Below are 57,198 nucleotides of genomic sequence, written 5' to 3' on the forward strand. Positions count from 1 at the left end.
AGACCGCCTCGACTTCCTGTACTTCCGGGATGAAATGGCGCAGCAGGTTCTGCACGCCATGCTTCAGCGTCGCCGTCGAGGACGGGCAGCCGGCACAGGAGCCCTTCATGTTGAGGAAGACCTTGCCATCGCGGAAACCGCGGAAGGTGATGTCGCCGCCGTCCTGGGCAACGGCCGGCCGGACGCGGGTTTCGAGCAGTTCCTTGATCGTCTTGACGATGATCTCGTCGCCCTCGTTGTAGAATTCGCCGGACGGATCGGTCGCTTCAGCCGTGCTGGCACCGCCCATGACAGGCGCGCCGGACATGAAATGCTCCATGATCGAGCCGAGGATGGCGGGCTTCAGATGCGCCCATTCCTGGTCTTCCTTCGTGACGGTGACGAAATCGTAGCCGAAGAAGACGCCGGTGACGCCGGGGATGCCGAACAGGCGCGATGCGAGCGGCGAGGCTGCGGCCTCGTCGGCGCTGCGGAAATCCGCCGTTCCCTCCTGCAGAACCACCTTGCCGGGCAGGAACTTCAGCGTTGCGGGGTTCGGGGTTGCTTCGGTCTGGATAAACATGCCGGTCTCCGTGGCCGCCGTCGCGGCGCGATCTTTGTGTTTCGCAATCCCGGGCGACAGGCGCCCGTGGCGCGGAATTGCTTTTTAGAATGCTTCCAAAATAGGCCGATCACGAAGGGTGATCAAGCCCGCGAAGCGGTCAAAAACCCTTATAGCGAAAAAAACTTTTCTCAGAAACTCAAGAAAGCGCTTCGATCTCTTCGTCGCCGAGCGCATCGGGAATAACCGTCACCGGGATAGGGAAGGCGGCGGAGCGTCCGGCCACGGAGGACACGAGCGGACCGGGGCCTTCCTTGGTGGAGCCGGATGCGAGAACGAGGATGGCGATGTCGCGGTCTTCCTCGATCAGCGCGTGGATCTGCTCGACCGGCTGCCCCTCGCGGATCACGAGTTCCGGTTCAATTCCCACCTTCTCGCGGATGAATTGCGCGGTCTTGGCGAGTGCGGAATTGGCCTCTTCCATCGCCTCTTCGCGCATGATGTCGCCGACGCCCAGCCATTGCTGGAAATCCTGCGGAGGCACGATAAAGATGAGAACAACGCCCCCGCCCGTGTTGCGGGCGCGGTAGCCTGCATAAAGTACGGCCCGGCTGCATTCGGGCGTCTGGTCCACCACGGCCATGAATTTGCGGCGGTGACCTTCGAGGCGGGATAGGCGTCTTGAAACCATGGCCGGACAATGCCATTTGCGCGCCCGCCCCGCAAGCCATCAATGCTGCGGGGCGGGGCTGTTAACCGGATCGTTGGCGTCTCAGAGGAAACCGACGATGTCGCGAACTTCTGCCATCGTGACGGCAGCGCGGGCGCCGGCACGCTCGCCGCCGTCCTTCAGGATCGCGTCGATATGGTCGGTGGCTGCCATCAGGCGGCGCATTTCGGCGTTGATCGGGGCAAGAACCGCGACGGCCAGATCGGCAAGCGCCGGCTTGAAGGTCGAGAATTGCTGGCCGCCGAACTCCGTCAGCACGTCCGCCTTCGACCTGTCCGAAAGGGCCGCATAGATGCCAACGAGATTGTCGGCTTCCGGGCGTCCGGCAAGACCGCCCGTTTCGCTCGGCAAGCCGTCCGGATCGGTCTTGGCCTTCTTGATCTTCTTCGCGATCGTTTCCGAATCGTCCATCAGGTTGATGCGCGACAGATCGGACGGGTCGGACTTCGACATTTTCTTGGTGCCGTCGCGCAGGCTCATGACACGCGGCGCCGGACCGTCGATCAGCGGCTCCACCATCGGAAAATAGGCATGAACCGGCTCGTCGCCGACCTTGATGTCGATGCCCTTGCCGGTCTTGCGGATCTGCGCGGTGAAGTCGAGGTTGAACTTCTGGGCGATATCGCGGGTGAGTTCCAGATGCTGCTTCTGGTCGTCGCCGACCGGCACATGGGTGGCGCGATAAAGCAGAATGTCGGCAGCCATCAGGCTCGGATAGGCGAGCAGGCCCAGCGACGCCTTTTCCGCGTCCTTGCCGGCCTTGTCCTTGAACTGCGTCATGCGGTTCATCCAGCCCATGCGCGCCACGCAGTTGAAGATCCAGGCCAGTTCAGCATGTGCTGCGACCTTGGACTGGTTGAAGACGATATGCTTCGTCGGGTCGATGCCCGAGGCGATGAAGGCGGCGGCGATCGAGCGCGTCTGCTCCTTCAGGTCGTCGTGGACAAGCTGCGCGGTCAGCGCATGCATGTCGACGACGCAATAGATGCAGTCGTGCTTTTCCTGCAGCGCCACGAACTTGCGGATCGCGCCGAGATAGTTGCCGAGATGCAGATTGCCGGTGGGCTGGACGCCGGAAAAGACGAGCGGCTGGAACTGGTTCATGTTTGTCCTCTCATGCGGGCGGTTGGAAGGCCCGCGTCTGGCCGTGTTTGGGCAAGAGCCCGTTCAATGTCGCGAAATAACGCGCAAGGCGCGTCCGATCAAGCCGGGTCGTCCGGAATTGGAGGTGCCGCCTTGCCGCGGCGCTTCATGTTGCGCCGGATCATGCCGAGATCGGCCCCGCCAATGGCGAAGACGATGATCAGATAAAGCAGGAATGAGGCAAAGACGATCGGCAAAAGCACGGCGGCCTGGGTCAGCGCATGGCTTCCCGAGCGCAGGTAGTCGGCAAAATAGGCAGCCATGTAATGCGCCGCGACGGCCATGATAACCGAGGCAATCGCCATGCGGATGGCGCGGGTCACCAGGCTGCGCTCGATATTGAGATGGCCGCGACGCTGAAGCGTGGTGAACAGCATGATGGTCGAAAGCCAGCCGGCGGTCGTTTCGGCAATGGCGATCCCCCGCTCGGCGAAGAAGGGGAAGAGCGAAATGGCAAGCACGCTGTTCACCACGACAGAGATCATGGTGAAGCGCATGGGTGTCTTGGTGTCCTCGCGCGCGAAGAAACCGGGGGTCAGCGCCTTGTTGAGCACGAAGCCCGGCAGGCCGAAGCCGAACAGCGTCAGCACGGCGGCAACCGTGGCCGTCGCTTCCGAGTGGAACGCGCCGCGCTCGTAGACGAGCCGGATGATTTCGTCGGAAAGCGCGAAGATGCCGGCCGCCGCCGGCAGCGTCAGGAAGAGCACGAATTCGATCGAGCGGTTTTGCAGGCTTTCAGCCTCGACCATGTGCTTGCTTTTCAGCGCACGGGCCAGTTCCGGCAGGAGAACGACGCCGACGGCAACACCGACGACGCCGAGCGGCAACTGATAGATCCGGTCCGCATATTGCAGCGAGGCGATCGCGCCTTCCTTCATCGAGGCGACGGCCTGACCGATGATCAGGTTGATCTGCGTCACGCCGCCGATAACCGCAGCGGGTAGAGCCAGCGCCAGCAGGCGCTTGACCTTCGGCGTCAGATGCGGGCGGCGAAAGGCGATCGACATGCCGGCATGGCGCACGCCCACATAGAGGACCAGCATCTGCAGGATGCCGGCGACCAGAACCGCGTAGGAAAGATAGTATGCAATGGTAACGCCATCGGCCTTGATCCAGATGCCGTAGGCAAGGGCTGCGATCATCGCCACATTGAAGAAGATCGGCGCGATTGCCGCGGCGAGATAGTGGTGCAGCGAATTCAGCATGCCCGACAGCATCGCGGTCAGCGACATGCAGGCAAGATAGGGGAACATGATCACCGCAAGCCGCACGGTGATATCGTATTTGTCGCCCTCGAAGCCCGGCGCGATGATCGTGCGCATGAGAAGCGGCATGGCGAGTTCCATGACGACGGTCAGCGCGAGAAGCACGGTGAAGAGAACGCCGAAGACCTCTTCGGAGAAGCGCTTGGCGCCGTCGATGCCGCCCGCCTCGATCTCCTTGGCGAAGAGCGGCACGAAGGCGGCATTGAACGCGCCTTCCGCAAAGAGCCTGCGGAAAAGGTTCGGCAGCTTGAAGGCGGCGTAGAAGGCTTCCGCCATCGGTCCCGTGCCGAGTGCGGCGGCCATCATCGTCTCACGGGCAAAGCCCATCAGGCGGCTGCCGAGCGTTCCACCGCCCACCGTCACGAATTTCTTGAAAAGGCTCATGCTCCAGGTCTCGTCTTCTTGACACCGCGGATCGGCGCCGGCGCGATGATGCCCGAGGGCATGCCGCTGCGGGCCTCATCCTCCTGCTCGGCCAGAACCGCCTTCACGCGGGCCGTGATATTGGCCTGCCTGTTCTCGTTGGTGACCTTCTGCCCCACGAGGTCGGTCACGTAGAACGTATCGATGACCTTTTCGCCGAAGGTGGTGATGTGGGCTGAGGCGATGTCGAGCGAGAGATCGGAGAGAACCGAGGTGATCTCGTAAAGCAGGCCGGGCCTGTCGAGGCATTCCAGTTCCAGCACGGTGAACTTGTTGGAGAGCGCGTTGGAAACCGTCACGGCAGGCGCGATCGTGAAAGTCGTATTCCGCTTCTTGCCCTTGTGGCGGATCGCGATGACTTCGGGAACACGCTTCTGGCCGGCCAGAACGTCCTCGATCAGCTTGCCGATCGAGGTGGCGCGGCGGATCTCGTCCTCGTCGTTCTTGAACTCGCGGTTGATCATGATCGTATCAAGCGCGCGGCCGTCGGCGGTTGTGAAGATGTTGGCGTCGGCGATGTTGGCGCCCGCCGCCGCACAAGAGCCGGTGATGATGGCGAGCAGGCGCGGATGGTCGGGCGCCAGAACCGTGATCTCGGTGATCGAGTGGAAGGAGCGGGTGCGCACCATGGTCGCAAGCGCCTTGCCGGCCTTGTCGGCATCGCGGATGAAGCCGGCATGGCGGATCTGGTCTTCCAGCGAGACGCTGAGCAGATAGGGCTCGTAATGGAGCTTGGAATAGGTCTTGCGATCCTTCTGGCTCCAGCCGTCCAGCGCTTCCGCCAGCCTGATACGGGCGGCGGCGGCGCGTTCCTTGCGGGACACTTCCGAAAAGCCTCCGGTCAGTTGCAGCTCGGTCTCGTAATAGAGAGTGCGCAACAGCTGGCCCTTCCAGCCGTTCCACACGCCGGGACCGACGGCGCGGATATCGGCAACCGTCAGGATCAGCAGCAGACGCAGGCGCTCGAGCGACTGCGCGCGCTCGGCAAAGTCCTGGATGGTCTTGCGGTCGTTCAGGTCGCGCGTCTGCGCCACCATCGACATGGTCAGATGTTCCTCGATCAGCCAGGCGACAAGTTCGGTCTGCTTCACCGTCATGCCGAGACGCGGGCAGAGCTTGCGGGCGACCTTGGCCCCGGCGGTTGAATGGTCTTCGGGGCGTCCCTTGGCGACGTCGTGGAGGAGGGCGGCCACATAGATGACCTGACGATCCTCGATCGACGGAAACAGCGACACGGCGAGCGGATTGATATCCTTGTCGCGCCCGGCCTCGATCGAGGCGACGATTTCGACCGTGCGCAGCAGATGCTCGTCCACCGTATAGTGGTGATACATGTTGAACTGCATCATCGAGACGATCTTGCCGAACTCGGGCAGGAAGCGCCCAAGCACGCCCGCCTCGTTCATGCGCCGGAGCGTCATGGCCGGGTTCTTGTGCGAGGTCAGGATCGACAGGAAGATCGCATTGGCGGCCTCGTTGTCGCGCAGACCATTGTCGATCAGCGACAGCGAGCGGGTAATCCGGCTCAGCGCGTCCGGGTGATATTCCAGCTCCTTCATTTCCGCCACATGGAAGAAGCGGATGAGGTTGACCGGATCTTCCTTGAAGACATCGGGGCTTGAAAGCGCGATGCGGCCGCGATCCTCGACGAATTGCGGCGAGCCGGCGATCTTGCGCGGCCGGTTGGCAAAGCGGCTGATGACGTTGGTGAGGCCCGGCGCGTCCTTGGCCTGCTGCTCTTCCAGCGTGGCGCAGAGAATGCGCGTCAGATCACCGACATTCTTCGCCATCCAGAAATAATGCTTCATGAAGCGCTCGACAGCCGTCAGGCCGGGGCGGTCATGATAGTCCAGCCGGCGGGCGATATCCGACTGGATATCGAAGGACAGGCGCTCCTCGCTTTTTCCGGTCAGGAAATGCATGTGGCAGCGCACGGCCCAGAGAAAGTCGTCGCATTTTTCGAACAGGCGGAATTCCGAGCGCGACAGCACCCCGAGCTTCACCAGATCCTCTGTATCGCGCACGCGATAGTAATATTTGGAAATCCAGAACAGCGTGTGCAGGTCGCGCAACCCGCCCTTGCCTTCCTTCACATTCGGCTCGACCAGATAGCGCGTGTCGCCGCTCTTGCGGTGGCGCTCATCGCGCTCGGCAAGCTTGGCGGCAATGAACTGCGGCCCGGAATTGCGCACCACTTCGTTGTCGAAGCGGGTTTCCAGTTCCGTGAGCAGCGCCCGCTGACCGCAGATATAGCGCGCCTCAAGGATCGCCGTGCGGATGGTCATGTCGGTCTTCGAAAGTCGAACGCACTCGTCCACTGTCCGCGTCGCGTGGCCAACCTTCAGGCCCATGTCCCACAGGATATAGAGGATGAATTCGATCGCCGGCTCGACCCAGGCCGGCTTCTTGGCAGGCAGCAGGAAGAGCAGATCGATATCCGAGCCCGGCGCCAGCGTGCCGCGGCCATAACCGCCGACGGCGGCAACGCCGAGCCGCGAGGCTTCCGGCGTGTTGGCGGCGTTGAAGACGTGGTTCAGCGCGAAATCGTGCAGGATGGTTATGATCTGGTCCTGCAATTTCGAAATCCGGGTGGCGCAGGCAAGCCCGCCGCCATCGGCCATCAGCAGTTCCTCGGCCCGTGCGCGGCCCTGCGCATTGGCCTCCTTGATCGCAGCGAGCAAGGCGGTGCGCGTGGCAGCGGCATTTTCGGCCTGGCGGCTTGCGATGAAATCGCATTGCGACTTCAGAGCCTTCCAGTCGAGAAGGTCGGCATGTTCCGGATTGCGGACATCCATTGCGGCGTTGATTCCCTGTTTCGCGCGAAGCAACTGACGATGCAGCGGCTCTATAAGCACTTTCATCCGATAATGACAGGTATATAAGGCTCAAGCCTTGCGAAGTTCTTTCTTCAGCGCATCAATCCCGGTCCGCAACGATCATACCCGCGCTTGCGGATCCTCCTCATGTTGAACGGCAGGCGCTTGGCTGTCCGGTCCGTGGGTTGCGCGCCATTGGCCGGGGCTCATTCCTGTGACGCGGCGAAACTCGCGATTGAAGTTCGATTTGGTGCCGAAGCCCGACGAGAGCATGATCGAGGTCACGTTTTCACTCGTGGTTTCCAGCAGTCGGCAGGCTTCGGCGATGCGCCGGTTGTTGACGAATTGCGATACATTGAGCCCACGCGCGCGGTTGACGACGCTCGAAACGTCCCGTGCCGGCAGGCCGGCCTTGCGGGCAAGCTTCGATAGCGAGAGGTTCTCGTCCTTGAAAAGCCCGCCCTCGTCGAGTGCGGAGGCGATGCGGGCGAGCAGTGCTTCGTCTGCAGCGTCAACGGGGGTCTGCGATGGTGGGGCCGGAGCAGGCCGCATATCGCCGCCAATCGAATAGATCAGCAGCGCGACGATCACCGCAAGGTTCATCAGGCCAACGGCTGCCGGCACCTTCTCGGTTCCGAAATAGGCCGCATAGACGGCAAGCGAGGCGTCGGTCACGGCGAAGAAAAGCAGCAGGCCGGCGATGAGCCGCGCCGCCCGCAGGGCCGGTCCGGCCCGCTGAAAGGGCGCCACCGCCATCGCGTCACCGGGAACGAGCGTCAACCTGAACAGCGCGATGCCGTAGAAGGAGAACAGCGCCAGCAGAAGCGGATCGACCCAGTCCACGTTCAGCCGGAGCGCGAGCAGCATCGCCGCAGGCCCCAGGAGATGCAGCCAGGGCCTTTTCGGAGCCGGCTCGGCCAGCGCGCGAAAGGCGAGGAAGGCAAGTGGCGGCATGATCGAGGCCGTCAGCGGCTGTATCGGCTCGAGGATGTGCACGCCATACCCGAAGCGCAGGCCGACAATGATGCCCTGAAACGCATAAAGCACGAGGAACGCTATGAAATACGCCCTAGAGCCGGGTGCCTCGACGCCCCTCAGGCTGCGATGGAGCGTCAGCACCACGGCAAGGCCGACAAGAAAGGGCAGGGGAACAGTCAGCACGCAAGAGAACCCGAGAGATAAGGACGACCTGATTCACGATCATGGCGACCTCTATCATGTTCGAGGTCGCATCGGCGAGGCGCCTTGACCCTAATCGGCGCATCAACCGCGTCAATAGAGAGTCTGCCCATGACACCACGCCCGCTCACGCTCCTCATCGCAGCGACTACCCTTCTCGCCTCGTTCCCCGCCGCAGCCTTTGAGGCCGGCACGGAATGGATCACGATCACGCCGCCCCATCGCGGCGCCAAGGAGGGGGTTCTGCTGACCTATCCTGCGCAGGCGGATGGCGACGCCTATACGCTCGGGGCAGACGAATTGTGGACCGGGGTTCCGGCGCGGCGCAACGCGAACCCGGTGGCGGAGAAGTTTCCACTCGTCGTCCTCAGCCACGGCTCGGGCGGCAATGCCGCATCGCTCGGCTGGCTGTCCACCGAACTTGCCAGAAACGGCTTCATTGTTGCCGCCCCGAACCACATCCATTCGACGTCGGGCGATTCTCTCCCGGTCGAAAGCATCAAGATCTGGGAGCGCTCGCAGGACATTTCCGCCCTGCTTGACAGCCTCCTCGCAGACCCCCGGTGGTCGAAGCTGATCGACAAGGACCGGATCGGCGCGATCGGCTTTTCGCTCGGTGGCACGAGCGTGATGCTGGCCGCCGGTGCGCGGGCATCGCTCTCAACCTTCGCCGACTATTGCAAGAATGCGGATGGGAAGGACGGCGGCTGCAACTGGTTCCTGCGTGGCGGCGCCGATCTGTCAAAGCTGGACCGCAATGCCTTCGATGGCAGCTACCGGGATCCGCGCCTGTCGGCACTCGTTGCCGTCGATCCGGGCTTTGCCATGGCCTACCAGCCGGATAGCCTGAAAGCGATGACGTTGCCGACGCTCTTCGTCAACATGGGTGAGGGCGAGTCCATTATGCCCGGCGTCCGCGCCGAGCCGCTTGCCCGGCAAGTGCCCGGCGCTGCCTATGCGGCCATTCCGGGCGCCATTCACTTCACATTCCTCGGCGTATGCAATCCGAGCGGTGCGGACGTCCTCAAGCGCTATGGCGAGGAGGATCCGGTCTGCGACGATGGCGGCGACACGCCGCGTGTCGAACTGCACAAGCAGATCTTCTTCAAGATCGCCGTCTTCCTGCGCAAGAACCTGCAGGAAAAATGAGGCAACAAGGCGCTGATCGGGAGGTGAGGCTGCTACCTCGATCAGTCCGAGGCTCGCAGCTTCTTCAGCGCATAGAGCGCATCCAGCGCCTCGCGCGGGGTCATTTCGTCGGGGTCGAGGGCTGAAAGCGCTTCCTCGACCTTCGACGGGCCGGCGTGACGGCTTTCCTCGACCTGTTTCGCCGCCACCTTGAAGAGCGGCAGGTCGTCGATCAGCTGGCTTGCCGGCGATTTGCGCGCCGTATCTTCCAGCCGCGCCAGAACATCCTTGGCGCGGGCCACGACGGCGGCCGGCAGGCCGGCGAGGCGCGCGACCTGAATGCCATAGGAACGGTCGGCCGCGCCCGGCCCCGCCTCATGCAGGAAAATGACCTCGCCCTTCCATTCGCGCACCTTCATCGTCGCGTTCGACAGACGGCCGAGCTTTTCGGAGAGAACCGTCAGCTCGTGGAAATGCGTGGCAAAGAGGCCCCGGCAGCGGTTGACCTCATGCAGATGCTCGACGGCGGCCCAGGCAATCGAGAGACCGTCGAAGGTCGCCGTGCCACGGCCGATTTCGTCGAGGATCACCAGCGAGCGTTCGGTTGCCTGATTGAGGATCGCCGCCGTCTCGACCATTTCGACCATGAAGGTCGAGCGACCACGCGCCAGATCGTCAGACGCGCCGACGCGCGAGAAGAGGCGGTCGACGACGCCGATCCTTGCAGACCCGGCGGGCACGAAGGAGCCCATCTGCGCCATGATGGCGATGAGCGCTGCCTGACGCAGGAAGGTCGATTTGCCGCCCATGTTGGGACCTGTGAGCAGCCAGATCGCGCCATCCTTGGCGCCCTTGGGTGGCGAGAGATCGCAATCATTGGCCACAAACGGCTCTGCCGATTGCCGGCGCAACGCCTGCTCGACTACCGGGTGGCGGCCGGCGACGATGGCAAAGGCATTGCTGTCATCCACGATCGGGCGGCAATAGCCCTGTTCGCCGGCAAGGGTGGCAAGGCCTGCCGAAACGTCGATGATGGAAAGCGCGCGGGCGGCAGCCTTGATCGCCTCGGCATGCGAGACGACGAGCGCGCTGAGCTTGTCGAAGGCGTCCAGTTCCAGCGTGAGCGCCCGATCGGCGGCGTTTGCGATCTTGCTTTCGAGTTCGGCAAGCTCCGTCGTGGTGAAACGCATGGCATTCGCCATGGTCTGGCGATGGATGAAGCGGGCGCGGCCCTCGTTCGTATCCGTCATCGCGCCGGCATTGCCGGCCGTAACTTCAATGAAATAGCCAAGCACATTGTTGTACTTGATCTTCAGCGACTTGATGCCGGTTTCCTCGATATAATCGAGCTGCAGCCCGGCAATCACCTGCCGCGACTGGTCGCGCAGCGCCCGGACCTCATCGAGTTCGGCAATCGCGCCGGCGCGAACAAAGCCGCCATCGCGCTTGAGAAGCGGCAGTTCGTCACCCAGAACGGCTTCGAGTTCGGCTGAAAGATCGACAGGAAGTTCCTGAAGGGCGTTCTGCGCGTCGAGAAGTTCCGGCGGCAGGATTTCGCGTTCCAGCCGGGCGGCGATCATGCGGGATGCCTGCAAACCTTGCCGCAATGCGCCGAGATCGCGCGGGCCGCCGCGTCCGAGCGCCAGACGCGAGAGTGCGCGGGTCATGTCGGGCGCGTGTTTCAGATCATCGCGAAGGTCGTCGGAAAGCGTGGTGGCATCCATCAGCCAGGCGACGCTGTCGAGCCGCATGTTGATCGTCTCGGGATCGGTCAGCGGCGACATCAGCCGTTCAGCCAGAAGGCGCGCGCCGCCGCCGGTGACGGTGCGGTCTATGGCTTTCAGGAGCGAGCCGTCGCGGCTGCCGGAGAGCGTGCGGGCAAGCTCGAGATTGGCGCGCGTGGCCGGATCGATGAAGAGTGTCGAGGCGCTGCTTTCGCGCTCCGGCCTGCCCAGCGGCGGGCGGGCGTCAATCTGCGTCTTCTCGACATAGGCGACGGCTGCTGCCGCGGCGGCAATCTCGGCGCGGGTGAACGTGCCAAAACCGTCGAGCGTGCCGACATCGAAATAGCGGGCGAGACGATTTTCAGCCGTGGCGCTATCAAACAGAACCTGCGGCTGCGGCACGGCGGTCCGGCCGAGGACATCCATGACCGGGCGAAGGTCCGGATCGTGGAAGAGCTGATCGGCGAGGATCAATTCCTTCGGGTCGATCCGCAGGATATCGGCGAGCATCCGCTCGCGCACCGTTTCGGCAAGACGGAAGACGCCCGTCGAAATGTCGATCCAGGCGATTGCATAAGCCGGCTCCGACCCGCCCTTGATGCGGGCAAGCGCCATCAGATAATTGGACTCCGAGGGCGAGAGCAGCTTTTCCTCGGTGATCGTGCCGGGCGTCACAAGGCGGATGACATCGCGGCGCACCACGGATTTCGAGCCGCGCTTCTTCGCCTCCGCCGGATCTTCGATCTGTTCGCAGACGGCAACGCGGAAGCCGAGAGAGATCAGCTTCTGCAGGTAATCGTCGGCCGCATGGACCGGCACGCCGCACATCGGAATGTCGAGGCCCATATGCTGGCCGCGCTTGGTCAGCGTGATGCCGAGCGCGCGCGAGGCGTCCACTGCGTCCTCGAAGAACAGTTCGTAGAAGTCGCCCATCCGGTAGAAGAGCAGCGAGCCAGGGTTGTTGGCCTTGATCTCGATATATTGCTCCATCATCGGCGTGGCCGATTGACGGCTCTCCTCCGATGCCAGTAATTCTGCGGTGAGCACGGTTTGACGATGATCGGAAATGGTGGCCACCATGGTTGGAGGGTTGGTCTCTGCGCTTCGAAGCCGGGTCGGGAACTATAAATGATAATGAAGAGGGGGCCACAAGGCCGCCCGCGTAAAAAGGTGAGGATACATGGTCGGCAAGGATAAGGGCACGCGCAATCTCGCGTCCGTCACGGAGCAGGAAGCGCTTGATTTTCATGCGCGCGGACGGCCGGGCAAGCTCGAAATTTCCCCCACAAAGCCGATGGCGACGCAGCGCGACCTGGCGCTGGCCTATTCGCCGGGCGTCGCCGTGCCCGTCAAGGCGATCGCCGACGATCCGTCGCGGGCCTATGACTATACGACGCGCGGCAACATGGTTGCGGTCATTTCCAACGGCACGGCCATTCTGGGCCTCGGCAATCTGGGCGCGCTGGCCTCCAAGCCGGTGATGGAAGGCAAATCCGTCCTCTTCAAGCGCTTCGCCGATGTCGATTCCATCGATCTTGAAGTGGATACCGAAGACCCGGACGAATTCATCAATTGCGTGCGCTTCCTCGGCCCCTCCTTCGGCGGCATCAATCTGGAAGACATCAAGGCGCCCGAATGCTTCATCATCGAGCAGCGCCTGCGCGAAATCATGGACATCCCGGTTTTCCATGACGACCAGCATGGCACCGCGATCATCGCGGCAGCCGGCCTCCTCAATGCGCTGGCGCTGACGGGCCGCGATTTCAAGACGACCAAGCTCGTCTGCAACGGCGCGGGCGCGGCGGCAATCGCCTGTATCGAGCTCATCAAGTCGATGGGCTTTGCGCCGGAAAATGTCACACTCTGCGACACCAAGGGCGTGATCTATCAGGGCCGCACCGAGGGCATGAACCAGTGGAAGTCGGCCCATGCCGTGAAGACCGACCGCCGGTCGCTCAAGGAAGCCATGGTCGGCGCCGATGTCTTCTTCGGCCTTTCCAGCAAGGGCGCGCTGACGGATGAGATGGTGCTGTCGATGGCGGCAAACCCGATCATCTTCGCCATGGCAAACCCGGACCCGGAAATCGCCCCGGAAGATGTGGCGCGACTGCGCAGCGACGCGATCGTCGCGACCGGCCGCTCGGACTATCCGAACCAGGTCAACAATGTGCTGGGCTTCCCTTACATTTTCCGCGGCGCACTGGATGTCCGCGCCTCTACGATCAATGACGACATGAAGATCGCCGCCGCCAATGCGCTGGCCGACCTCGCCCGCGCCGACGTGCCGGACGATGTGGCGGCAGCCTATCAGGGCAATCGCCCCCGCTTCGGACCGCAGTACATCATTCCGGTGCCGTTCGACCCGCGCCTTATTGCGGCGATCCCGGTGGCTGTTGCCAGGGCTGCGATGGAATCGGGCGTGGCGCGCAAGCCGATCCTCGATCTCGAGGCCTATGCCCGCGAACTCAACGCCCGGCGCGACCCGATCGCCTCGACCCTGCAGCGGCTCTATCAATATGTCCGCCGCAACCCGAAGCGTGTCGTCTTTGCCGAGGGCGAGGAAGAGCAGGTCATGCGCGCTGCCCTTTCCTATGTGAACCAGCAGCTTGGCACGGCCATCCTGCTCGGCCGCGAGGACCAGATGCGCGAGACGGCGGAAAAGGCAGGCGTCGATCTGAACCGTCCGGGCATCGAGATCGTCAACGCTCGGCTTTCGACCCGCAACGAGGCCTATACGGACTATCTCTATTCGCGCCTGCAGCGGCAGGGCTATCTCTATCGCGACGTCCAGCGCCTCATCAACAATGACCGAAACCATTTTGCAGCCTGCATGGTGGCACTTGGCGATGCCGATGGCATGGTGTCGGGCACGACGCGAAACTATTCGACGGTGCTGGAAGACGTGAAGCGCTGCATCGATGTCAGGAGCGGGCATCGCATGATCGGCGTTTCGATCGTGCTGGCGCGCGGCCGCACGGTGCTGGTAGCCGATACGGCCGTCCACGACATGCCGAATTCGGAACAGTTGGCCGATATCGCGGAAGAAGCCGCAGGGCTTGCCCGCCGCCTCGGCTATGAGCCGCGCGTCGCGATGCTCGCCTATTCCACCTTCGGCCATCCGTCCGGCGAGCGTTCAGACCGCGTCATCGAGGCGGTGAAAATCCTCGACCGCCGCCGCGTCGATTTCGAATATGACGGCGAGATGGCTGCCGATGTGGCGCTCAATCCGAAGGTGATGGAGCAATATCCGTTCTGCCGGCTTTCCGGCACCGCCAATGTGCTGGTCATGCCGGCTTTCCACTCGGCCTCCATCTCGACGAAGATGCTGCAGGAGCTGGGCGGCTCGACGGTCATCGGCCCGATCCTTGTCGGGCTCGAAAAGTCGGTCCAGATCGTTTCCATCGGGGCCAAGGACAGCGACATCGTCAACATGGCGGCGATCGCCGCCTATAATGCCAGCACCTGATTTCACGGTACGGGCCGGCAATGTCGGCCCGTTTGCCCCACTCCGGAACCTTTTCTCCACGGCCTGCGTTAGGTCGATGACGAAGCCATGATCAAGGCTTCCGGCAGAAGGCCGATGTCCGAAGGACATTCGTGTTCGCCTTTTGCCAAACGCGAGAGGAGAATTTCATGACCATTACCACGATCCTGCTGATCATCCTGGTGCTGCTGCTGCTGGGTGCCATTCCGAGCTGGCCGCATTCGCGCTCCTGGGGCTATGGCCCGTCGGGCGGTATCGGCCTCATCCTGGTCATCCTCATCGTTTTGATGCTGATGGGGCGAATCTGACGCCAGTCTTCTGATTTAGAACAGGCTGCCCTGCTCCGGCTTTTTCGTCGGGGCAGGCTTTTCGCCTTTCTTGCGCGGGGAGGCGGCGTGGCCGCTCTCCCCCGTAAAGGCCGAAATCCGGCCATCGGCGAACTCGATTGCGATCGGCTGGTCCTCGGAAACCTGAGCGGCGGAAGATAGGATCGCATCCTTCTCGTCGCGGATCACGGCATAGCCACGCTTCAGAACATTTTTGTAGGATAGCGACAACAGCATGCGCTCATGCGCGGCAAGCGCGGAGCGCTCACGCGAGACGCGTGTGGCAAGTGCTGTATCCGCGCGCAGCGCCAGACCTTTCAACCGATCACCGGATCTTCCGATTTCATGCGCAAGCCGCCCCGGCAGGCCTGCGAGCGCTGCGTCAGCCCGCGTGATCCGCGAGCGGCTGCGATCAACAAGGCGCTCCACTGAGCGCTCGGCGCGCGCCATGCGCTGATCGAGCATCTGGCGGCGTTCCGCGATACGGCTTGCCAGCACATCCGGGCGAAGCTTGCTCGCGGCAGCATCGAACGCGCGGCGCTTGTTCAGCGTGTTGAGTTCCAGCCCCCGGCCAAGGCTTGAGGCGGCGCGGTCCAGCCGCTGCTGCGGCAGCGCCAGCAATTGGTCCAGCGAAGGCAGGGCGCGGACAAGGGCGCGGACGGATTGGCGGTTTGCCTCCATCTGCCGCGTCACGGCGGCCTTCAGACGCGCCGAGAGTGTCGCCACCTGCGCTTCCAGATCGGCCTTCACCGGCACGGCCATTTCGGCAGCACCCGTTGGCGTCGGCGCGCGCACATCGGCGGCATAATCGATCAGCGTCCAGTCGGTCTCGTGGCCGACGGCGGAAATCAGCGGGATTTCGCTCTCGGCAGCCGCGCGCACCACGGCCTCGTCGTTGAAGCTCCAGAGGTCTTCCAGCGATCCACCGCCGCGCGCGACGATCAGGAGATCCGGTCTTGCGATCGGCCCGTCCTCTTCCAGAGCGTTGAAGCCGCGAATGGCGTTGGCCACCTCGTCGCCCGAGCCTTCGCCCTGCACCTTGACCGGCCAGACGATGACATGGACGGGGAAGCGGTCGGAAATGCGATGCAGGATATCGCGGATGACCGCCCCGGTCGGCGAGGTCACGACGCCGATCACCTTCGGCATATAGGGCAGAAGCTGCTTGCGGCCCTCGTCGAACAGGCCTTCGGCGGCAAGCTTGCGCTTGCGCTCCTCGATTAGCGCCATCAGCGCACCGGCACCGGCGGGTTCGAGGTTTTCAATGACGATCTGGTATTTGGACGAACCGGGGAAGGTCGTGACCTTGCCGGTGGCAATCACTTCCATGCCCTCTTCGGGCCGAAAGCGCAGCTTGGAGAAACTGCCCTTCCAGATCACCGCATCGATGCGGGAGCGATCATCCTTCAGGCTGAAATAGGCATGGCCTGAGGAATGCGGGCCGCGATAGCCGGAAATCTCGCCGCGCAGGCGCACATGGTCGAAGGCGTTTTCGACCGTGCGCTTGATCGATCCGGAGAGTTCCGAAACCGAATATTCGTAGAGATTTGTCGCCGAATCGGGATCGAAGAGATTGGTCATGACAAGAGGAAATACACGCTCACGCCCGGCTCGAAAAGCACACCTTGTGCGTTTCTGCGGGGAAAGCCGAGGTGCGAAAAAACGATGACAGCGTTCGTTCGATCTCGATCAGGCAATAATACGAGATATTTTTCAACGGCTTGAAAAATCCGATGGCGCATTGGCAGCCTTGCGGATGCCGATCGTTTTCCCCGCGTTTCTCGGCGCCTTCACAATGGGGCTCTTTCATGCCGAACAGGAAAGGCTCCAACATGGCAGATCGGTTTTCAGAAGCTGCGCCCCCGCTCACCGGGCCGGCGACCCATGCATTTCCCATCAACCCCGCCGACGGCACAAATTTCGCGGAGGTGACCCGCGCCATCTATTGCGGCGTTGCCGGCGATATCGTTGCGATCATGCTCTCGGGCGCGGTCGTTACCTTCGCCAATGTGGCGTCGGGAACGCTGCTTCCGTTGCGCGCGACCCGGGTCATGGCTGCCGGAACAACCGCGGGTGGATTAATAGGATTAGTGTAATCTAAGCATGGCAGGCGCAAGCATAATGTGTCAGTATTATGTCTGGGAGTGGTCATGTCTTGCGCTTGTGCCACATTGTGACAACGCAAGGACGTGAACCAGAGGAGACGTTAGGCATTTCTTCAAGGCTAGGCCTTAAGTTAGCCGCATTGAAGAATTTTGGCTTGAGAGGAGATGGCAGTGATTTCTGCGACATCCATCGCTTTGGGGATGATTGCCGTCCAGTTGCGTTCGGCTGTTGCCTATGCTGTCATTTCGACCTTCATTTTCATCGCCTTCGTCGCGGCGGTCTTCATGTCCGGCGGCATGGCGCAGTGGTTGTTGCTTCTGCAGTCGGTCCTGCTCTTCAACGCCGGAATTGGCGCGGAAGTCATCCTGTTGACGCTGTTCGAGGTCTTCCGCCGCCGCCGTCAGGCGCGCAGCTGATCCGAACCTTCAATCCAGCGTGTAAAGCCCAAGCCCGCCATAATCCCTGATCTCATGCGTGCCGATGCCGCGGAGCGGCTTTTCTGAACGCGTGCCCGCACAAGGGCCGATCAGGATCGAGGTCTGGTGCTGCTTGTTGGCTTCCTGCAGCCGCGCGGCAAGGTTCACGGCCTCGCCATGCGCGGTGTAGTCAAGCTTGCCGCCAATGCCCACTTCCCCCAGGATGACGGGGCCGGTTTCAATGCCGATGCGGGTCCTGCCAAAGGACACCGCGGAAAAGGCAGGGCGGCCGCGCATTTCCTCCGTCAGTGCCCGGATTTCGCCCGCGCAGGCAATCGCGACATCGACATGACCGGCGAGATCTTCCGGCGCGTTGAACAGCGCATGAACCGCATCGCCCACCACCTTGTCGATCATCCCGCCGCGCCGCTCGATCAGTCCGTTTACCTCGGAGAAATAGGTGTCCAGCAGCTCGACCAGCGTCTTGGGATCAATCCGGCGGGCAAGTGCGGAAAACCCCTCGATGTCGGTGAAAAGCGCGGTCACCTCCCGCGCCTCGCCTGCCATCCTTGCCGCCTCAGGTGCCTCTAGGTAGCGGTCGACCACGCTTTTCGGCAGATACTGGCCGAATCGGGCCCGGGCCCGACGCTCGGCCTCCCGCACCCGGGAATATTGCGCCGTGGTGACCACGGTCAGGATGGCCGCGAGTGCCACCGACGCCGAGAAGCCATCCAGGAGCAGACCGGTCGTTCCATATGCGGCGACGGTTGTTGCGCAGGTAAAGAGGATCACGGCCAGTCCGGTGGCGACGAGACCCGCTGGCCGAAAGCGCGCAGCCGCAAGCGACAGAAGTGAGCCGGCGAGAAGAACATAGAGCGCTTCATACCGGACAATCCAGGAGACGCGCTGAGGCAGCCGGCCCGCCATCAGTCCTCGCGTCAGATCCGCGTGGATTTGAACGCTGGGTTCCAGCGGCATCGACGCGGTCGCCCGCAGGCCGCCGAAACTGGGCAGGCTGCTGCCGACGAAAAGAATGCGCCCGGCGATCCGGGTTTCCGGCGTTCCGCCTGAAAGCACGTCCGCTGCCGAAATGGTCCGCGCCGCCTGTTCGTCCGCCTTCGAGGCAACGAAACGCAGGGTTCCATCCTCCGTCAGATCGAAGCGGCCGGCAGCTATCCTCAAGTGCGGAGGCCGGTCTTCCAGGACAGGCGGCATGGTTTTCAGGAAGGCGAGCTGCACCGCCGCGAGCGCCAGCGTGGCATGGGCACTGCCGGCAAAGATGGCATAGGGCTGGACGCGCCGGACGCGGGCGTCCCCGTCGCCGATCAGGAATGTGCCGGCGGAGGCCTGCGCGCTGCCAAGAAACGGCGGGCAGGCGGTCTCGACACCATCGATGAACCAGCCGCCCGGAAGCGTCGCGTTGCGGGCGGCAACCAGCGGCAGGCTTGGCCCGGCGCTCAGGCCCGGCCGGTCGGAAACCAGAAATCCGAGCGCCGTCGGCGCGCTTCCGATGGCCTTTGCCAGCTCGATGTTGACGGGCCCGGCCGGGTCGCAATCGGCGCTGAAGACGAGATCGAAGCCGATGGCGGCGGGCCGGGCGGCGGCGATTGCGGTTGCGAGCCTTGCCGTCTCCGCCCGTGTCCACGGCTTGCCGTTCAGGGAGGCGAGTGCGGCCCGATCAATGTCGATCACGACGATCCGGTCGTCGCGGGCGGCCGGCAAAGCCTGTGTCAGCGCGTCGAAATAGAGCTCGCGCGGCCCCTCCAGAACGCTCTGGGGCAGAAAAGACACGGCGAGCGCAACGACGGTCGTCGCCCAGATCCCGAACCGGATCGGCTTCAACGTCTTCGCTGTCCAGAAGCCCCGCAAGCCGGTTCAGTCCTCGTCCGGCTCGGCGATGGTGAGAAGCCGCTGCGTGTTGCAGTCCATGACGCTGCCCTGACGGCGGATCGCGCCGCGCTCCTCAAGACTGACGATCGCGCGGTTGATCTTGGGGCGGCTCGCTCCCAGGATGCCGGCGATGTCGGTCTGGCTGAGCGCCAGTTGCAGGCTGGCGCTGTCGGGCAGGTCCTCGCCATGGATCTGGCGCAGCGTTGCCAGCAGGAAGCGTGCAACCCGCGCTTCCAGATCATAGAGTGCAATGGTCTCCAGCTGATCGGTGGTTTCCCGCAGCCGGCGGGTCAGGTAGCGGATGACTGCGCGCGCCGCCTCGGGATGGGCGTCCAGAAGGGCGAGGAAATCCCGTTTCGAGATGATGTAGCCTTCGCTTGCCACCGCGGCGGTCGCGTCGGCGGACCGCGGCTCGCCGTCCAGCAGCGCCATCTCGCCAAGGATTGTGCCCGGCTCGACATGGCGCAGCACAAGCTCCTTGCCCTGCTGCGTCACGAGGGAAATGCGGATGCGCCCGGAGGCCAGCGCGATCATGAAGCCGCCCTCGTCGCCGCGCTGGAAGATCGAGCCTCCGGCTGGCCAGTTTCTGGCCACGGCAATGTCGCCGATCAGCCCGATCAGGCTGTCGCTGAAGTCCTCAAAGATCGGAAACGAGCGCCAGAATGCGGCGCGTTTCGGTGCCCCCGCCATGTCCATGCCACCGTCTGAATGTCCCGCGATGACTTTGGCGGAGCGGCAGCGCGCATGCAACAGAAAAGAACGGGCGCGCGCGCCGCGCATCCTTTCAGCAATCCTTGCTTATCATCCGCGCGGTCCCTCCGAACCGCGAAGGGGCGTCTTGCATGCCGCCTTGCCGGAGGAAACGCAGGTCTCGTGCTGCAGCACGCCGAACTGGGCCGGCTTCAGCCCGGTGGCCGAAAGGCTCCGCGTCTTGACCGGCGCGGGCTGGAAGGAAGCGCCCGTGTCCTGCTGTGGAGCAAGGGCGATCACGCCTCCAACGACGCTTGCGACAAAGAAGAGGGAAATTCTGGTCATGGCCTATCCGCCCGGGTTCCTGTTGAAGGTCACAATGCGCGGTTGCGGCAGACCTTGCAGTTACCCCGGGAACCTTCCCGAACAGGCCTGTTCAGCTGAATTTCGCAGGTAACCTTAACAGTTCGCTTACTCGTTCGTCTTAGGGTCCCATACTGACGACAAGCCCCTCTTAGTGGACATTCCCAATGAATATTGATGGCCTGCTCTCGCGATTCAGGATTCAGACGAAGATTTTCCTGATGGTCACGCCCTTCGTGCTCAGCATCCTGCTGGTCGGTGTGGTCAGCCTTTATTCCAACCAGATTCTGAGGGGACGCATCGAGATTTCGAACGTCGTTCTCCAGTCCATGAATGGCTACAAGCAGGTCTTCGCCAGCATCAGCGGCTTCCTGCGGGAACCGGTGAAGGCGAATTTCGAAAAGGCCGCGTCCGATGTGGCGCAGCAGAAGGCACGCCTGGCAGACGTCATCGAGACCCTCAAGGGTCAGACGGATGTATCCCTTCTCGATCAGGCACTGACGCAGACGGGCAAGATTGCCGAAAACAACGACAAGCTCTGGAAGCTGGAGCAGCAGCGCGTCGCCGTTCTGGATGATATCTCCAAGACCCTCGCCAGCATGAACGAAGTCCAGACGTCGGCCGGCAAGACCGTCTTCAAGATGGTTGCCGATGCGACGCGCGTTCAGAACGCACAGAAGACGGCCCTGAAGGCGAGCGTCGATATTGATTCGCAGGGCAAGAAGCTCTCTGACCTACTGAACAAGCTGAACAATACGACAGACCAGACCGAACGTCTGGCGGCCATTGATGCCGTGCGTGCTGATCCGGACCTCAACCGGCTTGCCGCTTCCCTGCCGGACGACCAGAAGGATCTGGCCGTCAAGCTGAACGCCACGCTGAAAAAGCTCAAGGAAGACAATCAGGCGGGAGAGGGTGCCGCCAGCACCGCCGGCGCTGATCTTCTCTTTTCGGCCGCCAAGCTGAACAAGATGGCCAGCGGCATGATGCGCACCGCCGTGATCGAACTCACGAATGCCGACAAGAGCATCACGCTCGCCAACACGATGAGCCGCAAGATTTCGGGCCTGACGACCACACGCAGCGCCATCGAGATCGGCGTCGCCAAGCTGAGCGCCGCCCCGACGCAGGAGCAGGTCACGGCCACCCGCGCGGACATCTATCTCTTCGGCAAGACGCTTGACGATATCGGCGCCACGGCAACCGACGATGCGACGCTGAAGGGCCTTGCCGACGGCCTGAAGCCGACGCTCGACAAGTTCTCGGACAATGCCCAGGCGCTTCTCGATATCTATAACCGCAAGAACACCGAGTTCTCGGCAGCCGCCGCGCAGATCGACCAGACCTGGGGCATGCTCTCATCTTTCGCCGACCAGCAGAAGGAAGCGGCCAAGGCCGAGAGCGCGTCGGCCAACAGCATCTCGATCGGCGTCGTTGTCGCCGGCATCATCGTTGCCGTCCTCGCCGGCTTTGGCCTGATCCTGATCTTCCGCCGTCCGATCGGCCAGATCACGGCCGCCATGCGTCGCCTGGCAGAAGGTGTGCTCGATACGGCGATCCAGGGCGACAAGCGCAGCGACGAAATCGGCGACATGGCCCGCGCACTCGGTGTCTTCAAGGCGAATGCTCTCGAAAAGCTCCGGGTTGAAAACATGAGCGAAGAGCAGCGTCTGGCCGCAGAGGCCGAACGCCAGCGCAACGATGCGGAAAAGCAGGCCAACCAGGAGCAGATCGACTTTGCGGTGCGCCAGCTCGCCCAGTCGCTGCGCCGTCTGTCCGATGGCGATCTCACCTGCGCGATTTCGACCCCCTTCAGCGGCGGCCTCGATCAGTTGCGTCAGGATTTCAACGGCTCGGTCGAGCGTCTCAACGAAACGCTCGCCCAGATCCAGCAGGACGCCTACAACATCCAGGCCAACGGCAATGCCATGCGCGCTTCGGCAGACGAGCTGTCCCGCCGGACGGAAACGCAGGCCGCCTCGCTCGAACAGACGGCTGCCGCCGTCGACGAGATCACGGTCACGGTTCGCCAGACGGCCGGCCGGGCAGGGGAAGCCAGCACGATTGTCAGCGATACGCGCAAGAATGCCGAGGCCTCCTCGGTGATCGTCGCGGATGCGGTCGATTCCATGACCCGGATCGAGGACGCCTCGCGCAAGATCGAGCAGATCATCGACGTGATCGAGGACATTGCCTTCCAGACCAACCTTCTGGCCCTGAATGCCGGCATCGAGGCGGCGCGCGCGGGTGAGGCCGGCAAGGGCTTTGCGGTCGTTGCCCAGGAAGTGCGTGAACTTGCCCAGCGTTCGGCAGGGGCTGCGCATGAAATCAAGAGCCTGATCGACACCGCAACCCGCGAAGTGTCGACCGGCGTCCACCACGTTCAGCGCACCGGCGAAGCGCTTGGCGATATCTCGACCCGCATCGCACAGCTTTACGAGCATGTGCAGATGATTTCACAGGCCGCGCAGGACCAGTCCGCAGGCCTGCAGGAGGTCAACACGGCCGTCAACCAGATGGACCAGATGACCCAGGCGAACGCCGCGATGGTGGAAGAGGCCAATGCCATGTCCCAGCAGCTGGCGCATGAAGGTGACCACCTGATGCAGCTGGTCAGCCAGTTCCGGCTGAACCAGGAAGAGCGCCACGCCTACGCGGCGTGAGGCGACCTGCATCATCCCAAATGCAAATGCCCGGGCTGCAAGGCCCGGGCATTTTTCGTTCTTCTGCCTGTCTTAAAGGGCAGGTCAGGGATAGATGACACCCTTGCGCAGGATGATGTTGCCGTAGAGACGCGGCTCGCTGGTCTGGACGACGGTATGGGCGGCGCGCACGCGATTGTAGAAATCGGCGGGCGCCAGCGGCACGACCTTCAGCTTCGGTTCGTGGTGAGCGCAGCAGGCGACCATTTCCTCATGCACGGGATCGAGCGCTTCCATGTCGCCGCGCGGGATGGCGCGGAAGATCGCCTCGGGCACGAAATCGTCCACCGGCATGACCGAGAGAATGGCGTTGAGGACCGGAATGACGCCGTGACCATCCGTCCGCACCAGACGGCGGGCATGTTCGAGCCCCGGATAGTTGCCATCGACGATGGCGATCTCGTCGGTATGGCCCATCGCCCGCAGCGTGAACAACAATTCCGGACTCAGGATGGGATCAATCCCCTTCAGCACTGGACAACTCCTTGAACAAGACATTCTGGTCTGTGAGGTAGCGGGCAAAGAGCGGCAGGCAGGCCGCGCCGATCGCGCGCGCCTGGTCGCCGACCTTGCCCTCTACGATATCGGGCACGATGATCCCCTGCAGATCGTAGCGCAGCAGGGCGGCGCGCGTTGCCGCCACCAGCCGGGTGCGCACCCATTCGGGGAAGCCGCCATCGATGATGGCTGCTGGAAAGTCGATGATCGAGGCGGCGGCGATGATCGCCTGCGCCAGCGCCTCGGCGCTCAGCGATATCCAGCGCTCCAGCGGCTCACCCCAGTCGGTCCAGCCCGACGCCGAGTACCAGAGCGGGCGGACGTCGATGCCGCGCTCCTTCAGCAGGCTTTCGAGCACGAAGATGGAGGCGACGTCGATCAGCTGGCGCGGCTTGCCATGTTCATCGCGCACCGGAAGCGGGCCGATCGCGCCGGCAGTTCCCGTGCGTCCGGTGAAGACCGAGGAATTCAGCACGACACCGCCGCCGATGAACGTGCCGATGAAGTAATAGACATAGTCCGGATAGGCCTTGCCCCGGCCGAACATCAGCTCGGCACCGCAGGCGCTGGTCGCGTCATTCTGCAGATAGACGGGGTATTGGGTGAGCGCCTGGATTTCGGCCCGCAGGTCGAAATCGCGCCAGGCATCCATTTCGCCCTGCGGCGCGCCCACATTGTCGGCCCAGTTCCACAGTTCGAAGGGGGTCGCGACGCCAAGACCGGCGAGCCGCGAGAGCTGCAGCGGGGTCATGGACGCTTCGAGCGCAGCCATGCTCTCCTTGACGAAGGCCAAAATCTCCTGCGGCGTCGGGTAGGCATAGATGCGCCTGAGCTTGGCACGCACCCCGCCGACGAAATCCATGAGGATCATGTCCGCGCTGCGGCGGCCGATCTTGAGCCCGAAGGCGAACACGCCCTCGGCATCAAGCGACATGGGAACGGAGGGCTGCCCCACCTTGCCGCGCACAGGCTCGCCCTTCACCAGAAGGCCGTCCTTTTCGAGCGCCCGCATGATGACCGAGACGGTCTGCGCCGACAGGCCAGAGGCGCGCGCGATATCGGCCTTGGACAAGGCCTCGTGACTACGCACGAGTGACAAGACAAGCCGTTCGTTATAGGCTCTCACACGCACCTGATTTGCGCCCCCAGAGGGGATCACAATCCGCGCGGCTTCGCCGTCACCCGGTTCCGGTGCTCGTTGGTTCGACATGCCGATGCCTCCTCCCCGTTGGCAAAATCAGCTTTCTCTAACGTGACAGATATTTTTTAATAATTCAATTCGATTTATTTATTGACAAGTGCTTTTTTTAGCGTTTTGATAGCGACCATCCCGCCAATGGATCGGCCAGGCCTCCTGCGGGAGCATCGATCATGGCGGGGAGGCCATTCAACTGCCGCAAGGCAAACTTGTTCTCGGGAGGAACAATATGAAGAAGCTCACGATTTCTGCTGCCGTCGGCGCACTCGCGCTCGGCGTAGCCTTCAGCGCTCCGGCCATGGCCGCCGGCGTTTCCGCCTGCCTCATCACCAAGACCGACACGAACCCCTTCTTCGTCAAGATGAAGGAAGGCGCGACGGCCAAGGCGAAGGAACTCGGCGTCAACCTCAAGACCTATGCCGGCAAGATCGACGGCGACAGCGAAAGCCAGGTTGCAGCGATCGAATCCTGCATCGCCGACGGCGCCAAGGGTATCCTGATCACCGCATCCGACACCAAGGCCATCGTTCCTTCGGTCAAGAAGGCACGCGACGCTGGCCTTCTGGTCATCGCACTCGACACGCCGCTTGAGCCGATCGCCGCTGCTGACATGACGTTCGCCACCGACAACCTGCAGGCCGGCAAGCTCATTGGCCAGTGGGCCAAGGCAACGCTCGGCGACAAGGCAAAGGACGCCAAGGTCGGCTTCCTCGACCTGACGCCGTCGCAGCCCTCGGTTGACGTTCTGCGCGACCAGGGCTTCATGATCGGCTTCGGCATCGACCCGAAGGACCCGAACAAGATCGGCGACGAAGACGACAAGCGCATTGTCGGCCATGACGTCACCAACGGTAACGAAGAAGGCGGCCGCACCGCCATGGAAAACCTTCTCCAGAAGGATCCGGACATCAACGTGATCCACACGATCAACGAGCCGGCCGCTGTTGGCGCCTACCAGGCCCTCAAGGCTGTTGGCAAGGAAAAGGACGTTCTGATCGTGTCGGTTGACGGCGGTTGCCCGGGCGTCAAGGCCGTCCAGGACGGCCAGATCGGCGCGACCTCGCAGCAGTACCCGCTCCTGATGGCCTCCAAGGGCATCGAAGCCATTGCCGCATTCGCCAAGGACGGCACCAAGCCGAAGGCAACCGACGGCAAGAACTTCTTCGACACGGGCGTAAACCTCGTGACCGACAAGGCTGCCAAGGACGTTCCTTCGATCAGCGTCAAGGACGGTCTGGCAAAGTGCTGGGGCTGATGCCCGGTCTTTGATCACAACGCATCCGAATGAAAGAAAGGGCGGTTCCGGCCGCCCTTTTTTTTAGAACGGTCCCGGCAGAAGCACCTTGGTGCCCTTGCGTTCGGGATTGTCGGAAAAAAGAGATCGAGCAATTCCTCAAGAAGTGTGTCACGCTTCACACTCCGGAATTGCTGATAAAAAGAGAGGGCGCGCACCTCGTCCTGCCAGGCAAAGGTGCGCATTCCCATAACAAGCGAAGACAGCTCCGGACAAAAAGGGGAGGAAAATTCGCCATGGCTGCGATGCAGGAATTCGAGAAAGTCATCGACAAGAGCGACAAGAATGTCGCGAGCTTCAAACAGCATACACCGCTCCAGCGCTTGCAGCATTTCCTGCATTCGACGCCGGCTGCGGTTCCCGCCATCGTTCTCGTGGCGGCCATCATCATTTTCGGCGTGTTGAAGGGCGAACGCTTCTTCTCCACCTACACGATGACGCTGATCCTTCAGCAGATCGCCATCGTCGGCATTTTGGGTGCTGGCCAGACGCTCGTCGTCCTGGTTGCCGGTATCGATCTGTCGATTGGCGTGGTCATGGTGATCTCGACTGTCGTCATGGGCAATTGCGCCGTCGTCTACGGGCTTCCGACCTCGATCTCGATCCTGATCGGCTTTGCCGTCGGGGCCGCAGCCGGTCTGCTCAACGGATTTCTGGTCTCCTACATGCGATTGCCGCCCTTCATCGTGACGCTGGGCACCTGGTATATCGTCATGGCGACGAACTTCATCTATTCGGGCAATGCCACGATCCGTGATGCCGACATCACGACGAACGCGGAATTCCTGCATTTCTTCGGCAAGAGCTTCCAGATTGGCGGCGCAGTGTTCACCTATGGCGTTGTCATGATGGTGGTTCTGGTCATCGGTCTGTGGATCGCGCTCAATCACACGGCCTGGGGCCGCCACCTTTATGCGGTCGGCGACGACGTGGATGCGGCGGAACTTGCCGGTATCCGCACCAAGCGCGTGCTGATGTCGACCTATATGCTCGCCGGCATCATCGCAGCGCTCGCCGCCTGGGTCTCGATCGGTCGTAACGGCTCGATCTCGCCCTCCTCGGCTGTGACCGAATATAACCTGCAATCCATCACCGCAGCGGTGATCGGCGGCATCTCGCTCTTCGGCGGGCGCGGCTCCATCCTCGGCACGCTGATCGGCGCCATGATCGTCGGCGTCGTCTCGATGGGTCTCAACATGCTGGGTGCAGACCCGCAGTGGAAGGTCTTCCTGACCGGTGTTCTTATCATCACGGCTGTTGCCGTTGACCAGTGGATCAGAAAGGTGGCTGGCTAATGTCTCAGGAACCCATTCTCAAGGCCCGTGGTCTCGTCAAGCGCTATGGCCGCGTGACCGCTCTCGATCAGGCCGATTTCGATCTCTACCCGGGCGAAATCCTGGCGGTCATCGGCGATAACGGCGCCGGCAAGTCCTCGCTCATCAAGGCGCTTTCGGGCGCCGTGACGCCGGACGAGGGCGATATCTTTCTCGACGGCCAGAAGGTGCAGTTCACCTCGCCGATGCAGGCCCGCGAGGCCGGTATCGAAACGGTGTACCAGAACCTTGCGCTCTCGCCGGCCCTGTCGATTGCCGACAACATGTTCCTCGGCCGCGAAATCCGCCGCAAGGGGCCGCTCGGCGATATCTTCCGCCTGCTTGACCACAAGGAAATGCAGCGCGTTGCCCGCGAAAAGCTCTCCGAGCTTGGCCTGATGACCATCCAGAACATCAACCAGGCGGTGGAAACGCTCTCGGGCGGCCAGCGTCAGGGTGTGGCCGTGGCCCGCGCCGCGGCCTTCGGCTCCAAGGTCGTCATCATGGATGAACCGACGGCAGCGCTCGGCGTCAAGGAATCGCGCCGCGTTCTCGAGCTCATCCTCGACGTCCGCTCGCGCGGCCTGCCGATCGTGCTCATCTCGCACAACATGCCGCATGTGTTCGAAGTGGCCGACCGCATCCATATCCATCGTCTGGGCAAGCGTCTCACCGTCATCAATCCGAAGGAATACACGATGTCGGATGCCGTGGCGCTGATGACAGGTGCCATGGCGCCGAAGGAAGCGGCATAAGTCTGGTTGAGTTTGAAAAATCAAAACCCCGCTCGGTGCGAACCGGGCGGGGTTTTCCGTTCAAGAGGATTTTGCAGGCGCGCAACCCTTTCCTCCGTCATCCCGGACTTGATCCGGGATCCAGTGCGCGATGTCCATCGCGCGAGAGACTCTTCACAAAGAGTCCTTTCAGCCCGCAGACGCGGGCTGGCTGGATGCCGGATCAAGTCCGGCATGACGGAGTGTTAGGGAACATTACCCAAACACCGCACCTTCCTTGATGAACTTGCCTGTCTGCAGTTCCTCAAACGCCTTCATCAACTCTTCGCGCGTGTTCATGACGATCGGGCCGTGCCAGGCGACCGGCTCCTCGATCGGCTTGCCGGAGACGAGGAGGAATCGGATGCCCTGATCGCCCGCCTGAACGGTTACCTCGTCGCCGGTATCGAAGACGACCAGCGTGCGGTTGCCGCTCATGTCGCGGATGTTCAGTTCCTCGCCGTTGAACTCCTTCTCGACCTTCACGCCGATTGGCGTCGAGGCATCGCGGAAGGTGCCCGAACCGGCGAAGATATAGGCGAAGGCCTTGCGATAGGTGTCGACCTTGAAGGTCTTGCGCTTGCCCGGCGGCACGGAAATGTCGAGATAGACGGGCTCGGCGGCAATGCCGTCGACCGGGCCCTTCTTGCCCCAGAACTCGCCGGTGATGATGCGCGCGGCCGTGCCATCGTCATCGACAACCACCGGAATATCGGTCGACTTCACGTCCTGATAGCGCGGGCTCGTCATCTTCATCGAGGACGGCAGGTTGGCCCACAGCTGGAAGCCATGCATCTTGCCGGCAAAATCGCCGCGCGGCATTTCCTGATGCATGATACCGGACCCGGCCGTCATCCACTGCACGTCGCCGGCACCCAGCGTGCCATGATTGCCGAGACTGTCGCCATGCTCGACGGAGCCCGCCAGAACATAGGTGATCGTCTCGATCCCACGATGCGGATGCCAGGGGAAGCCCTTGAGATATTTCGCCGGGTCGTCATTGCGGAAATCGTCCATCATCAGGAACGGATCGGTCAGCGACGGATCGCCGAAACCGAAGACGCGATGGAGATGAACGCCGGCCCCTTCACGGGCGGGCAAGGCAACGCTTTCATGCTTTACGGGACGTATGGACATGGTCTTGATCCTTTCCCAGGCCGAAGGATTAGCGCTTCGGCTCTCGATTTCGAGGTCGTTCAAGAAAACTGAACGAGCGCCTCTCTTCGTGCAAAATATAGCGAAGAACAGCGCTTTCGCAAAAGGCGTGCCCGGGAACGCAGTGTTCACAAAATTTCGCTGGACCTGCTCATCGTCTCTTTCGGGCTGAAACCGTTCGTGACAGTATCGTTAACACAATTTTACCCATGTTTTGGGATTCTGGGTATTCAAGGCGGCAGAGACGGTCAAGCCGCGGGTGAGTGGACGTTTTTCATGTGTCGTTGGGCTGCCTATAGCGGTGAACCGATCTATCTCGAGCATATCGTTTCCTCACAGACCCATTCGCTGATCGAGCAATCGCATCATGCAACCGAGGCCAAGACCTCGACCAATGGCGACGGTTTCGGCATCGCCTGGTATGGCGAGCACGCCGAGCCCGGCCTGTTCCGGGACATCCTGCCAGCCTGGTCCGACTGCAATCTGAAATCCCTTGCCCGGCAGATCCGCTCCCGCCTGTTTCTCGCCCATGTCCGGGCGGCAACCGGCGGCGGCACGCGGCGCGACAATTGCCATCCCTTCGTCAACGGCCGCTGGTCCTTCATGCATAACGGGCAGGTCTCCGGCTTCGAACGCCTGCGCCGCCCGCTGGAAGGCCTGCTGTGCGATCGGCTCTATTCAGCCCGTGTCGGGACCACCGATTCCGAACTGCTTTTCCTGCTGGCGCTGCATTTCGGCCTCGACCGCGATCCGGTCGCAGCCATCGAGGCGATGCTGAAGCATGTCGAGAGCGAGGCAGACCGGCTCGGGTTCGAAACCGTCATCCGCTTCACGGCTGCCTTTTCCGATGGCGCGCGCCTCTATGCCGTGCGCTATGCCTCGGATCGCAAGGCTCCGACGCTCTACGCCGCCCCGCTCGGGCGCGGCCATTGCCTTGTCTCCGAACCGCTGAACGATGATCGCGACGCCTGGGTGGCAATCCCGGACGGCAGCGTTGTCGTTATTGAAGGCCACGAGATTGCGGTCCGGCCCTTCGGCGGCTGGCTCCATGAGCGTCGCATGCCGGAGCTTCAGCTGGTTGCGAAGTAGGACGCGATCTTTTCCGCCAGCTTCTCGGCGACCTCGCCCTTCGGCATGTCCGGCCAGACATCGACGCCGTCGCGGGTGATGACACGCACGGAATTGCGCTCGCCGCCCATGATGCCCGTTTCCGCGCTCACGTCATTGGCAACGATCATGTCCGCCCCCTTCGTGTCGAGCTTCTTGCGGGCGTTTTCGATGACGCTCTGCGTTTCTGCCGCGAAGCCACAGACAAGCTTTGGCCGCATTGCGTGATGGCCGACGGTTTTCAGGATATCCGGGTTCTCGATGAGGTGCAGTGGCGCCGGCGGCTCGCCCGCCTGCTTCTTGATCTTCTCGCCGGCCTGCGCTTCAACCCGCCAGTCGGCAACCGCCGCCACCATGACGGCGATATCGGCCGGAAGGGCGGCGAGAACCGCATCGCGCATCTCTTCGGCGCGTTCGACATGGATGGTGCGGACACCGAGCGGATCCGGGATGGTGACGGGGCCGGAGACCAGCGTGACGTCTGCGCCGAGGGCTGCGAGCGCGGCTGCGATAGCGTGGCCCTGCTTGCCCGACGAACGATTGGCGATATAGCGCACAGGATCGATCGGCTCATGCGTCGGGCCTGACGTCACGATCGCCTTGCGCCCGAGGAGTGGCTTGGCATGGCCGTCGAGCAGTAGCGTGGCGGTCTCCACGATCTGCATTGGCTCGCTCATGCGGCCAAGCCCCGCCTCGCCGCTTTCGGCCATTTCGCCGCGCTCCGGCCCGATGAAATGAATACCATCGGCCTTCAGCGTGGCAACATTGCGCTGCGTCGCCTTGGTCGACCACATTTTCGGGTTCATGGCAGGCGCGACCAGAACCGGCTTGTCGGTGGCAAGCAACACGGTCGAGGCAAGATCATCGGCAAGCCCATGCGCCATCTTCGCCATCAGATCGGCGGTGGCAGGGGCCACGACAATCAGGTCGCAATCGCGCGCAAGGCGGATATGGCCGACATCCTGCTCGTCTTCGCGGGAGAAGAGATCAGTATAGACATGAGACGCGGAAAGCGCACCGACGGCGAGCGGCGTGACGAATTGCTGCGCGCCTGCTGTCATCAACGGGCGAACATCTGCCCCCTGCTCGCGGAAGCGACGGATCAGGTCGAGGCTCTTGTAGGCCGCGATCCCCCCGGCGATGATTAGCAGAATTCGCTTGTTCTTCAATATCATGGAACGCTCCCATCCCGCTTTCGCGCCGAACCCTATCGCGTCGAAAGCAAAATGGAAAGTCCGGTCTCAGCGCGCCTGCGTCATCAAAATCTTGACCGCAAAGACAGAGAAGACGCCGCCGAACGTGTAGTCCAGCCCGCGCAGCACCTTCCTGTTCGTCTTCAGCCAGCCGGCCAGACCATGTGCGCCAAAAACCACGCCGAAGGCGACAGGCAGGCCGATGAGGATGAAATAGAAGCCGAGAAAGAAGAGCTTGCCGGTCACATGCGGGTCCGTCGCCTTCACGAATTGCGGCAGGAAGGTCATGAAGAAGATGATGACCTTGGGATTGAGCATATTGACCCAGAGGCCGTTCAACAGGCCGGAGCTGAAGGAGCCACGCTTCGGCGCATCCGGGTTATCATCGAGCTGGAAGGTCGAGCCCTTGAAGATCGCCTGCACGGCCAGCCAGAGCAGATAGGCAGCACCGCCGATCTTCAGCACCAGAAAGGCCATCGGCGAGGCAACGATGAGCGCCGACACGCCGAGCGCCACCAGCGTGGTGTGGACGCAAAGCCCGATATTCGTGCCGACGATGACGCCGAGTGCGGCCACCGGCCCGTCGCGCAGCGAACGGCTGATCTGCAGGGTCATGTCCGGCCCGGGGGTCAGGCTCAGAAGCAGGCCGGCCAGCGTGAAAGTAATCAGCGTATCGAGATCGGGGATGAAGGTCATGGCAGTCACAGTCCGTTCGACTTCAGGAATGCGGCAAAGGCGGGCGCATGGTCCTTGTGCCAGCGCGACAGCGGCGGGCGGTTGTCGATGATGTCGTGGGCGGCCCATTCGATGCGCTTTTCATCGAGCTTGCGGCTGACATCATTGTCCGGGCAGAGAATGTAGAAATCGCCGCGCGCCAGGCTTTCCATCATGAAATCGACCGTCTGCTCGGCCGTCCAGGCTCCGGCCGGCTTTTCCGTGCGGCCATTGGCGGCAAGCGGTGTGAAGACGAAGCCGGGGATCAGCAGATGCGCGCTGACCTTGCTGCCTTGCGTGTTGCGAAGCTCGTGCTCCAGCGCCTCCGTCAGCGCCTTCACGCCGGCCTTGGCAACGTTGTAGGCCGGATCGCCGGGCGGTGTGGTGATGCCCTGCTTGGAGCCGGTATTGATGATGATTGCCGGCTCGCCATGGGACAGCAGCGCCTTACCGAAAACGCGCGAGCCATGAATGACCCCGCCGAGATTGACGTCGAGGACTCGCTGCCAGTTTTCGAAAGGCCCGAAGAGCGCCGAGCCCGGCTGGATGCCGGCATTGTTCATCGCGATATGCACCGCGCCGAAACGGGCCTCGGCGACCTTGGCCAGCGCCTCGACCTCTTCCAGACGGCTGACATCCGTCGCCACCGCCAGAACCGCATCCGTGCCGCGCGGCGATAAAGCGGCAACCTCTGCCGACGCCCGATCCAGCTTCTCGCCGGCAAGATCGGCCAGCACGACATTCAGCCCCAGCGCGGCAAAGGCTTTCGCGGCAGCAAGGCCGATGCCGGAGGCCGCACCCGTGATGACGGCAGTGTTTGAGGGCTGGAAGACGGGGTGAAGGTTTGACATCGGGGACCTGTCTCGTGGCGGTTTCATTGAATGCAAGGGCGGCATGCGGTATCATGCGGCCATCGGCTCAACAGGAATAGACCATGAGCAAATCCGTTTCCATCCGTCTCGACGCGAAAGAAGACGCCTTCATCGAACGCCAGATCGCCACCGGCCGCTTCGGTTCAACCGACGAGGTGGTCAAGGCCGCACTCGAACTCCTGCAGGACGAAGAGGCCGAGCTTGACGCCATCCGGCAGGCGCTGATCGAGGGCGAGGAGTCGGGCTTCGTTGACGAGTTCGACCCGGACGAATTTCTGCAACGGCTGCATCGCGAACATGGCAGGGGCTAGCCGCAGTTGGACGCTCAGCCGCAGGGCCGAGAGGGACCTGGCAGACATCTGGCTCTATTCGGTCTCGCAATGGTCGGTCGAGCAAGCAGACAGATATTACAACAGCATCATCAGCGCGCTGGACGGGCTGTCTCGCGAACACCTTTCCGGCAGGAAAGCGATCATGTCGAAACACGCATATTTCTACCGGCCCTGCGGCTCCCACAACATCTTCTATCGCCGCGACGGTGCGAGAATTCTGGTCATCCGCATTCTGCACCAGCGCATGGACCCGGAACGCCACATCTCCTGATGAAGGTCTGTCGGAGGTCCGCACATATGGGGCTTCCCACTTGCAGTTTTGCCCAATCCGTCTAAAAGACCCGCAACCATATTTCTCACATATCCACGGGTTTTATCATGGCGCTTCCCAAAGACGTGAAAAAGGTCGTTCTCGCCTATTCCGGCGGGCTCGACACGTCCATCATCCTGAAATGGCTTCAGACCGAACTCGGTGCGGAAGTCGTCACCTTCACCGCCGACCTTGGTCAGGGCGAAGAGCTGGAGCCGGCGCGCAAGAAGGCGGAGATGCTCGGCATCAAGGAAATCTTCATCGAAGACGTGCGCGAGGAATTCGTCCGCGATTTCGTCTTCCCGATGTTCCGCGCCAATGCCGTCTATGAAGGCGTCTATCTGCTCGGCACCTCGATTGCCCGCCCGCTGATCTCCAAGCATCTCATCGAGATCGCCAAGAAGACCGGCGCTGATGCGATTGCGCATGGCGCGACCGGCAAGGGCAATGACCAGGTTCGTTTCGAACTTTCGGCCTATGCGCTGAATCCTGACATCAAGATCATCGCACCCTGGCGCGACTGGTCGTTCAAGAGCCGCACCGACCTCCTGAAGTTTGCCGAAGAGCACCAGATCCCGGTTGCCAAGGACAAGAAGGGCGAAGCCCCTTTCTCCGTCGACGCCAACCTTCTGCACTCCTCGTCCGAAGGCAAGGTTCTGGAAGACCCGTCGCAGGAAGCGCCGGAATATGTGCATATGCGCACGATTTCGCCGGAAGCCGCACCCGACAAGGCGACCGTCATCAAGATCGGTTTCCGCAAGGGCGATGCCTGCTCGATCAACGGCGTCGAGCTCAGCCCGGCATCGCTGCTGGCCGAACTCAACAATTATGGCCGCGACAACGGCATCGGCCGTCTCGACCTCGTTGAAAACCGTTTCGTCGGCATGAAGTCGCGCGGCGTTTATGAAACGCCCGGCGGCACGATCCTGCTTGCGGCACACCGTGCGATGGAGAGCATCACGCTTGACCGTGGCGCTGCCCACCTCAAGGACGAGATCATGCCGCGTTACGCCGAGCTGATCTATTACGGCTTCTGGTTCTCGCCGGAGCGCGAAATGCTCCAGGCGCTCATCGACAAGAGCCAGGAACATGTCGAAGGCGAAGTGACGCTGAAGCTCTACAAGGGCAATGTCATGGTCATCGGCCGCGAGAGTGAAAAGTCGCTCTATTCCGACAAGCTCGTCACCTTCGAAGACGACCAGGGCGCCTACGACCAGAAGGACGCTGCCGGCTTCATCAAGCTGAACGCTCTGCGCCTGCGCACGCTCGGCAAGCGTGCCCAGAAGGGCTGAGGCAAGACCTCAAGCCGAAGGTCATCTTCCGACTATTCAGAAGCGGTTCGCCACACAGGCGGGCCGCTTTTTTTGCGTTCCGGAAGGGGCCGAGAAGTGACGAGGCATGGATAAGATTTCCTTAATAACATTAAGATAGTTATATATTAGTTTATAATGAAATATACTGTTGCGCGACGAGCCTTTGGGCAGAGGGATTTCCGTATCTCGCTGTCGCGTGACCCAACGATCGGGCATTGGCATGAAGAACCTCAAGATATCGGTGCAGTTGTTCATTCTGGTCGGGGGCCTGATTGCCGCCTTCGCCGTTGCGACCTATTTCGAAGTCCAGTCGGCGACCGCCACGATCTACAACGAGCGCAACCAGACGCTCCGCGCCCAGACCGAAACAGCCTTGTCTGTGATGAAGGATTTCGACAACCGTGCCAAGGCTGGCGAATTCACGGTCGAGGAGGCCAAGAAGCGCGCCTATGATCTTCTGTCGAAGCTGCGCTACGATCCAGACGGTTACTTCTTCGCGTATGACTACGACGTCAACATGCTCTTCCACATCAATCCGAAGCTGGTCGGGCAGAATTTCAAGGGCAAGGCCGACCAGACTGGCTTTGCCTATCGCGACGCCATCGTAAAGGTTGGCCAGGAAGGCGGCGGCTATGTCAACCTGATCGGCCCGAAGCCCGGCAAGGATCCGAACGATTACAGTTATCCCAAATCGGTCTATGCCAAGGCCTATGAGCCATGGAAGGCGGTTGTCGCCACCGGTCTCTACGTGGACGATCTGAAAGGCCAGATCCGTCAGCAAATCATCGGGATTGTCGCTGTCTCGGTGGCAATCTTTGTTCTGGCGCTGGGCGCGGCTTACGCGCTGATCCGCGGCATTACCCGCCCGCTCACCGCGATCCGCGAGACGCTGCACCGTGTCGCCGAGGGCGATATCGACACGCCCGTGCCGCATCGCGAGATGTCGAATGAAATCGGCATGATGGCAAAGGCCACGGCAGAGCTTCAGGAAAAGGTGCGCGAACGCCGCGCCATGGCCGAACGCGAGACCGAGCATAAGCGGCAGATCGACGCCGAGCGCCAGCAGAATGCAGACATGCAAGCCACTGAAGCCGAAACCCAGGCCCGCGTCGTCCGCAATATCGGTCAGGCGCTCGAACAGCTGGCGCATGGCGACCTGACGGTGCGCTGTGGCGATCTCGGCAGCCGCTATGCGGAGCTGCGCGACAACTTCAACAACGCCATCGGCCAGCTTGAGCGGACGATGACGCTGGTCAAGGAACGCGGCACCGATATCGGCGTCAGCAAGGAAGAAATCCGCCGCGCCTCCAACGAACTGGCGCAGCGCACCGAGCGGCAGGCGGCAAGCCTTGAGGAAACCTCGGCAGCGCTGGACGAACTGACGGTCGCGGTTCGCCAGACGGCGGATGGCGCAAGGGAAGCCGCAAGCCGCGTTGGCGAAGTGCGCTCCGAAGCCGAAAAGAACGACCGCGTCGTCGAAAAGGCGATCAGCGCCATGAGCGGCATCGAGCAGTCGTCGCAGGAAATCGGCAACATCATCGGGGTGATCGATGAAATCGCCTTCCAGACCAACCTTCTGGCGCTGAATGCCGGTGTTGAAGCCGCGCGCGCCGGCGAAAGCGGCAAGGGCTTTGCGGTCGTTGCCCAGGAAGTGCGCGAACTGGCGCAGCGCTCGGCCGCTGCCGCCAAGCAGATCAAGGAACAGATCAGCAAGTCGTCGTCCCAGGTTGAAAACGGCGTTCAGCTGGTTGGTGAGGCGGGTGAGGCACTGAAGCGGATCTCTGCGCAGGTCGAAAGCGCCAACGACATCGTCATCCAGATTGCGCATCGTGCCAACGAGCAGGACACGACGCTGCGCTCGATCTCGTCTTCGATGAACGAGCTGGATCTCGCCACGCAGAAGAATGCCGCGATGGCCGAAGAAACCACGGCCTCGGCCGAAATGCTCGCCAACGATACCGGCACGCTGCTGGAACTGATCGAGCGCTTCCGCGTCTCCGGCGGTCAGGCTCCTGTTCAGGCTTATCGCAAGGCCGGCTAAAGTCTGTCACATCGGGTCAGCAAACGGGGCGGTCTTTCCGCCCGGTTTCACGTTTTGGAGTGTGCACGGGAAACCGGGCCGCCGCTCGCAGGCCTGAGTGATCAGCCCTCGACAGGATCGACTGCCGAGGTGCCCGCGTAAGATCCTGCCGTCCGATTCCATAAGCAATCTCTGAAGATAGCATCAATATATTTGGGAACTGGCATTCAGCCTTTGTTATCCAATTTTCCAACATGCTCGATTTCAGCCTCAAGGTCTCACCAGATCCCTGCGGCGTATTGAAAAATATTCATAGGAAATACTATTATGCGGAACCTGAAAATATCGACCAAACTTGCGATTCTGGTCGCCAGCCTGCTTGCTGCGGCTGCCTTTTCGGTTTTCATGCTGCTGCGAACCGCCACCGCCGATGTCTATGCCGAGCGCTATGATATGATGCGCACGCAGGTGGAGAGCGCCATTTCGATCATGAAACGCTATGCCGAGGACGAGAAGAGCGGCAAGCTGAGCCACGAGGAGGCCACCCGGCTCGCCTTTGCCACTGTCAGCAGCATGAGCTTCGAGCCGAACGGCTATTTCTTCGGCTACACGTTCGACGGGACGCGCATGTTTTTTCCGGCCGACAAGGGGATCGGCAAGAACTTCATCGACCTGAAGGACAAGAACGGGACGCCGCTGATCAAGAACCTGATCGAGGTCGGGCGCAAGGGCGGCGGGCGGACGGACTATATGTGGCCGAAGCCCGGCATGCCGGAGGATCAGGTCTTCACGAAGGTCTCCTATGCCAAGGTGTTCGAACCCTGGTCGATCGTCGTGGGGACCGGCGCCTATGTCGATGACATTCAGGCCAAGGTGAACCGCATGATCCTGTCGGCCGTTCTGCAAGGCGTTGCCATTTTCGCAGCCGCCATGCTGCTCGCCTATTTTGTCATGCGCAGCATCACCCGCCCATTGAACGAGATCCACAACAGCCTGAAGGCCGTTGCGGCCGAAGACATCGATACAAGCATTCCCTATGTCCATCTCACCAACGAGGTCGGCGCCATGGCGAATGCAACCAAGACCCTGCAGGACAAGGTGCGGCAGCGCCTCGCCATGGAGCGGCTGAACCGGGAACAGCAAACGACACTCGATGCCGAACGCCAGGAGAATATGGAACGTCAGGCCGCCGAGGCGGAGACGCAGTCGCGCGTCGTCCAGACCATCGGTCAGGCGCTCGAACAGCTGGCGCATGGCGACCTGACGGTGCGCTGCGGCGATCTCGGCAGCCGGTACGCCGAACTGCGCGACAATTTCAACAACGCCATCGGCCAGCTCGAGCGGACGATGACGCTGGTCAAGGAACGCGGCACCGATATCGGCGTCAGCAAGGAAGAAATCCGCCGCGCCTCCAACGAGCTTGCGCAGCGCACCGAGCGGCAGGCGGCAAGCCTTGAGGAAACCTCGGCAGCGCTGGACGAACTGACGGTCGCGGTTCGCCAGACGGCGGACGGTGCCCGCGAAGCCGCAAGTCGCGTGGGCGAAGTGCGCTCCGAAGCCGAAAAGAACGATCGCGTGGTCGAAAAGGCGATCAGTGCCATGAGCGGCATCGAGCAGTCGTCGCAGGAAATCGGCAATATCATCGGGGTGATCGATGAAATCGCCTTCCAGACCAACCTTCTGGCGCTGAATGCCGGCGTTGAAGCCGCACGCGCCGGCGAAAGCGGCAAGGGCTTTGCCGTCGTTGCCCAGGAAGTGCGCGAATTGGCGCAGCGCTCTGCTGCCGCCGCCAAGCAGATCAAGGAACAGATCAGCAAGTCGTCGTCCCAGGTTGAAAACGGCGTTCAGCTGGTCGGCGAGGCAGGCGAGGCACTGAAGCGGATTTCCGCTCAGGTCGAAAGCGCCAACGACATCGTCATCCAGATTGCGCATCGTGCCAACGAGCAGGACACGACTCTCCGCTCGATCTCGTCTTCAATGAACGAGCTGGATCTCGCCACGCAGAAGAATGCCGCGATGGCCGAAGAAACGACGGCCTCGGCTGAAATGCTCGCCAATGACACGGGCACGCTGTTGGAGCTGATCGAGCGCTTCCGCGTCTCCGGCGGTCAGGCTCCTGTTCAGGCTTATCGCAAGGCCGGCTGATCGAAAGGTCATCCTGAAACAACAAGAACGGGGCGGTTTTTCCGCCCCGTTCTCATTTACATAGCCTGCTGTGGCTCAACTTAGCCCTTGATCAGGACCTTGCCCTTGCGGCCCGGCTCCATGCTGGCGGCAGCGGCCTTCGCGCCGTCTTCCAGGCCAAAGATATCCTCGACCGGCAGGTTGAGCTGGCCATTGGAGGCGAGCGTGATCAGCTCGCCGATCATGCGGACATAGTCGGCCGGGCTTGTCCTGCCGGAGCGCTTGGCGCCCCAGAAGCCGATGACCTTGGCCTGCTTGAAGATGAGGTCGCCGGAGGAGATTTCCATATTGCCGCCGCTCATCGTGCCGAAGGACATGAGCGTTGCACCTTCACCCAGCAGGCTCATCAGCTGGCCGCTTTCCGCCCCGCCGACGCTGTCGATGGCGTAAAGGATGGAGTCGGAGCCGGGGAACATCTTCACCTTGTCCATCCAGCCCGGATCCTGCGTCGAGACATTGTTGGAAATGCCGAGCGCTTCCAGTTCGCCGACGCCCGCATCGCGGCGCACGACGTTGATGACATTGATGCCGCGGGCCTGGCAGATCATGGCGATCGTCTTGCCGACGGCGCCCGTGGCGGCGTTCTGGATCAGCCATTCACCCGGCTTCGCGCCGAGATCATCCAGCGCCATCAGGGCGCTGATCGGCATCGCGATCAACTGGCAGCCAAGCTCGTCCGGAACGGAATCCGGCAGCGGAATGGCGCGCTGTGCATTCATCAGGAAATATTCGGCCCAGGTGTTGGCGAGGCCTGCAGCCATCACACGCTGACCAACGGAAAGATTGGTGACGCCCGCGCCCAGCGCATCGACGACGCCTGCCGCTTCCGTGCCGCCGACTGCCGGCAGTGGCGGCTTGACGCCATAGCTGCCGCGAATGGTCCACAGATCGTGGTTATGGATTGGCGACAGCGTCATGCGGACGCGGATTTCGCCGGGGCCCGGCTCGGGCATGGGACGCTCGCCGGCTACCAGAACCTCGGCCGGATCCCCGAAAGTCTTGTATTCGATCACACGCATGGCGTTTCTCCCTCTCTTCTCACAATGACTTAACATAGGCCTACTTAAGGTCTTATGCTGTCAATTATAAGAACGCATATCCGATAAGGATGTTTCCGACAAAGGCTTAAGCCCCATGCAGATCGACGGACAATGCCATTGCGGGCGGGTGACTTACGAGGCGGAGATCGAGCCGGATGAGGTCGGTCTCTGCCATTGCACGGACTGCCAGCGCCTGACCGGTTCGGCTTTTCGCGTCACGGCCTCAACGCCCGCGAGCCGGTTCCGGCTCACCGGAAACAGCCCAAAGCGCTACGAAAAACGCGCCGACAACGGCGCGCTGCGGCTGCAATTTTTCTGCGGAGACTGCGGCTCGCCCATCTACACGACGGGCGAGGGTCCGGATGCGGACATGATCGGCATCCGCTGGGGCTCGATCAACCAGCGCAACGACCTGAAACCGGCGTCGCAATTCTGGTGCCGCTCAGCCGTCGGCTGGCTGGGCGAGATCTCGCATCTGCCCGGCCATGACGGAGATTGACCCGAAATATCACGCCGCCTTCTGGACGTGATATTCCTTGATCGCCACCATCTTGATCGCCGGCGCACGCTCGGCCTCGTAGCGCAGCGAAAAACCGTCCTGCGCCAGGAAGACCGGATCGCCATCGAGGTCGCGGCAGATATCACCGCGCTTGGTGGTGATGAACTTTTCGAGGTCCAACGGATTGTCGGCGGAAATCCAGCGGCAGACGGAAAAGCGCGACATTTCGAAGGAAACCGGCAGGCCATATTCCTGCTGGAGGCGTTCCTTCAACACGTCGAGCTGCAGTGCGCCGACGACGCCGACGATGGCCGGCGAGCCATCTTCCGGCGAGAAGAGCTGCACGACGCCCTCTTCGGCCATCTGCTGGAGTGCTTCCTTCAGCTTCTTCGCCTTCATCGCGTCTTCAAGACGCACGCGGCGAAGGATTTCCGGCGAGAAGTTCGGCACGCCCTGGAAGACCAGCGCTTCGCCTTCGGTCAGCGTGTCGCCGATGCGAAGCGTCCCGTGGTTGGGAATGCCCACCACGTCGCCGGCATAGGCCGTGTCGGCAAGCTGGCGCTGCGAGGCGAAGAAGAATTGCGGGGCCGTGAGCCCCATCTGCTTGCCGGTGCGGGCCAGACGCGCCTTCATGCCGCGCTCCAGCTTGCCGGAGCAGATGCGGGCAAAGGCGATGCGGTCGCGATGGTTGGGGTCCATGTTGGCCTGGATCTTGAAGACGAAGGCCGTCATCTTGTCTTCGGCCGCATGAACCGTGCGCGTATCGGCCACCTGGTCACGCGGCGGCGGCGCATAGGCGCCGAGCGCGTTGATGAGATCGCGTACACCGTAGTTGCGCAGCGCCGAGCCGAAGAAGACCGGCGTCATATGGCCTTCGAGGAAGCTTGTGCGGTCGAAGGGCCGGCAGGCCTCGCGGGCGAGTTCCAGCTCATCGATGAAGGCGGCGCGCTCGTTTTCCGGCAGGCGGTCTGCAATGGCCTGCGGGCCGTTGACCGACAAAGGCTCGATCTGCGTGTCATTGCCGCGGAAGGTCGAGTCGGCGAGGTTGAACGAGCCGCAGAAGGTCTTCGACCGGCCGACGGGCCAGGTGACGGGTGCGGTGTCGAGCGCCAGCTTTTCTTCCACTTCATCAAGGATTTCAAACGGGTCGCGGCTTTCGCGGTCCATCTTGTTGATGAAGGTGATGATCGGAATGTCGCGCATGCGGCAGACTTCGAAGAGCTTCAGCGTGCGCGGCTCGATACCCTTGGCGGCGTCGATGACCATGACGGCAGCGTCGACGGCGGTCAGCGTGCGATAGGTGTCGTCGGCGAAGTCCTCATGGCCGGGCGTGTCGAGAATATTGAAGACATTGCCTTCATATTCGAAGGTCATCACGGAGGTGACGACCGAGATGCCGCGTTCGCGCTCGATCTTCATCCAGTCGGAACGCGTCTGAATACGGTCCTTCTTCGCCTTGACTTCACCGGCGAGCTGGATGGCGCCGCCGAACAGCAGCAGCTTTTCCGTCAGCGTCGTCTTGCCGGCGTCCGGGTGGGCGATGATTGCGAAGGTGCGGCGGCGCGAAACCGCCTCGGCCAGTGTCTCGGTCATATGACAATCAAATCCTGTGAATTGGCCGCCTTCTACCGGCTTCGGCGGCAAAGTTCAATTGACCCGTCACATCCGGGCGCTAGACACTAGTCATCCATCCTCAAACAGTCAGCGGAGTGCGGCCGATGAACATGCATCCTCATGCCACCCCTGCGCTTGAGCCGGTTCTGGGTCTTGTCCGGCTTTCTCACGCCGATGGCCTCGATCTTCCGTCCTACGAGACGGCAGGGGCCGCCGGCATGGACCTGCGCGCCGCCGTGTCCGAAGACCGGCCGCTGATGCTGATGCCCGGCAAGCGCGCGCTGGTGCCGACCGGCCTCGTCATGGAAATCCCGTGCGGTTACGAAGCACAGATCCGCCCCCGCTCCGGTCTCGCCTTCAAGCACGGCATCACCTGCCTCAACACGCCCGGCACGATCGACAGCGATTATCGCGGCGAAGTGAAGGTCCTGCTGATCAATCTCGGCGAAGATGAATTCCTCATCGAGCGCGGCATGCGGATCGCGCAGATGGTGGTGGCGCCGGTGACGCAGGTGCGGGTGGTCGAGGTCCGGGAAACGTCCGACACCGAGCGCGGCGCGGGCGGGTTTGGCTCGACGGGCGTCTGATCGGAGCCGTTATGGAGACACTTGAGTTCAGGCAAGGATATTTTTCCGAACCGGCCGCTCTCTCTGCCCTGACAGACCTGCTCCGCGACACTTTCGGCATCGACATTTCAGTTCAAAGCAGGCTTGGCGGTCCAGATCCGTCGAGCATGCCTTTTGGCTATTTCGACAGGCAAGGTCGCTGCGTGGCGAATTTTTCTGCCTTTACCATGCCGATGGTGATTGGTGGAAAAGAGGTCAAGCTTGCCGGATACCAGTCAGGGGCCGTGAGGCCTGAATATCGAGGTCGCGGTCTCTATCGACAGCTGATGACAGCCGCCTTTGCGTGGGCCGAAAAGACGAGTCATGCGGCTGGCATTCTTTTGACTGAAAAGCCAGCGCTCTACGAGTCCTACGGGTTTCGAATTGTTCATCAGTTCAGGAGTCTTGGTGCCCCGCAGCCGCCGGCAGGTGCGACCGGCATTGGACGGAAACTCGACATATCCAACACCGATGACGTAAAGCTGATCAGCCAACTTCTTGTTCAGCGACAGCCGGTATCTCAGCAATTCGCAGTCGCTCATCAAAAGGAAATGTTCCTTTTAAACGCATATCTCGATCGTCAAGTGTTGCTGACCTATTTGCCGAAGCATGAGACGGTTGTCGCTTGGAAGCATGGACGCGATGGAGCGTTCATAGTGTTGGACATCGTTGCCAAGGAAATGCCATCGATGACTGATCTGCTGGATGCCGTTGGCTATTCGGGTAACCACATTGAGGTACACTTCCCGACCGACGGACTGGGCTGGCAGGGATCAAAGGCTCCCTGTCGAGCTGAATGTGAACTGATGATGACCGACAAATTTGGTGAAAAGCTACCAGATGGTCTGATGCTGTCTCCGATGGCAGCCTTCTAAAGACATACCTCCAAAAAGCTCGACTTATCGCTGGCTTTCCAGCGCCATCCGCGCGGCAAGCCCGGCCAGAACCGTGCCCATCATCCAGCGCTGGACCTGCGCCCAGAAGGGGCGCTCTTTCAGAAACAGCGCCACCGAGCCGGCGGAAACGGCGATCATGGCATTGACGGAAACGCTGATCGCGATCTGCGCCAGTCCGAGAACGATCGATTGCGTCAGCACGTGGCCCTTTGCCGGGTCGATGAACTGCGGCAGAAGCGAAAGATAAAGAACCGCGACTTTCGGGTTCAGGAGACTGGTGAGAAACCCCATCAGGAAGAGGCGACGCGGTCTGTCGACCGGCAGATTGCGCGTTTCGAAGATCGGCCGCGCACCGGGTTTCAGGGCATTCCAGGCAAGCCAGGCGAGATAGGCGGCGCCGGCAAAGCGCAGCGCATCATAGGCAATCGGAACGGCAAAAAGGATCGCCGTGATGCCAAAGGCTGCGGCGAGCAGGTAGACGACGAAACCGCAGGCGACCCCGCACAGCGAAACCAGCCCTGCCTTCGGTCCCTGGCTCAGCGATCGCGAAATCAGATAGAGCATGTTCGGCCCCGGCGTCAGCACCATGCCGAGGGCAACGAGGGCGAAGGCGGCAAGCAGCGTCGTTGAGGGCATGGAAGGCTCCGGTGAATGTGGCGCCGACCATAGATGTCCTCCCCGTGCCGGCAACATCGGAATTGCCATGGGGACAAGATTTCGGAGTGGTCGATGATGGAGTGCTGAGCACCACCACAACTTCCCAATTGCCTTGGCCGGCATCGTGAGGCATGAAATGCGCAGGAGACCGCCCATGACAGCCGCCAATCTTCTCACCTATGCCTTCGCGCTATTCGTTGCCGCCATCATTCCGGGTCCGGGGATCACGGCGATTGTGGCGCGCGCGCTCGGCTCCGGTTTCAGGCCGACCTTCTTCATGGGACTCGGGCTCATTCTGGGCGATGTCGCCTATCTGACCGCCGTGGTTCTCGGCCTTGCCTATGTGGCGCAGACCTTCACCACCGCCTTCATGGTCCTGAAATTCGCTGGCGCGCTTTATCTCGGCTATATCGCCTGGAAGCTCTGGACGGCGGGGCTCTTGGGCCAGAAGATCGAGGCGAAGCGGGCAGGGAGCCTTGGCGCCTCCTTTCTCTCCGGCCTTCTGGTGACGCTCGGCAATCCGAAGACCATGCTGTTCTATGTGGCGCTGGTGCCGACGCTGATCCCGCTCGCCGAAATCGGCAAGCAGGATTATGCGGCACTCGTCGTCGTGACCGCTGTCGTGCTGCTGATCGTGCTCGTTCCCTATATCCTGCTGGCCGCCAAGGCGCGCGAGCTGCTGAAGGAGCCTTCGGCGCTCAAGCTGCTCAACCGCACGGCGGGCGGCATTCTGGCGGGGACCGCCGTTTATATCGCAGCGCGCGCTGCATAATTCACGCGGCTGAGAAAAATGGCCGAAAAGCCTATTATCATATTGATTTAAAGCAATTTTTCGTCGTTCCGAGCAAGGCGCCCTTGCGAAATTTGCTCCAGATCCCCTCCGATTTAGCAGAATTTTCTCTCCCGGCGCCCCTGCCGGATCAATCGGTTCTGGCGAGGGCTTCTCATTGTGCCTATCCTGTGGGCCAAGACGTTCAATCAGGGAGAAACATCATGGCTGACAAGAAGCCGGGACGCGGCCGCGTCTACAATTCGATCATCGAAACGATCGGCGACACGCCCATCGTTCGCCTCGACAAGCTGGCGAAGGACAAGGGCGTCAAGGCGAACCTTCTCGCCAAGCTCGAATTCTTCAACCCGATCGCCTCCGTCAAGGACCGTATCGGCGTCGCCATGATCGAAAGCCTGGAAGCGCAGGGCAAGATCACGCCCGGCAAGACGGTTCTCGTCGAGCCAACCTCCGGCAACACCGGCATTGCGCTCGCCTTCGCGGCCGCCGCCAAGGGGTACAAGCTGATCCTGACCATGCCGGAAACGATGTCCGTCGAGCGCCGCAAGATGCTGGCGTTGCTGGGCGCCGAACTCGTGCTGACCGAAGGTCCGAAGGGCATGAAGGGCGCGATCGCCAAGGCCGAGGAACTGGCCGCCACGCTTCCCGACGCGATCATCCCGCAGCAGTTTGAAAACCCCGCCAACCCGGAAATCCACCGCAAGACGACGGCAGAGGAAATCTGGAACGACACCGATGGCGGCGTCGACATCTTCGTCTCCGGCATCGGCACCGGCGGCACCATCACCGGCACGGGCCAGGTGCTCAAGGCCAAGAAGCCGTCTGTAAAGGTGATCGCGGTCGAGCCGGCCGACAGCCCGGTTCTCTCAGGCGGCGCGCCCGGTCCGCACAAGATTCAGGGCATTGGCGCCGGCTTTGCCCCGAAGGTGCTCGACACCTCGGTCTACGATGAAATCGTCACCGTCTCCAATGACGAGGCCTTCGAGACCGCCCGTCTCGTGGCCCGTCTGGAAGGCGTGCCGGTCGGCATTTCGTCGGGCGCTGCACTCACTGCAGCCATCAAGGTCGGTAGCCGCGAGGAAAATGCCGGCAAGACGATCGTCGTGATCATCCCGTCCTTCGCAGAGCGCTATCTGTCGACCGCGCTCTTCGACGGCCTCGCCTGAGGCCTAGCCCGGAACTGCGGGAACTTCCCGCCTCAGATCGGGCTCATCGTGAATGAAAGTGACATTGAGGCTTGCCGGGAGCTCTTCCGGCAGCCCTTTTTCTTTTGCGATCAGGTCGGCGATGGCCGTTTCGCTCTCGCTATCGAGATGGACGCCGGCCTTGGTGACGAGTTCGCGAAACAGCGCGAGCCCCTGCGGCGGCAGCACCATGCGGAAATTCGTGGCGATGTTGGAAAAGAAGGTGTGGTCGCTGACCCAGCCGCCGGCGCTGACGACCGCATCGTTGATCTCCGCCGTGACCTGATGGCGGTTGGCGTGGGTGACGCCTGTCAGCATGATGATCCGAGGGCGCATCGCGTCTCCAATCCCTATCCGCTGTCTTGATGGTTGAAGCTCCCGACAGCGCCGGGAACTTCCTATGCGATCTGCGGACGATCGTCCTTGATCTCAGGCAACCCAGCCGAGGCCGAGCATGCCGAAAAGCGCGATGCCGAGGATGATGCGGTAGATCGCAAACGCCGTGAAGCGGTTCGAGCGTATATAGCCGAGCAGCCACTTGACCGAGACGAAGGCGGTGATCATCGAGACGATGAAGGCGATGCCGAGCAGCGTCCAGTTTTCCGGCGGCGCATTTTCGAGCTTTGCCGCCTTCAGCGACTTCAGGATTTCATAGCCGCTCGCCGCATACATGGTCGGAATGCCGACTAGGAAGGCGAATTCGGTCGCCGCCGCACGATTGCCGGTGCCGAAGAGCATGGCGGCGAAGATCGTGGCGCCCGAGCGCGAGGTGCCGGGGAAGATGCCGGCGACGATCTGCGCCAGACCGACGATGATGGCGACCGGCCAGGTGATCTTAGCGCTTTCCGGACGGCGCGCAGCGATCTGCTCGGCAACAATCATCCAGATGCCGCCGATGATCAGCGCCCAGGCAATCGGCACAACGCTTTCCGGCAGCTTGAAGCCGAGCTTGGTGGCGACGAGGCCGAGAATGGCGGTGATGAGGAAGGCGGCGATCAGCTTCAGCAGATAGTCGCGGTTCTTCGGATCGTTGAAGCCCAGAAGCAGGGAGAGAATGCGCTGCCAGTAGAGGAAGGTGACTGCAAGGATCGCGCCGGCCTGGATGACGATGTTGAACATGTCGGATCGTGCGCCGAGCCACTGTTCGGCGATCAGCAGGTGGCCGGTCGAGGAGATCGGCAGAAACTCCGTGATCCCTTCGATGAGCCCTAGAAGAATTGCATTGATATAGTCCATCGATGTCTCCGTGGGACCATGATTGCAGTGGAACAGCCGCCGGCGGGGATGATCGGGAGAGGCAGGGGTCCTGGCCTGAGAGGCGGCACAGGCAAGCTGCCGGCCGGATCATTCAGAGCGGACTGTCATGAAATGACCTCTTTATGAGATTTGAAGATGCTAAAGGACGGCGAATCGCGGAATTGGCAAAAGCTATAGCTTTTCTTAAACCCTGGGCGCTAGGATTTTGTAAACGAATGCGCGCAGGCCCCCCAGGGAGCGCCCAAACCGGACCGAAACGGGATCAATGCCAGTACTTTACCATCACACCATGTCGTCCGCCTCGCGGTTCATCCGCCTGGTCCTCGGGGAATATGGTCTGCCCGTCGAACTGACGGAAGAACAGCCCTGGGAGATGCGCAAGGATTTCATCAAGCTCAATCCGGCGGGAACCCTGCCGGTGCTGTTGGACGACAACATGCGCGCCTTGTGCGGGGCCATGGTGATCTCGGAGTTTCTCGACGAGACGTCGGGCATCCTCAAGCGCGACAAGCGGCTGCTTGCCGAAGACCCGTTCCAGCGCGCCGAGATCCGTCGGCTGACGGAGTGGTTTCTGGTGAAGATGGAAGCCGATGTGACGAAGCCGCTGGTGCGCGAGCGTATCTTCAAGCTGCAGATGCCGCCGACGCTCGGCGGTGGTGCGCCGGACTCGAAAATCCTGCGCATGGCGCGCGGCAATATCCGCCAGCACATGAAATATATCTCATGGCTCGCGAGCTCCCGGACGTATCTCGCCGGAAGCCGCCTGAGCTATGCGGATCTCGCCGCCGCTGCGGCGCTGTCGGAACTCGACTATCTCGGCGAAATCACCTGGGCGGAAGCCCCGCAGGCGCGTGACTGGTATCAGCGCATCAAGTCGCGCCCCTCGTTCCGGCCGCTTCTGACCGAGCGCGTGCGCGGCGTTACCCCCGTCTCGCACTATGCCGATCTCGATTTCTGATCTCGCCCGGCTTGCCCGGAACGGCTAGAGTCCGGTCATGGCCGAGGGAAACGACAAGCTGAAAGCGTTCATCAGGGCCGAGGCGATGCGTCTCGGCTTTTCAGCTATGCGCATCACGCCCGCCGAGGCCTCCGAACGGCTGGCCGATGACCTCTCCGGCTTCGTCAGCGCCGGCTTTCACGGCAGCATGGACTGGATGGCGGAGACGGCCGAGCGTCGCACGGACCCGAAAACGCTCTGGCCGGAGGCCAGAAGCGTCGTCGTTCTCGCGATGAACTACGGCCCGGAGGGCGATCCGCTCGCGGCAACGCGGATGCCAGATCGCGGCAATATCTCCGTCTATGCCCGCAACCGCGACTATCACGACATCATCAAGGGCAAGCTCAAGGAGCTGGCCGGCAAGATTGCCAGCCGTGCGGGCGCGGATGTGAAGGTCTTTGTCGATACAGCACCAGTGATGGAAAAGCCGCTCGCCATGCAGGCGGGCCTCGGCTGGCAGGGCAAGCACACCAATCTCGTCAGCCGCGAACTCGGCTCCTGGTTCTTCCTCGGCTCGATCTTCACGACTGCGGAGATTGCCCCCGATGCACCGGAGACGGATCATTGCGGTTCCTGCCGCGCCTGTCTCGATGCCTGCCCGACACAGGCCTTTCCGGCGCCCGGCCGGATCGACGCGCGGCGCTGCATCTCCTATCTCACCATCGAGCACAAGGGCATGATCGCGCCTGAGTTCCGCCATGCGATGGGAAACCGCATCTATGGCTGCGACGATTGTCTGGCCGCCTGCCCATGGAACAAGTTTGCGCAGTCGGCAAGCGAGATGAAGCTCCAGGCGCGGGCCGATCTGCAGGCGCCGAAGCTCGATTTCCTCCTGACGCTCGACGATGCCGCCTTCCGCAGCCTCTTCACCGGCTCGCCGATCAAGCGGATCGGCCGCAACCGCTTCATCCGCAATTGCCTGATTGCTGCGGGAAATTCACGGGACGCGAGCCTTGCCGGCCTCTGTCGGCTCCTGCTGGGCGATAATGATGCCGCTGTCCGCGCCACGGCGCTCTGGGCCTTGGCGGAGATTCAAGGCGTGGAGGCAGCCCGTCGGGCCCTTCCCAACAGCGAATGCGATCCTATAGTGCTCGGCGAATTGGAATCGCTGGGACAAAAAGATGACATTGACGATCTTCGGCTGCGGCTATTCGGGCAAGGCGATCGCTGAGGCCTGTGGCGATCTCTTGGGCCCCGTTGCGGGAACGACGCGTTCGCCGGAAAAGGCAGCGCGCCTGAAATCGGTTGGCATTGACGCTTATATATATGGTGGCGGCGAACCGGATGCGGCGCTTGCCGCCCGGCTTCTGCAAACCACCCATCTCGTCCAGTCCATCGCGCCGGGGGCGGAGAGCGATCCGCTGCTGCAACTGGGTGCCGCACGGCTTTCCGCGCTCATGCCGAAGCTCGAATGGGTCGGGTATCTCTCGACCGTCGGCGTCTATGGCGATCATGACGGCGCCTGGGTGGATGAGGAGACGCCGTGCAGGCCCGTCTCCCGCCGCTCGGTCGAGCGCGTCGAGGCGGAGGAGGGGTGGCTCGCCTTTTCAAAGAGTGCCGGCCTGCCGGTCGCCATCCTCAGACTGTCTGGAATTTACGGCCCCGGCCGCAACGGCTTCGTCAATCTGGCCGAGGGCACGGCCAAGCGCATCGTCAAGAAGGATCAGGTGTTCAACCGCATCCGTGTCGAGGACATCGGTGCGGCCACCCGTTTTCTGGCGGAGCGGAAACTTGCCGGCATATATAATGTCACGGATGACGAGCCGGCGCCGCCACAGGATGTCGTGACCTACGCGGCCGGCCTGATGGGCGTGGCGCCGCCGCCGGAAACCGACTTCGAAACGGCGGAACTCAGCCCCATGGCGCGCTCGTTCTACGGCGAGAACAAGCGTGTCTCCAACCGCAAGATCCGTGACCTTGGCTTCGTTTTCGCATATCCGGACTACCGGCTCTCGCTCGAAAACCTCTGGAAATGTGGCAATTGGCAGCCACAATCGAGAATGTGAACTACCTTAGCGCGAGATTATGAATTCTTTAACCCTGAATTTATTCCCATTTGCCTTTTTGAGAAAGGAATTCCGGCTTTCTTCGTGAATGAAGCCGGAATTGGAATATTCGTCTCGCACTCTCCAGCTCATGTATAGGAAACATTGAATCTTCTGCGAAAATTCCCACAAGGTATTTGCGCGTCATCATTTCAGGTCGCAATTAGTTTGCGCAAAATATTTCAGTCTGTAACAGTCCGTGAACGGTTGTGGCACTTTTCGGCCATTTTTGACCCGTTGAAGCTCATTCCAGAGAAAAGTTTTCCCAATCTGGAGAGTAACTGAAATGGCATTCCGATTTCGCACTCTGGCCACCGGCCTGTTCATGGGTCTCGGCCTGGTGTCTGCAACCGGAGAGGCATATGCCCGCGGCTGTGGCGGCGCTTCCTGGTACGCGGCGCATTCCAAGACCGCCTCCGGCGAGCGGATGAACCCATCGCGGCTCACGGCAGCGCACCGGTCTCTCGCCTTCGGCACGAAGCTTCGTGTCACCAACATGCGCAACGGCTCCAGCGTCGTCGTTCGCGTCAACGATCGCGGCCCGTTCATTCGCGGCCGGGTTCTCGATCTGTCGAAGGGCGCTGCAAGCTCTCTCAACATGGTCAGCAGCGGCACAGCCAAGGTCTGCTACGAGGTCGTCGCTGAACGCTGAAGCCCGGTCCTGCTTGCTCTCGGCCCGTTTCACCGCTAACGAAGCGCAGAAACGCCCCGATGGGCAATGATGGAGATGGGCAACCATGCGACTTGGCGGACGACTGGCAGGGGCGATCGAGGTTCTTGACGATATCGAGACGAGACGTCGCCCTGTCGCGGACGCGCTGAAGGACTGGGGCCTCTCCCACCGCTTCGCCGGCTCCGGCGACCGCGCCGCCATCGGCAACATCGTCTATGATGCGTTGCGCATGAAACTCTCTCACGCCTGGCTTCTGGACGATGATAGCGCCCTGACGCTTGGCTATGCGGTCATGTTCCGCCAATGGGACTTCACGCCGGAGGCGCTGGCTGCCGAACTTGACGGCGACCGCTTTGCCCCCGCGCCTCTTCCCGAAGAGCGCCTGAAGGCGCTGGCGGAGCGGCAGATCGAAGATGCGCCGCTTCACGTTCAGGGCGACATTCCCGAATGGGCGGTTGCCTCCTTCGAACGCAATTTCGCCGATAACTGGCTCAACGAGGCCAGGGCGCTGACGGCGCGCCCCTCGCTCGACCTTCGCGTCAATACGCTGAAGGCCGATCGCGGCAAGGTCGTTCACGCGCTGGAACGTGCAGGTGCGGAAGCCTGCCGCCTTGCCCCGCAGGGCGTACGCGTCGCGGCCGGCAAGCTGTCCGACCGCCTGCCCAATGTGACGGCCGAGCTTTCCTTCGCCAAGGGCTGGTTCGAGGTGCAGGACGAGGGCTCGCAGCTCGTTGCCGGTCTCGTGATGGCGCAGGAGGGCGAACAGATCCTCGATTATTGCGCCGGCGGCGGCGGCAAGACGCTCGCGCTTTCGGCCATCATGCACAACAAGGGCCAGGTCCATGCCTATGACGCGGACCGCAAGCGTCTTTCTCCCATCATCGAGCGCCTGAAGCGCGCCGGGACGCGCAATGTCCAGGTCCATGACGGTCTGCCGGCGCTGAAACCCTATATCGGCAAGTTCGACCGCGTGCTGATCGACGCGCCCTGCACCGGCACGGGCACCTGGCGGCGCCGTCCCGACACGAAATGGCGACTGACGGAAAAGAACCTCGGCGAGCGCGTGGCGCAGCAGCGCGAGGTGCTGGAGGCGGCAATATCGTATGTCCGCCCAGGCGGGCATCTTGCCTATGTCACCTGCTCGCTGCTGCCGCAGGAAAATCAGGAGCAGGTGCAGGGCTTCCTGTCTGCCCATCCGGAATTCGAACTCCGCTCCTCCCAGCCCGACTTTGCGACACTGACGGGGCAGAGCGCGGTCATGCCGCTCGATGCGAACGGGACCGGCGTGACGCTGTCGCCCGCCACGACCGACACCGACGGCTTCTATTTCTGCATGCTGCAGCGCCGCGCCGGATAGGCTCCGCAGTCTAGAATTGCTCAAAACAAGAGTATTTGACACAAGTTTATTTGTGAGTCATGAAAGCGCCGTATCAACCGAGCTCGTCCAGTCCATGGGCCGGCCCGCGGAAGGAGCTTTCATCATGAGACAATTCATTGCTGGCGCGGTCCTGGTCGCCGCTGCCGCAACCCAACCCTTTGCTGCTCAGGCGGCCTCTGATCCGGCAGCAGTCGTTCAGCATTACCGCGAAATTGCGCATGCCGACTACGAGGACGCGCTGACGGGTGCGAAGGCGCTCGACAAGGCGGTCAACGCATTCCTGGCGGCTCCCTCCGAAGCCGGCCTCAAGGCCGCGCGCGCTGCCTGGATCGCCGCCCGCCCGGCCTACATGCAGACCGAGCACTACCGCTTCGGCAACCCGGTGGTCGACGAGTGGGAAGGCAAGGTCAATGCCTGGCCGCTGGACGAAGGCCTGATCGACTATGTCGACACCGCCTCCTACGGCACCGAGCGCGATGAAAACCCGCTCTATACCGCCAATGTCATCGCCAACAAGACGATCACCATAAACGGCAAGCCGGTCGATGCTTCGCATCTGACACCGGACTTCCTGGCCAATACGCTGCATTCGGCCGGCGGTATCGATGCCAATGTGGCAACCGGATATCATGCTATCGAATTCCTGCTCTGGGGTCAGGATCTGAATGGCACGGGTCCCGGCGCCGGCAACCGTCCCTACACCGACTATGACCTGAAGAATTGCACGCATGGCAATTGCGACCGCCGTGCCGAGTATCTGCGCTCCGCCTCGTCGCTGCTGGTTTCCGACCTTGCCGACATGGTCAAGAATTTCGAGCCGGGCGGCGATGCCGCCAAGGTTCTGACCGAAAACCCGAAGCAGGGCCTCACGGCACTTCTCACGGGCATGGGCTCGCTCTCCTATGGTGAACTCGCCGGCGAGCGCATGAAGCTCGGCCTGCTGCTGCACGATCCGGAAGAGGAGCAGGATTGCTTCTCAGACAACACCTTCAATTCGCACTATTACGACATGGTCGGCATCATGACCGGCTATACGGGCGAATATACCCGCCTCGACGGGAAGAAGATGGCCGGTCCCTCCATCCGCGACCTGCTTCAGGCGAAGGATCCGGCCGTCGCCAAGGAGCTTCAGGGCAAGCTCGATGTCACCATGGCGGCCATGGAAGCGCTGAAGAAGCGCGGCGAGACGGTCGAAGCCTATGACCAGATGATCGCTGAAGGCAACAAGGACGGCAATGCGACCGTTCAGAAGGCGATCGACGGTCTCATCGACCAGACGAAGTCGATCCAGCGCACCGTCACCGCGCTTGGCCTCGACGAGATCAAGGTCGGTTCCTCGAAGAGCCTCGACGACCCCAATTCGGTCTTCAAGTGAGATCGGGAGAGCCGGCCCTTTGCGGGCCGGCTGCATATGCGATGTCGAAAACTGCTTCGTCCAAGGCCGTCCGGCCCCCCCGCCTCCGTCTTTGGACGTCAGCCACGGCTCTCTGCTTCGCAGCGGGGGCCGTCGGTCTTTGTGCGATCGGCATTCCTGGCGCGCGCGCCGCCGAGAGCGGCTATTCCGAGGCCGATGCCGAGCGGGTTCGTGCCGTCACCGCGCCGACTGCGGATTTCAGCCGGCCGGAAGCGCATGAGACGCTCTCGGGCGGCGCCGGCACCTTTGCGGGCAGGTCCGATGCCAAGGCGATGAGCCATCCGGACGCAACGCTGGACGACAAGGGTGTCGAAAACTTCCGGCTCGGCTTTGCCCTTTTCAAGAAGATGTGGGTGCAAGCCCCGTCGTCGACCCAGGCCTCCGATGGGCTCGGGCCGCTCTTCAACGCGCGCTCCTGCCAGAGCTGCCACGTCCGCGACGGCCGCGGACGACCGCCGGAGGGCGGTGCCGGCAGCCAGTCCTTCCTCTTCCGTCTCGCTCGGACCCCGGCCAGCGACACCGAGCGCGCTGCCCTTGCTGCGCACGAACATTTGAACTTTCCCGACCCCATTTATGGCCAGCAATTGCAGGAGCAGGGCGTCACGGGCCTGAAAGGGGAGGGCCGCCCGGTCATCACCTATGGCGAAAAGGCCGTGACGCTGGCCGGTGGCGACACGGTGACGCTCCGCGTGCCCACCTATTCCGTCGTCGATCTCGCCTATGGTCCTCTCGATCCGGCAACGACGCTTTCTCCGCGCATCGCGCAGAGCCTTGCGGGCATGGGCCTGCTGGAGGCCATTCCCGAGGCGCAGATCCTGGCTGGCGCCGATCGGCAGGCGAAATCGAACGACGGCGTTCACGGCAGGCCCAATCACGTTCGAGATCCGAAGACGGACGAGATCCTCATCGGCCGCTTCGGCTGGAAGGCGCAGAACCCGACGGTGCGGGCGCAGGCCGCCGCCGCACTGTCGTCGGATATCGGCATTTCCTCTCCCGATGCGCCGGATCCCTATGGCGACTGCACGCAGGCCGAAGCCGCATGCCGCAAGATGCCGAACGGTGTGCAGAAGCGGTTTGGGGACACCGAGGCGCCCGATCCCGTCCTCGACCTGCTGACCGCCTACACGGCCAATCTCGCGGTGCCGGCGCGGCGCGATGTCGACCAACCGGACGTGCTCGCCGGCAAGGCGCTGTTCCATCAGGCTGGCTGCGCCACCTGCCACACGCCGAAATTCGTCACCGCGCGCAAGACCGCCGAACCACAGCATGCTTTCCAGTTGATCTGGCCCTATAGCGATCTGCTGCTGCACGATATGGGCGCTGATCTGGCCGATGGACAGCAGGTCGGCGATGCGACCGGCCGGGAATGGCGCACGGCGCCGCTCTGGGGTATAGGTCTCGCGCAAACCGTCAACGGTTATCAGGCGTATCTGCATGATGGCCGCGCACGCACGCTGGAAGAGGCAATCCTCTGGCATGGCGGCGAAGGCGAGGGCGCCCGCAACGCCTATGCCGCGATGCAAAGGGCGGACCGGCAGAAGCTATTGAAATTTCTGGGATCACTGTGATGAAAAGACTTGTTGTTCTCCTCGCCGCCGCCGCCTTCAGCGCGGTCGCGCCTGTCGCGAAGGCCGCCTTCGTCAGCGATGCGGAGATCCTGCCCGTCATGCAACGGACGGTCGACGAGGTCATCATTCCCGGCTACAGCAACTTCCGCAATGCCGCCGAGTCCACCGGCTCGGCCATGAACAAGCTGTGCATAGCCAACGATGCATCGTCCTACGAAGGGGCGAAGAAGGCCTTTGCCGGGCTCGTTTCCGCCTGGTCGCGGATCGAGGTCCTGCGCGATGGTCCGGTGCTCGACAACAACATGTTCGAGCGCATTCTCTTCTTCCCCGACCGCAAGGGTCTGGCGCTGAAGCAGATCCAGGCGATGCTGGCGGCCAAGGACGAAAGTGAAATCGCCGGCGCGTCGATGAAATCGAAGAGCGTTGCCGTTCAGGGACTGACGGGGCTTGAATATGTGCTGACCGGCACGGGCGCCGAGGAGCTTTCCGCCGGCAAGGACAATTTCCGCTGCCACGCCGGCCGCGCGATTGCCTCCAACATCGCGCTTCTTGCCGGCGAACTGTCGGATGCCTGGAACGCGCCGGACGGCATTGCCGACAAGTGGCGCAAGCCCGGTCCCGACAATCCGGTCTTCCGCAATGGCGAGGAGGCGCTGATTGCGCTTCTCGGCACGCTGGTGCGCGGGCTCGAAACGACGAATGAAAAGCGCCTGATGATCTTTTCCACCGGCGAAGGTGGCGCAAATCCGAAAAAGGCGCTCTACTGGCGCTCGGGCCTGACGCTGAAGTCGGTCGAGGACAATCTCAAGGGCCTGCAGGCCTTCTGGGACAAGAGCGGCATGCAATACATCATCCGCGGAGAAGGCTCGGCCATCACTACCAACATCAATTTCGAGTTTCACACGGCAGGTTCGACGGCCGCAAAGCTCGACAAGCCGGTCGACAGGATCCTTGGCGACGAAAGGGAACATTCGCGGCTGGAATTTCTCATCATGACCGTGGCCGATCTTCAGGCGCGGCTGAACAATGACTATGGCCGGGCCATGGGTCTTGCCGCCGGCTTCACCTTTTCCGACGGAGACTGAGATGCGCAGTCCGCTCATCAGCAGACGCGGTTTCCTGCGCGCAGCCGGCAGCACCTTCGTTGCCGGACTTGCGCCGGGCCAGCTTTTCGCGCTGGAGCGGACGGATGCCGTCTTTGCCTCCGCCTTTATGGACTCAACGGGACATTACGGTCTGGCGACATTGGCCGAGGATGGCTCGATCATCGATCGCTCGCCGCTGCCCAACCGGGCGCATGGACTGGCCTTTGATCCGAATTTCAACCGCGTCGTGGCCTTCGCCCGCCGGCCCGGCACCTTTGCGGCGATCTTCGACCT

52 protein-coding genes (2 of these 52 running past the window's edge) are annotated in these 57,198 nt (G+C 62.1%); 29 read left to right on the forward strand and 23 right to left on the reverse strand.

The features are described from left to right. From LQK84_RS20640 to LQK84_RS20665, 6 genes are all read right to left on the reverse strand, one after another. On the reverse strand, window positions 1-562 hold the 5' portion of the coding sequence (locus tag LQK84_RS20640) for a NifU family protein (protein ID WP_230830613.1). Its footprint begins 2 nt before the window's first position; only the first 562 of its 564 coding nucleotides appear in the window; it begins with the start codon at window positions 560-562; only part of the stop codon is in view: it crosses the left edge, with 1 base visible at window position 1. A gap of 178 nt (window positions 563-740) precedes the next feature. After that, complete coding sequence (locus LQK84_RS20645) at window positions 741-1,232, reverse strand: universal stress protein (RefSeq protein WP_230830614.1); 492 nt, start codon at window positions 1,230-1,232, stop codon at window positions 741-743. Between the two features lie 81 nt (window positions 1,233-1,313). Then, window positions 1,314-2,375, reverse strand: coding sequence for a tryptophan--tRNA ligase (gene trpS / locus LQK84_RS20650; protein WP_230830615.1), 1,062 nt, complete (start codon window positions 2,373-2,375; stop codon window positions 1,314-1,316). Between the two features lie 98 nt (window positions 2,376-2,473). Beyond that, window positions 2,474-4,063, reverse strand: coding sequence for a murein biosynthesis integral membrane protein MurJ (gene murJ, locus LQK84_RS20655; RefSeq protein WP_230830616.1), 1,590 nt, complete (start codon window positions 4,061-4,063; stop codon window positions 2,474-2,476). After that, the gene (locus tag LQK84_RS20660) at window positions 4,060-6,897 is read right to left on the reverse strand and encodes a [protein-PII] uridylyltransferase (protein ID WP_230830617.1); all 2,838 of its coding nucleotides are present in this window, start codon (window positions 6,895-6,897) and stop codon (window positions 4,060-4,062) included. The genes murJ and LQK84_RS20660 overlap by 4 nt, the downstream gene beginning before the upstream one ends. 141 nt (window positions 6,898-7,038) lie before the next feature. After that, a complete protein-coding gene (locus tag LQK84_RS20665; RefSeq protein ID WP_230830618.1) occupies window positions 7,039-8,079 on the reverse strand; it encodes a helix-turn-helix domain-containing protein in 1,041 nt (346 codons plus the stop codon). Between the two features lie 129 nt (window positions 8,080-8,208). On the opposite strand from LQK84_RS20665, the gene LQK84_RS20670 reads away from it, so the two are divergent. Then, window positions 8,209-9,246, forward strand: a complete 1,038-nt coding sequence (locus tag LQK84_RS20670) for an alpha/beta hydrolase family protein (RefSeq protein WP_230830619.1) — start codon at window positions 8,209-8,211, stop codon at window positions 9,244-9,246. 41 nt (window positions 9,247-9,287) lie between these two features. Here the strand turns inward: LQK84_RS20670 and mutS are convergent, their stop codons facing one another. After that, the gene (gene mutS / locus LQK84_RS20675) at window positions 9,288-12,029 is read right to left on the reverse strand and encodes a DNA mismatch repair protein MutS (protein ID WP_230830620.1); all 2,742 of its coding nucleotides are present in this window, start codon (window positions 12,027-12,029) and stop codon (window positions 9,288-9,290) included. Between the two features lie 100 nt (window positions 12,030-12,129). On the opposite strand from mutS, the gene LQK84_RS20680 reads away from it, so the two are divergent. Further along, entirely contained in the window at window positions 12,130-14,415 is a 2,286-nt protein-coding gene (locus LQK84_RS20680; RefSeq protein ID WP_230830621.1) for an NADP-dependent malic enzyme, read from the forward strand. 167 nt (window positions 14,416-14,582) lie between these two features. Continuing rightward, complete coding sequence (locus tag LQK84_RS20685) at window positions 14,583-14,741, forward strand: DUF3309 domain-containing protein (RefSeq protein ID WP_230830622.1); 159 nt, start codon at window positions 14,583-14,585, stop codon at window positions 14,739-14,741. A 15-nt stretch (window positions 14,742-14,756) separates the two neighbouring features. Here the strand turns inward: LQK84_RS20685 and xseA are convergent, their stop codons facing one another. Together xseA and LQK84_RS20695 are read right to left on the reverse strand one after the other, a co-directional pair. Next, window positions 14,757-16,340: an exodeoxyribonuclease VII large subunit gene (xseA, locus tag LQK84_RS20690; protein WP_230830623.1), complete on the reverse strand. Its 1,584-nt coding sequence runs from the start codon at window positions 16,338-16,340 to the stop codon at window positions 14,757-14,759. A gap of 19 nt (window positions 16,341-16,359) precedes the next feature. Then, window positions 16,360-16,593: a hypothetical protein gene (locus LQK84_RS20695; protein ID WP_230830624.1), complete on the reverse strand. Its 234-nt coding sequence runs from the start codon at window positions 16,591-16,593 to the stop codon at window positions 16,360-16,362. Here LQK84_RS20695 and LQK84_RS20700 point away from each other — a divergent pair. Together LQK84_RS20700 and LQK84_RS20705 are read left to right on the forward strand one after the other, a co-directional pair. After that, complete coding sequence (locus LQK84_RS20700; protein ID WP_230830625.1) at window positions 16,592-16,855, forward strand: spike base protein, RCAP_Rcc01079 family; 264 nt, start codon at window positions 16,592-16,594, stop codon at window positions 16,853-16,855. The genes LQK84_RS20695 and LQK84_RS20700 overlap by 2 nt on opposite strands. A gap of 180 nt (window positions 16,856-17,035) precedes the next feature. Beyond that, on the forward strand, window positions 17,036-17,281 hold the full coding sequence (locus tag LQK84_RS20705; protein ID WP_230830626.1) for a hypothetical protein: 246 nt from the start codon (window positions 17,036-17,038) through the stop codon (window positions 17,279-17,281). Window positions 17,282-17,290: 9 nt separating this feature from the next. On the opposite strand, the gene LQK84_RS20710 is transcribed toward LQK84_RS20705, so the two are convergent. The 3 genes from LQK84_RS20710 to LQK84_RS20720 form a co-directional block, all read right to left on the reverse strand. Then, the gene (locus LQK84_RS20710) at window positions 17,291-19,150 is read right to left on the reverse strand and encodes a CHASE2 domain-containing protein (RefSeq protein ID WP_230830627.1); all 1,860 of its coding nucleotides are present in this window, start codon (window positions 19,148-19,150) and stop codon (window positions 17,291-17,293) included. 6 nt (window positions 19,151-19,156) lie between these two features. Further along, window positions 19,157-19,861, reverse strand: coding sequence for a Crp/Fnr family transcriptional regulator (locus tag LQK84_RS20715; protein ID WP_230830628.1), 705 nt, complete (start codon window positions 19,859-19,861; stop codon window positions 19,157-19,159). 111 nt (window positions 19,862-19,972) lie between these two features. Beyond that, window positions 19,973-20,206 (reverse strand): hypothetical protein, encoded by a 234-nt coding sequence (locus LQK84_RS20720; RefSeq protein ID WP_230830629.1) that lies wholly within the window; start codon window positions 20,204-20,206, stop codon window positions 19,973-19,975. 185 nt (window positions 20,207-20,391) lie between these two features. Here LQK84_RS20720 and LQK84_RS20725 point away from each other — a divergent pair, with 185 nt between their 5' ends. Further along, window positions 20,392-22,887 (forward strand): methyl-accepting chemotaxis protein, encoded by a 2,496-nt coding sequence (locus LQK84_RS20725; RefSeq protein ID WP_230830630.1) that lies wholly within the window; start codon window positions 20,392-20,394, stop codon window positions 22,885-22,887. A gap of 84 nt (window positions 22,888-22,971) precedes the next feature. Here LQK84_RS20725 and LQK84_RS20730 read toward each other — a convergent pair whose 3' ends face one another. Beyond that, entirely contained in the window at window positions 22,972-23,400 is a 429-nt protein-coding gene (locus tag LQK84_RS20730) for an RbsD/FucU family protein (protein ID WP_230830631.1), read from the reverse strand. Then, window positions 23,384-24,634 carry an ROK family transcriptional regulator gene (locus LQK84_RS20735; RefSeq protein ID WP_230830632.1) on the reverse strand — a complete coding sequence of 417 codons (1,251 nt, stop codon included), beginning with the start codon at window positions 24,632-24,634 and terminating at the stop codon, window positions 23,384-23,386. Before LQK84_RS20735 ends, LQK84_RS20730 begins: the two co-directional genes overlap by 17 nt. 217 nt (window positions 24,635-24,851) lie before the next feature. On the opposite strand from LQK84_RS20735, the gene LQK84_RS20740 reads away from it, so the two are divergent. The 3 genes from LQK84_RS20740 (at window position 24,852) to LQK84_RS20750 (ending at window position 27,984) form a co-directional block, all read left to right on the forward strand. Continuing rightward, entirely contained in the window at window positions 24,852-25,877 is a 1,026-nt protein-coding gene (locus LQK84_RS20740; RefSeq protein ID WP_230830633.1) for a sugar ABC transporter substrate-binding protein, read from the forward strand. Window positions 25,878-26,152: 275 nt separating this feature from the next. Continuing rightward, window positions 26,153-27,211 carry an ABC transporter permease gene (locus tag LQK84_RS20745; RefSeq protein WP_230830634.1) on the forward strand — a complete coding sequence of 353 codons (1,059 nt, stop codon included), beginning with the start codon at window positions 26,153-26,155 and terminating at the stop codon, window positions 27,209-27,211. Then, window positions 27,211-27,984, forward strand: coding sequence for an ATP-binding cassette domain-containing protein (locus LQK84_RS20750; RefSeq protein WP_230830635.1), 774 nt, complete (start codon window positions 27,211-27,213; stop codon window positions 27,982-27,984). Before LQK84_RS20745 ends, LQK84_RS20750 begins: the two co-directional genes overlap by 1 nt. A 234-nt stretch (window positions 27,985-28,218) precedes the next feature. Here LQK84_RS20750 and LQK84_RS20755 read toward each other — a convergent pair whose 3' ends face one another. Then, the gene (locus LQK84_RS20755; protein WP_230830636.1) at window positions 28,219-29,139 is read right to left on the reverse strand and encodes a pirin family protein; all 921 of its coding nucleotides are present in this window, start codon (window positions 29,137-29,139) and stop codon (window positions 28,219-28,221) included. 294 nt (window positions 29,140-29,433) lie between these two features. Between LQK84_RS20755 and LQK84_RS20760 the strand changes: the two genes are divergently transcribed. Beyond that, a complete protein-coding gene (locus LQK84_RS20760; protein ID WP_230830637.1) occupies window positions 29,434-30,246 on the forward strand; it encodes a class II glutamine amidotransferase in 813 nt (270 codons plus the stop codon). On the opposite strand, the gene coaBC is transcribed toward LQK84_RS20760, so the two are convergent. From coaBC to LQK84_RS20775, 3 genes are all read right to left on the reverse strand, one after another. Continuing rightward, window positions 30,228-31,439: a bifunctional phosphopantothenoylcysteine decarboxylase/phosphopantothenate--cysteine ligase CoaBC gene (gene coaBC / locus LQK84_RS20765; RefSeq protein ID WP_230830638.1), complete on the reverse strand. Its 1,212-nt coding sequence runs from the start codon at window positions 31,437-31,439 to the stop codon at window positions 30,228-30,230. The two genes, LQK84_RS20760 and coaBC, sit on opposite strands and share 19 nt — an antisense overlap. A gap of 66 nt (window positions 31,440-31,505) precedes the next feature. After that, window positions 31,506-32,153, reverse strand: a complete 648-nt coding sequence (locus LQK84_RS20770) for a LysE family translocator (RefSeq protein ID WP_230830639.1) — start codon at window positions 32,151-32,153, stop codon at window positions 31,506-31,508. 5 nt (window positions 32,154-32,158) lie between these two features. Next, on the reverse strand, window positions 32,159-33,022 hold the full coding sequence (locus tag LQK84_RS20775; protein WP_230830640.1) for an SDR family NAD(P)-dependent oxidoreductase: 864 nt from the start codon (window positions 33,020-33,022) through the stop codon (window positions 32,159-32,161). 83 nt (window positions 33,023-33,105) lie between these two features. On the opposite strand from LQK84_RS20775, the gene LQK84_RS20780 reads away from it, so the two are divergent. From LQK84_RS20780 to LQK84_RS20800, 5 genes are all read left to right on the forward strand, one after another. Beyond that, window positions 33,106-33,354, forward strand: a complete 249-nt coding sequence (locus LQK84_RS20780) for a type II toxin-antitoxin system ParD family antitoxin (RefSeq protein ID WP_230830641.1) — start codon at window positions 33,106-33,108, stop codon at window positions 33,352-33,354. Beyond that, a complete protein-coding gene (locus LQK84_RS20785) occupies window positions 33,341-33,646 on the forward strand; it encodes a type II toxin-antitoxin system RelE/ParE family toxin (protein ID WP_230830642.1) in 306 nt (101 codons plus the stop codon). Before LQK84_RS20780 ends, LQK84_RS20785 begins: the two co-directional genes overlap by 14 nt. 107 nt (window positions 33,647-33,753) lie before the next feature. Further along, the gene (locus LQK84_RS20790; protein ID WP_230830643.1) at window positions 33,754-34,977 is read left to right on the forward strand and encodes an argininosuccinate synthase; all 1,224 of its coding nucleotides are present in this window, start codon (window positions 33,754-33,756) and stop codon (window positions 34,975-34,977) included. A 241-nt stretch (window positions 34,978-35,218) separates the two neighbouring features. Beyond that, on the forward strand, window positions 35,219-37,039 hold the full coding sequence (locus LQK84_RS20795) for a methyl-accepting chemotaxis protein (protein WP_230830644.1): 1,821 nt from the start codon (window positions 35,219-35,221) through the stop codon (window positions 37,037-37,039). Between the two features lie 306 nt (window positions 37,040-37,345). Further along, window positions 37,346-39,163 (forward strand): methyl-accepting chemotaxis protein, encoded by a 1,818-nt coding sequence (locus LQK84_RS20800; RefSeq protein WP_230830645.1) that lies wholly within the window; start codon window positions 37,346-37,348, stop codon window positions 39,161-39,163. A gap of 80 nt (window positions 39,164-39,243) precedes the next feature. On the opposite strand, the gene LQK84_RS20805 is transcribed toward LQK84_RS20800, so the two are convergent. After that, a complete protein-coding gene (locus LQK84_RS20805) occupies window positions 39,244-40,221 on the reverse strand; it encodes a zinc-binding dehydrogenase (RefSeq protein WP_230830646.1) in 978 nt (325 codons plus the stop codon). Window positions 40,222-40,336: 115 nt separating this feature from the next. Here LQK84_RS20805 and LQK84_RS20810 point away from each other — a divergent pair, with 115 nt between their 5' ends. Further along, on the forward strand, window positions 40,337-40,741 hold the full coding sequence (locus LQK84_RS20810) for a GFA family protein (RefSeq protein WP_230830647.1): 405 nt from the start codon (window positions 40,337-40,339) through the stop codon (window positions 40,739-40,741). Window positions 40,742-40,750: 9 nt separating this feature from the next. Here the strand turns inward: LQK84_RS20810 and LQK84_RS20815 are convergent, their stop codons facing one another. Then, window positions 40,751-42,334, reverse strand: a complete 1,584-nt coding sequence (locus LQK84_RS20815) for a peptide chain release factor 3 (RefSeq protein WP_230830648.1) — start codon at window positions 42,332-42,334, stop codon at window positions 40,751-40,753. Window positions 42,335-42,459: 125 nt separating this feature from the next. Between LQK84_RS20815 and dut the strand changes: the two genes are divergently transcribed. Together dut and LQK84_RS20825 are read left to right on the forward strand one after the other, a co-directional pair. Then, window positions 42,460-42,942 carry a dUTP diphosphatase gene (gene dut, locus LQK84_RS20820; protein WP_230830649.1) on the forward strand — a complete coding sequence of 161 codons (483 nt, stop codon included), beginning with the start codon at window positions 42,460-42,462 and terminating at the stop codon, window positions 42,940-42,942. An 11-nt stretch (window positions 42,943-42,953) separates the two neighbouring features. Further along, window positions 42,954-43,835, forward strand: a complete 882-nt coding sequence (locus tag LQK84_RS20825; protein WP_230830650.1) for a GNAT family N-acetyltransferase — start codon at window positions 42,954-42,956, stop codon at window positions 43,833-43,835. Between the two features lie 24 nt (window positions 43,836-43,859). Here the strand turns inward: LQK84_RS20825 and LQK84_RS20830 are convergent, their stop codons facing one another. Continuing rightward, window positions 43,860-44,492, reverse strand: coding sequence for a LysE family translocator (locus LQK84_RS20830; protein ID WP_230830651.1), 633 nt, complete (start codon window positions 44,490-44,492; stop codon window positions 43,860-43,862). Between the two features lie 175 nt (window positions 44,493-44,667). Between LQK84_RS20830 and LQK84_RS20835 the strand changes: the two genes are divergently transcribed. Continuing rightward, complete coding sequence (locus LQK84_RS20835; protein WP_230830652.1) at window positions 44,668-45,285, forward strand: LysE family translocator; 618 nt, start codon at window positions 44,668-44,670, stop codon at window positions 45,283-45,285. Window positions 45,286-45,506: 221 nt separating this feature from the next. Beyond that, window positions 45,507-46,469: a cysteine synthase A gene (gene cysK, locus LQK84_RS20840; protein ID WP_230830653.1), complete on the forward strand. Its 963-nt coding sequence runs from the start codon at window positions 45,507-45,509 to the stop codon at window positions 46,467-46,469. Window positions 46,470-46,472: 3 nt separating this feature from the next. Here cysK and LQK84_RS20845 read toward each other — a convergent pair whose 3' ends face one another. Together LQK84_RS20845 and LQK84_RS20850 are read right to left on the reverse strand one after the other, a co-directional pair. Beyond that, window positions 46,473-46,823: a hypothetical protein gene (locus tag LQK84_RS20845; RefSeq protein WP_230830654.1), complete on the reverse strand. Its 351-nt coding sequence runs from the start codon at window positions 46,821-46,823 to the stop codon at window positions 46,473-46,475. Window positions 46,824-46,916: 93 nt separating this feature from the next. Then, on the reverse strand, window positions 46,917-47,723 hold the full coding sequence (locus LQK84_RS20850; protein WP_230830655.1) for an undecaprenyl-diphosphate phosphatase: 807 nt from the start codon (window positions 47,721-47,723) through the stop codon (window positions 46,917-46,919). A gap of 286 nt (window positions 47,724-48,009) precedes the next feature. Between LQK84_RS20850 and LQK84_RS20855 the strand changes: the two genes are divergently transcribed. The 9 genes from LQK84_RS20855 to LQK84_RS20895 all read left to right on the forward strand — a co-directional run. Next, window positions 48,010-48,702 carry a glutathione S-transferase family protein gene (locus LQK84_RS20855; protein ID WP_230830656.1) on the forward strand — a complete coding sequence of 231 codons (693 nt, stop codon included), beginning with the start codon at window positions 48,010-48,012 and terminating at the stop codon, window positions 48,700-48,702. Window positions 48,703-48,739: 37 nt separating this feature from the next. Next, entirely contained in the window at window positions 48,740-49,912 is a 1,173-nt protein-coding gene (gene queG, locus LQK84_RS20860; protein WP_230830657.1) for a tRNA epoxyqueuosine(34) reductase QueG, read from the forward strand. Beyond that, a complete protein-coding gene (locus tag LQK84_RS20865; protein WP_230830658.1) occupies window positions 49,863-50,747 on the forward strand; it encodes an SDR family oxidoreductase in 885 nt (294 codons plus the stop codon). Before queG ends, LQK84_RS20865 begins: the two co-directional genes overlap by 50 nt. Window positions 50,748-51,111: 364 nt before the next feature. After that, on the forward strand, window positions 51,112-51,438 hold the full coding sequence (locus LQK84_RS20870) for a septal ring lytic transglycosylase RlpA family protein (RefSeq protein ID WP_230830674.1): 327 nt from the start codon (window positions 51,112-51,114) through the stop codon (window positions 51,436-51,438). An 85-nt stretch (window positions 51,439-51,523) separates the two neighbouring features. After that, on the forward strand, window positions 51,524-52,816 hold the full coding sequence (locus tag LQK84_RS20875) for an RsmB/NOP family class I SAM-dependent RNA methyltransferase (protein WP_230830659.1): 1,293 nt from the start codon (window positions 51,524-51,526) through the stop codon (window positions 52,814-52,816). Window positions 52,817-52,940: 124 nt separating this feature from the next. Then, on the forward strand, window positions 52,941-54,212 hold the full coding sequence (locus LQK84_RS20880) for an imelysin family protein (protein WP_230830660.1): 1,272 nt from the start codon (window positions 52,941-52,943) through the stop codon (window positions 54,210-54,212). 41 nt (window positions 54,213-54,253) lie between these two features. Next, the gene (locus LQK84_RS20885) at window positions 54,254-55,819 is read left to right on the forward strand and encodes a di-heme oxidoreductase family protein (RefSeq protein WP_230830661.1); all 1,566 of its coding nucleotides are present in this window, start codon (window positions 54,254-54,256) and stop codon (window positions 55,817-55,819) included. Further along, window positions 55,819-56,904: an imelysin family protein gene (locus LQK84_RS20890; protein WP_230830662.1), complete on the forward strand. Its 1,086-nt coding sequence runs from the start codon at window positions 55,819-55,821 to the stop codon at window positions 56,902-56,904. Before LQK84_RS20885 ends, LQK84_RS20890 begins: the two co-directional genes overlap by 1 nt. A 1-nt stretch (window position 56,905) precedes the next feature. Further along, window positions 56,906-57,198: the start of a DUF1513 domain-containing protein gene (locus LQK84_RS20895; RefSeq protein WP_230830663.1), read on the forward strand. Its footprint extends 787 nt past the window's final position; the window shows 293 of its 1,080 coding nt (coding positions 1-293); it begins with the start codon at window positions 56,906-56,908; the stop codon falls past the right edge of the window.

It is taken from the genome of Rhizobium sp. C4 (genome assembly GCF_021026315.1).
Classification (GTDB): Bacteria; Pseudomonadota; Alphaproteobacteria; order Rhizobiales; family Rhizobiaceae; genus Ensifer_A.

Coding starts and splice junctions, on each gene's coding strand:
- LQK84_RS20645 (WP_230830614.1), bottom strand. CDS start 1,232: ATGGTTTCAAGACGCCTATCCCGCCTCGAAGGTCACCGCCGCAAATTC.
- trpS (WP_230830615.1), bottom strand. CDS start 2,375: ATGAACCAGTTCCAGCCGCTCGTCTTTTCCGGCGTCCAGCCCACCGGC.
- murJ (WP_230830616.1), bottom strand. CDS start 4,063: ATGAGCCTTTTCAAGAAATTCGTGACGGTGGGCGGTGGAACGCTCGGC.
- LQK84_RS20660 (WP_230830617.1), bottom strand. CDS start 6,897: ATGGATGTCCGCAATCCGGAACATGCCGACCTTCTCGACTGGAAGGCT.
- LQK84_RS20670 (WP_230830619.1), top strand. CDS start 8,209: ATGACACCACGCCCGCTCACGCTCCTCATCGCAGCGACTACCCTTCTC.
- mutS (WP_230830620.1), bottom strand. CDS start 12,029: ATGGTGGCCACCATTTCCGATCATCGTCAAACCGTGCTCACCGCAGAA.
- LQK84_RS20680 (WP_230830621.1), top strand. CDS start 12,130: ATGGTCGGCAAGGATAAGGGCACGCGCAATCTCGCGTCCGTCACGGAG.
- LQK84_RS20685 (WP_230830622.1), top strand. CDS start 14,583: ATGACCATTACCACGATCCTGCTGATCATCCTGGTGCTGCTGCTGCTG.
- xseA (WP_230830623.1), bottom strand. CDS start 16,340: ATGACCAATCTCTTCGATCCCGATTCGGCGACAAATCTCTACGAATAT.
- LQK84_RS20700 (WP_230830625.1), top strand. CDS start 16,592: ATGGCAGATCGGTTTTCAGAAGCTGCGCCCCCGCTCACCGGGCCGGCG.
- LQK84_RS20695 (WP_230830624.1), bottom strand. CDS start 16,593: ATGTTGGAGCCTTTCCTGTTCGGCATGAAAGAGCCCCATTGTGAAGGC.
- LQK84_RS20715 (WP_230830628.1), bottom strand. CDS start 19,861: ATGGCGGGGGCACCGAAACGCGCCGCATTCTGGCGCTCGTTTCCGATC.
- LQK84_RS20720 (WP_230830629.1), bottom strand. CDS start 20,206: ATGACCAGAATTTCCCTCTTCTTTGTCGCAAGCGTCGTTGGAGGCGTG.
- LQK84_RS20725 (WP_230830630.1), top strand. CDS start 20,392: ATGAATATTGATGGCCTGCTCTCGCGATTCAGGATTCAGACGAAGATT.
- LQK84_RS20735 (WP_230830632.1), bottom strand. CDS start 24,634: ATGTCGAACCAACGAGCACCGGAACCGGGTGACGGCGAAGCCGCGCGG.
- LQK84_RS20740 (WP_230830633.1), top strand. CDS start 24,852: ATGAAGAAGCTCACGATTTCTGCTGCCGTCGGCGCACTCGCGCTCGGC.
- LQK84_RS20745 (WP_230830634.1), top strand. CDS start 26,153: ATGGCTGCGATGCAGGAATTCGAGAAAGTCATCGACAAGAGCGACAAG.
- LQK84_RS20750 (WP_230830635.1), top strand. CDS start 27,211: ATGTCTCAGGAACCCATTCTCAAGGCCCGTGGTCTCGTCAAGCGCTAT.
- LQK84_RS20755 (WP_230830636.1), bottom strand. CDS start 29,139: ATGTCCATACGTCCCGTAAAGCATGAAAGCGTTGCCTTGCCCGCCCGT.
- LQK84_RS20760 (WP_230830637.1), top strand. CDS start 29,434: ATGTGTCGTTGGGCTGCCTATAGCGGTGAACCGATCTATCTCGAGCAT.
- coaBC (WP_230830638.1), bottom strand. CDS start 31,439: ATGATATTGAAGAACAAGCGAATTCTGCTAATCATCGCCGGGGGGATC.
- LQK84_RS20770 (WP_230830639.1), bottom strand. CDS start 32,153: ATGACCTTCATCCCCGATCTCGATACGCTGATTACTTTCACGCTGGCC.
- LQK84_RS20775 (WP_230830640.1), bottom strand. CDS start 33,022: ATGTCAAACCTTCACCCCGTCTTCCAGCCCTCAAACACTGCCGTCATC.
- LQK84_RS20780 (WP_230830641.1), top strand. CDS start 33,106: ATGAGCAAATCCGTTTCCATCCGTCTCGACGCGAAAGAAGACGCCTTC.
- LQK84_RS20785 (WP_230830642.1), top strand. CDS start 33,341: ATGGCAGGGGCTAGCCGCAGTTGGACGCTCAGCCGCAGGGCCGAGAGG.
- LQK84_RS20790 (WP_230830643.1), top strand. CDS start 33,754: ATGGCGCTTCCCAAAGACGTGAAAAAGGTCGTTCTCGCCTATTCCGGC.
- LQK84_RS20795 (WP_230830644.1), top strand. CDS start 35,219: ATGAAGAACCTCAAGATATCGGTGCAGTTGTTCATTCTGGTCGGGGGC.
- LQK84_RS20800 (WP_230830645.1), top strand. CDS start 37,346: ATGCGGAACCTGAAAATATCGACCAAACTTGCGATTCTGGTCGCCAGC.
- LQK84_RS20805 (WP_230830646.1), bottom strand. CDS start 40,221: ATGCGTGTGATCGAATACAAGACTTTCGGGGATCCGGCCGAGGTTCTG.
- LQK84_RS20810 (WP_230830647.1), top strand. CDS start 40,337: ATGCAGATCGACGGACAATGCCATTGCGGGCGGGTGACTTACGAGGCG.
- LQK84_RS20815 (WP_230830648.1), bottom strand. CDS start 42,334: ATGACCGAGACACTGGCCGAGGCGGTTTCGCGCCGCCGCACCTTCGCA.
- dut (WP_230830649.1), top strand. CDS start 42,460: ATGAACATGCATCCTCATGCCACCCCTGCGCTTGAGCCGGTTCTGGGT.
- LQK84_RS20825 (WP_230830650.1), top strand. CDS start 42,954: ATGGAGACACTTGAGTTCAGGCAAGGATATTTTTCCGAACCGGCCGCT.
- LQK84_RS20830 (WP_230830651.1), bottom strand. CDS start 44,492: ATGCCCTCAACGACGCTGCTTGCCGCCTTCGCCCTCGTTGCCCTCGGC.
- LQK84_RS20835 (WP_230830652.1), top strand. CDS start 44,668: ATGACAGCCGCCAATCTTCTCACCTATGCCTTCGCGCTATTCGTTGCC.
- cysK (WP_230830653.1), top strand. CDS start 45,507: ATGGCTGACAAGAAGCCGGGACGCGGCCGCGTCTACAATTCGATCATC.
- LQK84_RS20845 (WP_230830654.1), bottom strand. CDS start 46,823: ATGCGCCCTCGGATCATCATGCTGACAGGCGTCACCCACGCCAACCGC.
- LQK84_RS20850 (WP_230830655.1), bottom strand. CDS start 47,723: ATGGACTATATCAATGCAATTCTTCTAGGGCTCATCGAAGGGATCACG.
- LQK84_RS20855 (WP_230830656.1), top strand. CDS start 48,010: ATGCCAGTACTTTACCATCACACCATGTCGTCCGCCTCGCGGTTCATC.
- queG (WP_230830657.1), top strand. CDS start 48,740: ATGGCCGAGGGAAACGACAAGCTGAAAGCGTTCATCAGGGCCGAGGCG.
- LQK84_RS20865 (WP_230830658.1), top strand. CDS start 49,863: ATGACATTGACGATCTTCGGCTGCGGCTATTCGGGCAAGGCGATCGCT.
- LQK84_RS20870 (WP_230830674.1), top strand. CDS start 51,112: ATGGGTCTCGGCCTGGTGTCTGCAACCGGAGAGGCATATGCCCGCGGC.
- LQK84_RS20875 (WP_230830659.1), top strand. CDS start 51,524: ATGCGACTTGGCGGACGACTGGCAGGGGCGATCGAGGTTCTTGACGAT.
- LQK84_RS20880 (WP_230830660.1), top strand. CDS start 52,941: ATGAGACAATTCATTGCTGGCGCGGTCCTGGTCGCCGCTGCCGCAACC.
- LQK84_RS20885 (WP_230830661.1), top strand. CDS start 54,254: ATGTCGAAAACTGCTTCGTCCAAGGCCGTCCGGCCCCCCCGCCTCCGT.
- LQK84_RS20890 (WP_230830662.1), top strand. CDS start 55,819: ATGAAAAGACTTGTTGTTCTCCTCGCCGCCGCCGCCTTCAGCGCGGTC.